At 30.8% G+C, this 40,861-nt stretch carries 36 protein-coding genes, 1 tRNA gene and 1 riboswitch (1 of these 38 cut by a window edge); of the genes, 20 read left to right on the plus strand and 17 right to left on the minus strand.

Annotation, left to right across the window (positions count from 1 at the left end; all coding sequences use genetic code 11):
• Window positions 1-413: the 3' end of a pitrilysin family protein gene (locus GFV01_RS03195; protein WP_160564720.1), read on the plus strand. Its footprint begins 2,503 nt before the window's first position; only the last 413 of its 2,916 coding nucleotides appear in the window; the start codon falls outside the window, past its left edge; the stop codon is at window positions 411-413.
• Window positions 414-569: 156 nt separating this feature from the next.
• Here GFV01_RS03195 and GFV01_RS03200 read toward each other — a convergent pair whose 3' ends face one another.
• The 4 genes from GFV01_RS03200 to aroQ form a co-directional block, all read right to left on the minus strand.
• Window positions 570-1,193 (minus strand): L-threonylcarbamoyladenylate synthase, encoded by a 624-nt coding sequence (locus GFV01_RS03200; protein ID WP_160564722.1) that lies wholly within the window; start codon window positions 1,191-1,193, stop codon window positions 570-572.
• Between the two features lie 32 nt (window positions 1,194-1,225).
• Window positions 1,226-1,615 carry a peptide-methionine (R)-S-oxide reductase MsrB gene (gene msrB / locus GFV01_RS03205; RefSeq protein WP_255410572.1) on the minus strand — a complete coding sequence of 130 codons (390 nt, stop codon included), beginning with the start codon at window positions 1,613-1,615 and terminating at the stop codon, window positions 1,226-1,228.
• 153 nt (window positions 1,616-1,768) lie between these two features.
• A complete protein-coding gene (locus tag GFV01_RS03210; protein ID WP_160564724.1) occupies window positions 1,769-2,785 on the minus strand; it encodes an AI-2E family transporter in 1,017 nt (338 codons plus the stop codon).
• Between the two features lie 36 nt (window positions 2,786-2,821).
• Complete coding sequence (gene aroQ, locus GFV01_RS03215; protein ID WP_105296851.1) at window positions 2,822-3,250, minus strand: type II 3-dehydroquinate dehydratase; 429 nt, start codon at window positions 3,248-3,250, stop codon at window positions 2,822-2,824.
• A 97-nt stretch (window positions 3,251-3,347) separates the two neighbouring features.
• On the opposite strand from aroQ, the gene GFV01_RS03220 reads away from it, so the two are divergent.
• Window positions 3,348-3,431, plus strand: a tRNA-Leu gene (locus GFV01_RS03220).
• A gap of 162 nt (window positions 3,432-3,593) precedes the next feature.
• Here GFV01_RS03220 and GFV01_RS03225 read toward each other — a convergent pair.
• The 4 genes from GFV01_RS03225 to GFV01_RS03240 form a co-directional block, all read right to left on the minus strand.
• A complete protein-coding gene (locus tag GFV01_RS03225; RefSeq protein ID WP_160564726.1) occupies window positions 3,594-4,757 on the minus strand; it encodes an HNH endonuclease in 1,164 nt (387 codons plus the stop codon).
• Window positions 4,750-6,606, minus strand: coding sequence for a hypothetical protein (locus GFV01_RS03230; RefSeq protein WP_160564728.1), 1,857 nt, complete (start codon window positions 6,604-6,606; stop codon window positions 4,750-4,752). The genes GFV01_RS03225 and GFV01_RS03230 overlap by 8 nt, the downstream gene beginning before the upstream one ends.
• Before the next feature lie 445 nt (window positions 6,607-7,051).
• A complete protein-coding gene (locus tag GFV01_RS03235) occupies window positions 7,052-7,687 on the minus strand; it encodes an NAD(P)H-dependent oxidoreductase (RefSeq protein ID WP_160541640.1) in 636 nt (211 codons plus the stop codon).
• Between the two features lie 20 nt (window positions 7,688-7,707).
• The gene (locus tag GFV01_RS03240; RefSeq protein WP_160564822.1) at window positions 7,708-8,172 is read right to left on the minus strand and encodes a MarR family winged helix-turn-helix transcriptional regulator; all 465 of its coding nucleotides are present in this window, start codon (window positions 8,170-8,172) and stop codon (window positions 7,708-7,710) included.
• A gap of 296 nt (window positions 8,173-8,468) precedes the next feature.
• Between GFV01_RS03240 and metN the strand changes: the two genes are divergently transcribed.
• The 12 genes from metN (at window position 8,469) to GFV01_RS03300 (ending at window position 20,716) form a co-directional block, all read left to right on the plus strand.
• On the plus strand, window positions 8,469-9,500 hold the full coding sequence (gene metN, locus GFV01_RS03245) for a methionine ABC transporter ATP-binding protein MetN (RefSeq protein ID WP_105296856.1): 1,032 nt from the start codon (window positions 8,469-8,471) through the stop codon (window positions 9,498-9,500).
• Complete coding sequence (metI, locus tag GFV01_RS03250; RefSeq protein WP_105296857.1) at window positions 9,493-10,146, plus strand: methionine ABC transporter permease MetI; 654 nt, start codon at window positions 9,493-9,495, stop codon at window positions 10,144-10,146. Before metN ends, metI begins: the two co-directional genes overlap by 8 nt.
• Window positions 10,147-10,176: 30 nt before the next feature.
• On the plus strand, window positions 10,177-10,980 hold the full coding sequence (metQ, locus tag GFV01_RS03255; RefSeq protein WP_220264127.1) for a methionine ABC transporter substrate-binding lipoprotein MetQ: 804 nt from the start codon (window positions 10,177-10,179) through the stop codon (window positions 10,978-10,980).
• A 29-nt stretch (window positions 10,981-11,009) separates the two neighbouring features.
• Window positions 11,010-11,669: a monofunctional biosynthetic peptidoglycan transglycosylase gene (gene mtgA, locus GFV01_RS03260; RefSeq protein WP_160564732.1), complete on the plus strand. Its 660-nt coding sequence runs from the start codon at window positions 11,010-11,012 to the stop codon at window positions 11,667-11,669.
• Between the two features lie 25 nt (window positions 11,670-11,694).
• A complete protein-coding gene (locus GFV01_RS03265) occupies window positions 11,695-12,939 on the plus strand; it encodes a type IX secretion system plug protein domain-containing protein (RefSeq protein WP_160564733.1) in 1,245 nt (414 codons plus the stop codon).
• Between the two features lie 113 nt (window positions 12,940-13,052).
• Complete coding sequence (locus tag GFV01_RS03270) at window positions 13,053-13,484, plus strand: hypothetical protein (protein WP_160541635.1); 432 nt, start codon at window positions 13,053-13,055, stop codon at window positions 13,482-13,484.
• Window positions 13,485-13,520: 36 nt separating this feature from the next.
• Window positions 13,521-14,528 (plus strand): aspartate-semialdehyde dehydrogenase, encoded by a 1,008-nt coding sequence (locus tag GFV01_RS03275; protein ID WP_160556869.1) that lies wholly within the window; start codon window positions 13,521-13,523, stop codon window positions 14,526-14,528.
• A gap of 107 nt (window positions 14,529-14,635) precedes the next feature.
• Window positions 14,636-16,393, plus strand: a complete 1,758-nt coding sequence (locus tag GFV01_RS03280; protein ID WP_160564735.1) for an ABC transporter ATP-binding protein — start codon at window positions 14,636-14,638, stop codon at window positions 16,391-16,393.
• Window positions 16,394-16,514: 121 nt separating this feature from the next.
• On the plus strand, window positions 16,515-16,898 hold the full coding sequence (locus GFV01_RS03285; RefSeq protein ID WP_160564824.1) for a DUF3276 family protein: 384 nt from the start codon (window positions 16,515-16,517) through the stop codon (window positions 16,896-16,898).
• A 216-nt stretch (window positions 16,899-17,114) separates the two neighbouring features.
• Window positions 17,115-17,825: a C40 family peptidase gene (locus GFV01_RS03290; protein ID WP_160564737.1), complete on the plus strand. Its 711-nt coding sequence runs from the start codon at window positions 17,115-17,117 to the stop codon at window positions 17,823-17,825.
• Window positions 17,826-17,836: 11 nt separating this feature from the next.
• Window positions 17,837-17,931, plus strand: a riboswitch (TPP riboswitch).
• 59 nt (window positions 17,932-17,990) lie between these two features.
• Entirely contained in the window at window positions 17,991-20,129 is a 2,139-nt protein-coding gene (locus GFV01_RS03295) for a TonB-dependent receptor (protein ID WP_160564739.1), read from the plus strand.
• A gap of 89 nt (window positions 20,130-20,218) precedes the next feature.
• Window positions 20,219-20,716: a DUF255 domain-containing protein gene (locus tag GFV01_RS03300; protein ID WP_160541630.1), complete on the plus strand. Its 498-nt coding sequence runs from the start codon at window positions 20,219-20,221 to the stop codon at window positions 20,714-20,716.
• Here GFV01_RS03300 and GFV01_RS03305 read toward each other — a convergent pair.
• Complete coding sequence (locus GFV01_RS03305; RefSeq protein WP_160564741.1) at window positions 20,703-22,697, minus strand: ComEC/Rec2 family competence protein; 1,995 nt, start codon at window positions 22,695-22,697, stop codon at window positions 20,703-20,705. The genes GFV01_RS03300 and GFV01_RS03305 overlap by 14 nt on opposite strands.
• A 161-nt stretch (window positions 22,698-22,858) precedes the next feature.
• Here GFV01_RS03305 and GFV01_RS03310 point away from each other — a divergent pair, with 161 nt between their 5' ends.
• Together GFV01_RS03310 and GFV01_RS03315 are read left to right on the plus strand one after the other, a co-directional pair.
• Window positions 22,859-25,321 carry a TonB-dependent receptor gene (locus GFV01_RS03310; protein WP_160564743.1) on the plus strand — a complete coding sequence of 821 codons (2,463 nt, stop codon included), beginning with the start codon at window positions 22,859-22,861 and terminating at the stop codon, window positions 25,319-25,321.
• Between the two features lie 188 nt (window positions 25,322-25,509).
• Window positions 25,510-26,118: a TetR/AcrR family transcriptional regulator gene (locus tag GFV01_RS03315; RefSeq protein WP_160564745.1), complete on the plus strand. Its 609-nt coding sequence runs from the start codon at window positions 25,510-25,512 to the stop codon at window positions 26,116-26,118.
• Here GFV01_RS03315 and GFV01_RS03320 read toward each other — a convergent pair.
• Window positions 26,115-27,326, minus strand: coding sequence for a mechanosensitive ion channel family protein (locus tag GFV01_RS03320; protein WP_160564748.1), 1,212 nt, complete (start codon window positions 27,324-27,326; stop codon window positions 26,115-26,117). The two genes, GFV01_RS03315 and GFV01_RS03320, sit on opposite strands and share 4 nt — an antisense overlap.
• Before the next feature lie 95 nt (window positions 27,327-27,421).
• Here GFV01_RS03320 and GFV01_RS03325 point away from each other — a divergent pair, with 95 nt between their 5' ends.
• Together GFV01_RS03325 and GFV01_RS03330 are read left to right on the plus strand one after the other, a co-directional pair.
• Window positions 27,422-27,922: a DUF456 domain-containing protein gene (locus GFV01_RS03325; protein ID WP_160564750.1), complete on the plus strand. Its 501-nt coding sequence runs from the start codon at window positions 27,422-27,424 to the stop codon at window positions 27,920-27,922.
• 40 nt (window positions 27,923-27,962) lie between these two features.
• Window positions 27,963-28,826, plus strand: coding sequence for an MBL fold metallo-hydrolase (locus GFV01_RS03330; RefSeq protein ID WP_160564752.1), 864 nt, complete (start codon window positions 27,963-27,965; stop codon window positions 28,824-28,826).
• Window positions 28,827-28,885: 59 nt separating this feature from the next.
• On the opposite strand, the gene pta is transcribed toward GFV01_RS03330, so the two are convergent.
• Window positions 28,886-30,979 (minus strand): phosphate acetyltransferase, encoded by a 2,094-nt coding sequence (pta, locus tag GFV01_RS03335; RefSeq protein ID WP_160564754.1) that lies wholly within the window; start codon window positions 30,977-30,979, stop codon window positions 28,886-28,888.
• Between the two features lie 140 nt (window positions 30,980-31,119).
• A complete protein-coding gene (locus GFV01_RS03340) occupies window positions 31,120-31,893 on the minus strand; it encodes an MBL fold metallo-hydrolase (protein WP_160564756.1) in 774 nt (257 codons plus the stop codon).
• A 34-nt stretch (window positions 31,894-31,927) separates the two neighbouring features.
• Here GFV01_RS03340 and GFV01_RS03345 point away from each other — a divergent pair, with 34 nt between their 5' ends.
• A complete protein-coding gene (locus GFV01_RS03345) occupies window positions 31,928-33,355 on the plus strand; it encodes a TonB-dependent receptor (protein ID WP_160564758.1) in 1,428 nt (475 codons plus the stop codon).
• 12 nt (window positions 33,356-33,367) lie between these two features.
• A complete protein-coding gene (locus GFV01_RS03350) occupies window positions 33,368-33,685 on the plus strand; it encodes a DUF4286 family protein (RefSeq protein WP_160564760.1) in 318 nt (105 codons plus the stop codon).
• 61 nt (window positions 33,686-33,746) lie between these two features.
• Here the strand turns inward: GFV01_RS03350 and hemL are convergent, their stop codons facing one another.
• The 5 genes from hemL to GFV01_RS03375 form a co-directional block, all read right to left on the minus strand.
• Complete coding sequence (gene hemL, locus GFV01_RS03355; RefSeq protein WP_160564762.1) at window positions 33,747-35,033, minus strand: glutamate-1-semialdehyde 2,1-aminomutase; 1,287 nt, start codon at window positions 35,031-35,033, stop codon at window positions 33,747-33,749.
• Between the two features lie 14 nt (window positions 35,034-35,047).
• Entirely contained in the window at window positions 35,048-36,133 is a 1,086-nt protein-coding gene (locus GFV01_RS03360; protein ID WP_160564764.1) for a glucosaminidase domain-containing protein, read from the minus strand.
• Window positions 36,130-37,035, minus strand: coding sequence for a 1-aminocyclopropane-1-carboxylate deaminase/D-cysteine desulfhydrase (locus GFV01_RS03365; protein ID WP_160564766.1), 906 nt, complete (start codon window positions 37,033-37,035; stop codon window positions 36,130-36,132). The genes GFV01_RS03360 and GFV01_RS03365 overlap by 4 nt, the downstream gene beginning before the upstream one ends.
• A 140-nt stretch (window positions 37,036-37,175) precedes the next feature.
• Window positions 37,176-38,564 carry a peptide MFS transporter gene (locus GFV01_RS03370; protein ID WP_160564768.1) on the minus strand — a complete coding sequence of 463 codons (1,389 nt, stop codon included), beginning with the start codon at window positions 38,562-38,564 and terminating at the stop codon, window positions 37,176-37,178.
• A 33-nt stretch (window positions 38,565-38,597) separates the two neighbouring features.
• Complete coding sequence (locus GFV01_RS03375; RefSeq protein ID WP_185150316.1) at window positions 38,598-40,100, minus strand: peptide MFS transporter; 1,503 nt, start codon at window positions 40,098-40,100, stop codon at window positions 38,598-38,600.
• Window positions 40,101-40,861 lie beyond the last annotated feature (761 nt).

Consider the following 40,861-nt stretch of genomic DNA (forward strand, 5'->3'; position numbering starts at 1 on the left):
ATAAATACGATTATGTTTCTTCCTATATTGGAACTCAAGCCAATAAATTACCACAAGCTGTTGACGCAATGAAAGATTTAATGAACAATATGCCTGAAATTACTAAACAATTTGACAATGCTAAAAAAAGTGCTTTGAAACAAATTGCTTCAGACCGTATCACTAAATCAGCAATTTATTGGTCCTATCTTTCCGCCAAAAAAAGAGGAATTGATTACGATTTAAGAAAAGATATGTATTCTCAAATACAAACATTGCAACTTAAGGATCTTAAAGATTTTTTTAATCGTGAAATCAAGGGAAAAACCTATAATGTATCTTTAATTGGAAAAAAGGAAAATCTTAATTGGAATTCGGTTAAAAAATTAGGAACAGTTCATGAATTATCTATTGATGAATTATTTAATTATTAATACATCTTATTCTACATGAATTGTTTAAATTAATATCCTATTAAAAAAGAAAATTTTCAAATTTTATAAGAAAAGAACCGAATAATTATATTCGGTTCTTTTTTACTTTTATGTAAACTGATTTTTTCGATTAGAAATAGTAAATGTAAATAGAGATTAAATATAAAGATCTAAATCTCCTTTTCCCTGACGGAGTATTTCCGGACTCCCGGAAGTTAAATCTACAACCGTAGAAGGAGTATAACCTCCCGCACCGCTATCAATAACTATATCTACTAATTTATCATATTTCTCGGCTATTAATTCGGGATCTGTAATATATTCTAAAATCTCGTCATCATCATGCGTTGAAGTGGATGCTATGGGATTGCCTAATTTTTCAACGATAATTCTAGGAATATTATGATCGGGAATTCTAATTCCTACTGTTTTTTTATTCTTATAATAAGAGGGCAGCGTATTGGAAGCTGCAAGAATATAAGTAAAAGGCCCCGGCAAAGTTCTTTTCAGAAGTTTAAATAGATTCGTTTCTATGGGCTTAGTGTACTGAGATAAATTTCTTAAATCATTACAAACAAAGGAAAAGTTTGTTTTTTCCAGTTTAACATTTTTAATTCTGGAAAGCTTTTCCATGGCTTTGTGATTAAAGATATCACAACCCAATCCATAAACCGTATCGGTAGGATAAACAATAATTCCTCCCTTTTTTAATACCTCAACTATTTCATTAATTGCTTTTTCTGAAGGATTTTCCGGATAAATTCTTAGGATTTTGGCCATAATGTTAATTCTTACAATTGGTAAACAATGTATTATTCTTTTACAAAATCCAGTGAAGCAGAATTAACACAATATCTCAATCCGGTTTTTGTAGGGCCATCATTGAACACATGTCCTAAATGACTCCCGCAATTAGCACAAAGGATTTCCATTCGGGTCATACCATGAGAGGTATCTAATTTTTCGATAATTCGGCCTTTGGCTATTTCATGATCAAAGCTGGGCCATCCGCAATGCGAATCAAATTTAGAATCACTATCAAACAGAACCGCACCACAAGCTTTGCAAGTATACACTCCTTTTTCAAAATGCATATTGAATTTTCCACTGTAAGGAGCCTCTGTTCCTTTTTCTCTCAAAATGTAATATTCTTCGGGAGAAAGCTGCTTTTTCCACTCTTCTTCTGATTTTGTTACCTTCATTTTTGTTTCTTTTTTTGTTACTTCTAATCTGTCTTTAGAAATGCAAGATAGTATGAGTAATCCCAAACCTATACTAACTGCCGACTGAAACAGTTTATTGAATTTATTCATGGTAAAAAACAAAATTCATTCCAATAGTAGAACTACATTTTCTTAAGGATTATCGCTAAATTCGTTATTGTAAACATCTAAAAGCAGGAAAAAGCTGGATAATAATATAGGACCGAAAATTAATCCGATAAATCCAAAAATATTCATTCCTAATATTACCCCAAAGATGGTAATTAACGGATGAACATCGTCCAGTTTTTTAAGTAATGTAAATCTCACGATATTGTCCGATGTTCCAATAATTATAATGCCGTACAATAAAATAAATATAGATTGCCAGGTTTCTCCGGAGGTGAACAATAAAATGGCAACCGGAACATAGGCCAATGCAGAACCTACGATAGGCAACATGGATGTAAATGTTGTAACCGCAAACCAAAACCATAAATTATCCAATCCTACAATGGCATAGCCGACAGCTCCTACCATTCCTTGAACAACAGCAACTAATGGGATGCCGATGGCATTGGATTGAATCATTTTTTTCAACCTTTGTCCTAGCCTTTCGGTATTTTGTTTTTTTAAAGGAGACCATTTTAAAAAGGTGCTTTCAATTTTCCTGATATTCATAATCATAAAATAGAATAAAACAAAAGAAAAGAAAAAAACAACTACAGAATTTACCGTTGAATTTAATATTTTAGGCACGACCCTGCCTACCCAGGTGGTCGCTTGAATGATATTGTCTTTGCTAAGTATATTTAGTCCGTATTTTGTTTGTAAATCATTTACAATACTGACCAGTGAATTATTTATTTTATCAAAATAAGTTATAGCCGTATGTACCTGAGAATAGGTTAATTCAATAATAAAATAAACAGGAATCGAAATGATCAATAAGGCAAGAAGAAAAACTATACTAATTGATATCCATTTTTTCAATCCCTTTTTTTCTGTCAGATATAAGAAAAAATCTTTGGATAAGGCATATAATGTAATTGCTCCTAAAAAGCTGGGAAGAAATATAGCCAACTGGCTTATAATAAGGATAAAAAGAGATATTATTATAATCAAAAACAATATCTGATGTATTACTTTTCCACTTATTTTTTCATTCATTTATACTATCAATTACTTATTATTTATACTCGCTAGTTAAGGTTGTTTCATTTTTATTAAATATTCAATAGCTTCTTCATAACCGGGTAATCCTTTGCCTTTAATCTGATGTACACAAGCATCTTTAATGACTGAAATTTTTCTAAATTCTTCTCTTTTTTCAATATCGGAAATATGAACTTCAATAGCCGGTGCGGTTACTGATTTTATAGCATCGTGTATTGCATAGGAATAATGAGTATATGCTCCCGGATTAATTACAATACCTTCACATTTAAAACCTTTTTCATGAATCTTATCAATAATCGAGCCCTCATGGTTGGTTTGATAGTATTCTAATTCCACATCAATAAATTTTTTTTGCAAATGTTTAAAATAATCTTCAAAAGAATAATGACCGTAAATATCTGTTTCTCTTTGTCCAAGCAGGTTTAAATTAGGACCGTTTATAATTAATATTTTCATAATCTTTTTTTACGAATATAAGGAAGAATGAATGAAATAAAAACATAAATTTTGGCGAAAAAGAATATTTAAGTATATTTGCACACCTGAAAAACATGCCCAGGTGGCGGAATTGGTAGACGCGCTGGACTCAAAATCCAGTGGTAGCAATATCGTGCGGGTTCGATTCCCGCCCTGGGTACATGTAAATCGCAACTGTTTATAAATAAACAAGTTGCGATTTTTTATATATTATATTGATATCTTTAACTTTCGCCTAAACCATTTTTGCAAACCCGAGCTTTAACGCCTGGTTTTTACTATTTTTTCGATCTCATTGATTTTTATCGAATTTTTGTAAAAATTAGCTAATTTTATTTTTTATGGCACCCGTTGCAACAGCGATATCTTTGGTTAATTTAGCTAAGGGTCTTTTAGTAAATTCTTTTTCATCATAAAAGTTGCCGTAAGCTAATTGATAGGCCTCTTCTAAGGTCAGATGAATATCGGGAAATGCTTGCTGTAAAGTTTCTATATATTTATCATTAAATAAAAATCTTTTCTTTATAATCTCTTGTACAATATCTCTGTGTTCATTTGCTATTTTATTATATTCAAAAACTTTGATATTTCCCTTTACTTTTTCTTGTAAACGTTGATCTTCATTTTCCTCATTTATCTTAGTGAAAACCTTTATTTCATCAGTTTTGCCAATAGCACCCAAATAGGTTTCCGGTTTGTAATCATATTTTATTAATTGGTGCTTAGGATTGGATTCATAGGGTGACAAATATTTTTCATAAGAAAAATCAACAGTTCCTTTGCAGTCTCTATTGCAAACACTACATGAAGGAATCAAATTAAAAAAATTTAGTGCTAATAAAGGATGTTTACTTTTGGGCAAGAAATGATCAAGTTCGGGCCTGGTTATTTTTTTTACTCCTTTAGATAAAGTAAACGTATATTGGCGATTGCAATAGCAACATACTTGTATTCCTAGTTTTTTTGTCAATTGATAAGGTCCCCATTCTTTTTCCGGTGTAATTTTCTGAAACCAGTTTTCATAATCAAAAATCTTATTTAGCAAAATTTTATAATTCCTATAATTTTCTTCATATTTTTTATATAGAACGATGTCTTCTTCATTTGAACTTAAATCCAAACCTAAAATACGACGACAATTAGTATGTAAATCATTAAGTATCTTTAAAACTTTCTTGAAATCTTTAAGTTCTTCACGGAATAAGGATTTATTTTTTAATTTTTTATATTTTTTATCAACACTTTTATTGTCTTTAAAGATTACTTTAATAAAAGAATCATATTGTGAATGATGCAACTTAATTTTTTTTATATTATTCTCAATATCATCGTCTTCTATTTTTCCTTGATGGATTAAATGTATCGTTTCAAATAAATTTTTATAAAAATCAACTCTTTTTTTAACTTCTTCAGAAATAAATGCAATGTGTTGATCTTTGGCAGTAAACAGATCAGATTCTGAAATACATTCTCGTATACTAATCATGAGTTTTGTTTTTAAGATTTTTAAGATAATTTAATCTTTCTTCCAATTCTTGTATTTCATTATCTATGGAAGGCCCAAAAGCCTCATTATACATTTTAATGAGCTTACTTTGGATAATATGTTCGTCAACCATACGGATTAAATATCTAATCCTTTGTTGTTCTTCTTGTGAAATGTCAATGTGTTGATTATTGTTTTTATTTTCAATCATCTTATTCAAAACATGGATCACTTCTTCAATTTTCTTTTTAGCAAAATCTCCCACTAATCCATCTTCTAAAAAAAAGGAATCTGCCAATAAATTTGAAATATTAGCGCCAAAAGTTTTTCTTTTGTTTGTTAATACTTTTGTATAATTTTCACCTTTTCCCAAAAAAAGAATATTTTGATGAGGTATATCTGAAAGAGTTAGAGGGTCATGGGTGGTGAAAATGATTTGAAGCTTTTTATTAACAAAAATTAATGGTAGAATCTCTAAAAGCATGTTAATGTATTTCTTCTTCCACAAAGGGTGAAAGCATACATCAGCTTCATCCAGTAAAATTAAATATTCATCTGTATTATTCAATTTGTCCCTCTTTTTTTCAATACGAGAAACTTGTTCATTGAAAATTGAAAATTGTTCATACATCAATTTTTCACCACTGCTTAACTCTCTATCTGTAGAAAAATTAAATAAAGGCTCATCAGTAACTTTAAAATGTTTTTTAAATTCTTTTGTAAAATCCTGATATGCATCTATAATTTCTAATGTATTAAAATTATTAGCATTGAAAACGTAATTGTGATAATTGGGATAATTTCGAAGAAAATCAAATTCATTTGATTTTTCAATTTTTGATAACAAAACTTCAATTAATTTTTTTATTTCTTGTACAGGTAATTGAAATTCTATATTATTAACTTTGATATAGGCATTATCTAAAAACCAATAAAAAGCTTCTTCAAGTCCACATATATTTTTAGTTTTTAAATATTCCACTGTTTTACCTCCTCTTATAAAACCTTCTCGTATATATATGTTACCCGTTTCTTCAAAAATTAAATGTACTCTCTTTATTACAGCCTCTATAATATTTTCTTTAAATAAATGTTTCTCAATTGACTTTCTTTCATAAAGACTTTTTTCATAAAACTCTTTTTCATTATTAATAGAATTATCTTTGCTCTCAAATATTCTTTCTACATCTTTTTGTTTTCTTTCACTATCGTCTTTAAAATATTGAAAAAAAGGCTTAAATGTATCCGGTATATTATAATAATCTTTATTGGAATGATTTATTTTTATTTTTATATTATTTATCGTAGGCAGTCCCAGTTCCAATAATTTGGCATATATTTTTTTGTTTTTAATTAACCTAAAAATTCTTTCTAACATTGCATTATTATGAATTTTCAAGAACCTTGAAAATTCCGAGTCAGCATACTCTCTATCGTTTTGTAATATCGAAAACTTTGAAAGTGTTAGAACATTTTTGGTTTTTGATCTGGTATTCGGAGTATCATCATATCCAAGAATTGAATTATAATAGAATATTAATTTAGAATTATGGGGTATTTTTTTACCATCCGTTCCTATAAATTGGCAGTTACCATCTCTTATGGCTTTTAGCAAAGTGGATTTACCCGCACCGTTATTTCCTACAATAGCGGATACCGATTGAATATTTTCTCCCCAAAAATTTGAAATGTACTTAGGCTCTTTTTTTGAACCTGATGAATTTTTATTTTCAATATAATTTAAATCTGTATCCATCGCCTCATTAACCAGATTTAGCGTTAACGCCTCATGATCTGAGCCGAAAATATAAGGCAAGGTCCCTTTAAGGATATGTATTTTAGAAATCATAATATATTAGTTTTTTCAGATAATAAAGATAAAAATTTGTCTTGATTGAAATAAATTTTTTTAATCTTTATTTTTTTATTTGTCTACCATATATTTTACATTCTAAATACCTTAAAACATTTTTAGATATATAAACAGTTTTACTTAAAGTTCCGATTAATTTTTTTATGGTTTATATATTTCGTAAATCGTATATCCGTTAAGTTCCTATACATTCAATACTTAGTAACAGCAAGGGTATACCTCGTAAACAATAGGTATAACTTATCCTCCGGGCATACCCTCATACCCCTAATTAGTTTCCGATGTCTATTTTATTACTTTTTAACTGCTTATTTGCAATTTTTTGATTTTCAAACTCATGCAAAAAAAATAAGAGAACTTTAATAATAAAGCCTCTTATTGTTTTTAATGATTAAAATTTTGTGTAAACTAGGTTCTTTCTCTAAACTATTTTAATTAAAAAATCTTTTTTAGGGTGTCTAACTTTTGGATAATTAACTAACCAATCATTCTCTTCATCTCGGTAACCCAAAGGAAGCATGACAACACTTCTTAAACCCAGTTCGCGTAATTGTAAAAGTTCATCTATAGCCTGATTATCGAATCCCTCCATCGGAGTAGTATCAACTTTTAATTCTGCAGCAGCAGCAATCGATAAACCAAAAGCTATGTACGCTTGTCGTGCTGCATGTTCAAAATTATTTTCAGCAGCTGAATTCAGATATACTCCTTTAATACGATCCGTATAGCTTTGATAAGCATCAGAAGGCTGATTGCGTTCTCTTGTTATATGTCCGTAAATAGTATCGATTCTTTCTTCTGTATAATTATCCCAAGCAGCAAAAACTAAAATATGTGAACAATCTTCAACTTGTTTTTGGTCCTTAGACAGGGAAACCATCTTTTGCTTTAATTTCTGATTAGTAATTTCAATAACCTTAAACGGTTGTAATCCGGAAGAAGTGGGAGCTAGCCAAGCTGCTTCAATGATTTGATCTACCAACGATTGTTCAACTTTTTTTGAGGCATCGAATTTTTTTGTTGCATACCTCCACTTAAGTGAGTCTATTAATTCCATATAATTAATTTTAAATAATATTATTTTGATTCTGATTTATTCTTGCATTTATTCTTACATTTTGCCGTAACAATAGATAATAACTTATAAAATTCTTTCTGAAGCTCTGATAATTCATTTTGCTCCATTTCCAATTCTGCCTTAAGGGTATGAGGAATTATCCATGCTTCTTCTTTCATTTTCCTCCCTTGATCTGAAAGATGAATCAACATATGCCTTTCATCTTTAGTAGACCGACATCTCTTTATAAGTCCGTTTTCCTCCATTCTTTTAAGCAATGGAGTTAAGGTTCCACTATCTAACCACAACATTTCTCCTATATCTCTCACGCATATTTCTTCATTTTCCCATAAAACTAACATCACTAAATACTGAGGATAGGTTACCCCTAATTTTTCTAAATGTGGCCTATAAAGCGTTGTAATCAATCGGGACAACGCATAGATGGGAAAACATAATTGATCTTTTAATTGTAAACTTTCCATACCGTTTTTAGATTGAGTAAAATTAAATTGTACACAATTAATATGCAAGTTTTTTAGTTTATTTTATTAATAAATTTATTTTCAAAAGTTCTTACTTGGTTTAATTATATACTATTTCATTTTTATAAAATTTACACCTCCAAATAAACTAATTTATTATAAACTTATAATGGTTCGCATGATTTAAAATGTTCTCCAAGCAGTAAATGTTGTAAATTAATATGAGTTTCTATATACTATTTGTACCTTTGCACAAATCCTAATCGTATAAAGACTTAAAAAATTTAATCAATTAAATGATTGAGTTAAAAAATATTACTAAAACATTCGAACATAAAGGCAAAAAAAACATAGCCCTTTCCAATATTTCTCTTTCGGTTTCCGAAGGAAAAATAGTTGGTGTTATTGGCGAATCCGGTGCAGGAAAAAGCACACTGATAAGATGTGTTAATCTACTGGAAAGGCCTAATTCAGGAGAGGTTTGGATTGATGGTCAAAATTTGATGGAGTTATCTCCTTCCAAATTAACCTCTGCCCGTAGAAATATAGGAATGATTTTTCAGCATTTCAATCTGCTTTCCTCCCGAACTGTATTTGATAACATTGCTTTTCCCTTGGAATTAAATCATACTCCCAAGACTAAAATAAAAAATAGAGTTTATGAATTGGTTGAACTGGTAGGACTTACGGATAAATTAGACAGTTATCCGGCGAATCTTTCCGGAGGACAAAAACAGAGAGTTGCTATTGCCAGAACGTTGGCCAACAACCCTAAAGTTTTATTATCCGACGAAGCAACCAGTGCCTTAGACCCTTCCACTACTCGCTCCATTTTATCTTTACTGAAAGATTTAAATAAAGAGTTGGGAATCACTATTTTATTGATTACCCATGAAATGGATGTGGTAAAACAAATTTGTGATGATATAGCTGTCATGAACGGTGGAAAACTAATTGAGCAAGGAAGTGTTTCTGAAATTTTTTCAAATCCTAAAACGGAATTAGCTCAGCGTTTTATATCTTCATCCTTACATTTAGAGATACCGGTAGATTATCAAAAACGCATTACCCATATGCCGGAAGAAGGAAAACATCCTTTACTAAAACTACAGATATCTGGTAATACGGTAGATGAACCGGTATTATCCGAAATTTCCAGATTATTTGATATTAACAACAATATTATAAGTGCTCAAATGGATTATGCGGGGGGCGTTAAATTCGGGGTCATGCTAACGGAAATTATCGGTACGATTTCTAAAGAAATGGCTGCCATTGAGTATTTAAAAAGTAAAAACATTAAAGTAACTTTATTAGGATATGTCTAATTCAATTATTGATCTCTTAGCAAAAGGAACTTGGGAAACCATAGTCATGACTTTTGTCTCCGGCTTTTTCGGTTATTTGATAGGATTGCCTGTCGGAATCCTTCTATTTATTACCCGCAAAGGCCAATTTAAAGAAAGTCTTGTTTTCAATCAAACGGTCTCTACCCTAGTAAATATATTCCGCGCCATTCCTTTTATTATTTTAATTGTTTGGATGATTCCTTTTACGCGGATGATTGTAGGAACTTCCATAGGAGTACCTGCAGCTTTAGTTCCTCTAAGTTTGGGAATTGCCCCGTTTATCGCCAGAATGGTTGAAAACAGCCTGTTGGAAGTACCGAACGGTTTAGTTGAAGCTTCGAAAGCTATGGGAGCAACTCCTTTTCAAATTATTAAAAAAGTATTGTTACCGGAAGCTTTGCCTTCATTAATTAATTGCGCAACCATTTCTTTAATTACTTTAGTCGGTTATTCGGCTATGGGAGGAACTGTTGGAGCCGGAGGATTGGGAAAAATTGGATATCAAGAAGGATACGTAAATAAGAATATGGAAATTATGAATTTTGTTTTATTATTATTAGTTTTACTTGTTTTTGCGATCCAATTTGTCGGAGATTATCTTTCAAAAAAAGTGGATCATCGTTAAAAATTAAAAAAAGTCTAAAATAATATGATAATGAGAAAACTAATAGTATTTACCTTACTTGCTTCTGTTTTTTTTCTAAGTTCTTGCAAGAATGACCGGGCAAATAATCCTAATTATATTAAGGTTGGAGTTGAATCGGGGCCGGAGTTTGTGGTTGCCCAAACCGCTCAAAAGGTTGCTAAAGAAAAATACGGCTTAGATGTTGAATTGGTAGAATTCAACGATTATATTTTACCGAATACGGCACTTAATGACGGGGATATTGATATTAATATTATTCAACATAAACCATTTTTGGATAATATCATCAAACAAAGAGGATATAAACTTGCCATAGTAGGAAATACTTTTATTTATCCATTGGCCGGATATTCTAAAAAAATAAAATCGCTTGATCAATTACAACCCGGCAGTACTATAGGAATTCCAAATGATGCCACCAACAGAGGAAGAGCATTATTGCTTCTTCAAAAAGAAGGTTTAATCAAATTAAAAGATCCTAAAAGCCTTATTTCCAGCGCTTCTGATATAATTGAAAATCCTAAAAATTTAAAGATAGTCGATATGGATCCTGCTATTTTAACTGAAATTCTAAATGATGATAAAGTAGCTGTTGCCATTATCAATAATACATTTGCAGCTAAAGACGGTTTTACATTAAAAGATGGTCTTTTTGTTGAAGACAAAGATTCCCCTTATATGAATGTAATCGTTTCAAGAGAAGATAATAAAGATGCTGAAAATGTAAAAACATTTGTTAAAGCTTATCAATCGGATGAAGTTGCAGAAACTACCGATCGAGAATTTAAGGGAGGAGCTGTTAAAGGCTGGTAATTCATCCGTTTTTAATCAATCAAATTTTAATGAAGATTTTTAGATGGATTAAATGGATTTTTATTGGTTTATGGGTACTTTCTATTGTAATGGTTTTTGTATACAAATGGTTGCCTGTTCCATACACAGAACTTATGTTAAAAAGATTTTTTGTGAATGGTTCAACCATTGAAAAAAAATGGATTCCGATAGAAAGTATGAATAATTCCATAAAACTTGCGGTAATTTCCAGTGAAGATCAAAATTATTTTAAACACGGCGGATTTGATTTTAAAGAGATTCAAAAAATAATTGAAAAACAAGGATATCCCAAAAGAGGAGGAAGCACCATTTCACAACAAACCGCAAAAAATGTTTTTTTATGGGAGGGTAGAAATTATGTCAGAAAGGGTCTGGAAGTATATTTCACTTGCCTCATTGAGTGGATTTGGGGTAAAAAAAGAATATTGGAAGTGTATTTAAATGTAATAGAATTCGGTGATGGAATTTATGGGATAGAAGCCGCTTCTCAACATTATTTTCACAAATCGGCTTCTCAGCTCACAAAAAGCGAGGCTGCAACTTTAGCTGCTCTTTTACCCAATCCCCGAGAATATGGGAAAAAAATTAATGGAAAGTTCATTCAAAAAAGAAAACTATGGATCATGCGGCAAATGTCTAATTTACAAGGCTCTGTAAATTTTCTGTAGTATACATAACTAAAAAAAACTAAAAATGCTTAAAAAGATTCTCTTCTTCTGCTTACTTTCTCATCTCTGTTTTTCTCAGCAGGCTATAGAAAAAGTATACAGCTCATCCGTTAACGGTATACAATTATTCAATCCCGATACGAATGATGAAACTCCTTTTATCTCCATGAACAAAGGTATGTTTGTGCTTACTTTTGATCTGTTAGATAGAGGCTACGAAAAAATTTACTATACTATTAAGCATTACGATAGAAATTGGACTGAAGACCATCTTTTTGAATCCGAATATATTGATGGATATACCTTACCTCAAATATACGATTATCAACCTTCCTTTAATACGAGACAAAATTATACTCATTATACCTTAGAATTCCCAAATAAAGACATGCAACCTAAGGTATCCGGAAATTATCTCCTAACTGTTTTTACTGATAACCACAAACCTTTATTCAGTAAGAGAATTGCGTTTTACGACGATTTTGCTCATATTAATGTTGGATATGAGAGGTATTCTACATCTAAAAACCCGAACATAACACAGCGAGTAAAAGCACAAGCTGTCGTCTCGGGAATTAATTCAATCTCCACCCGACAACTTTCTTTATGTTTACTTCAAAATAACAATTGGCAAACTGCGATCTTTAATATAGAACCACAGTTTGTAAACGGTAATTCTTTCACGTTCGGACAACTGACCAATGCTTTTGAAGGCGGTAATGAATTTTATACTTTCGATACCAAAAATATTTCCATTCCGGGTTACGGAGTATTTAAATCGGAAGAAAATAATCCGCTTTATCTTACCTATTTATATTCCATTGCTCCGTATCCGCTTGACTATGCCTATAATCCTGATGTCAACGGTGCTTATTATTTCAGGAGATTTGATCTTAATCAGGAAAGGGATGCCCGAACAGAAGGCGATTATACTCCGGTAACTTTTTCTTTGGAACTTAAACAGCCTTTAGAAAATAAAGATTTGTATATTGTAGGATTATTTAATAATTATGAACTTTCCGATTCTAATCGGATGATTTATGATGAAAATCAAGGTTTATACGTAAAAACAATGCTATTAAAACAAGGGTATTATAATTACACTATTGCAACCGTTGACAAAAAAAACAACCATTTTAGCATTTCAGAAATTCCCGGTTCATTTTGGCAAACAGAAAACCTCTATCAAGGTTTGTTATATTATACTCCTTTTGGTGGCACTTATGATGCACTTATAGGCTATGGAGAAATTAGAGCCAACAGATTATAATTCTTATCAAGTTATACGGTATTTAAAATTTGAATAAAAATGATTAAAATACCCTTATATTTCAATAGGTTTACTATTTTTGTTACATATTAAAATGAAATAGAATCAAATTTATGTATATCCTTTTTAAAAACATACACCATTATGTAGGTATGATTACCCTTGTTTTTGTATTATTACTTACTGTTGTATCGTTTATTTATTATTTACAAGAAAGACCTGTCAGTGGTCAGGTGAAAAGAATCTCTCTTATAACTTTGATATTCACACATACACAGATACTCCTTGGAATACTATTATTTTTCAGCTCTCCTATCTTTCAAAATGCCAGTATGAAAGATATTATGGGAATTGCTGCAATACGAAGAAATTATATAGAACATCCTTTCTCTATGGTTTTGGTTGGAGTTTTAATTACAATTGTAAATGCAAAAATTAAAAAAGCACCTAAAATTTCAGTTTGGACACTTCTTATGTCTGTCGTCTCACTTGCTTTAGTACTTGGAATGATACCTAGAGCATTTTGGAACAGTTTATTACCCTAAAAGATAAATAATTAAAAATCATTAAAGTATATATTTATGAAAATTGCAATTGTTGGAGTAAGCGGAGCTGTTGGGCAAGAGCTTCTCAAAGTTTTAGACCAAAGAAATTTTCCTTTAACTGAATTAGTACTTTTCGGATCTAAGAGAAGTGCAGGACAAGTTTATAAATTCAAGGACAAGGAATATACAGTCAAGGAACTTCAACATAATGACGATTTTAAAGGGGTAGATATTGCTTTAGTTTCTGCAGGAGGAGGTACTTCGTTGAATTTTGCGGAAACCATCACTAAATATGGTGCGATCATGATTGATAATTCATCTGCGTTTAGAATGGATGATGATGTACCCTTAGTAGTACCGGAAGTAAATGCGGAAGATGCATTGAATTCTCCAAAAAATATTATTGCAAATCCCAATTGTACAACCATTCAAATGGTAGTATCTTTAAAACCTATTGAACAATTATCACATATAAAAAGGGTGCATGTTTCTTCGTATCAATCAGCATCCGGAGCGGGTGCTTCTGCAATGAAAGAATTGATTGAACAAGCAAAACAATCAACTGCCGGAGAGGAGGTCCTAGTTGAAAAATTTGCTCACCAATTGGCTTTTAATTTAATCCCTCATATTGATGTGTTTACTGAAAACGGATATACTAAAGAAGAAATGAAAATGTATAATGAAACTCGTAAAATTATGCATTCCGATATACAGGTATCTGCAACCTGCGTTCGTGTTCCTGTTATGCGGGCACATTCTGAAAGCATATGGGTGGAAACTGAGGATGAATTAACCGTTGAACAAATTAGAAATGCTTTTGAAAATTTCAATGGGTTAATTGTTGAGGATAATCCTTCAGAAAATAAATATCCTATGCCTTTATTCTTATCAGGAAGTGACGAAGTTTTTGTAGGGAGAATTAGAAAAGACCTTACCAATCCTAAAGGTATTGCTTTCTGGAGTGTAAGTGATCAAATACGTAAAGGTGCTGCTTTAAATGCTGTTCAAATTGCAGAATATTTGATTAAACATAAAAAAAGATAAATCACAATCTATACCATAGATGACAAAGTGTATCCGATTGAATCCAATCAGATACACTTTTTTAGTTTATACGAAATAAAAACTACAAGTTTTGTAACTTTGCTTTTATGAGTGCCTTAAAAACTTTAAATCCATATTTTTTAAAACACAAAAAACTCCTTCTGTATGGAGTTGTATTTATAATACTTTCCAATTTTTTAACTATTTATCCTGTAAAATTTATTGGAAAGGCCATTAACATTATTGCTCAATCTCTTACCCATTCAGATTCGCTAGATAAAAAGCAATTAATGAAGCAGCTTCTTCTTTATGGAGGAATTATCGTACTGGCTCCAATTACTTCAGGAATCATGAAGTTTTATATGAGGCAAACTATAATCGTTGCTTCCAGAAGAATCGAATTTGAACTTAAAAATAATATATATAAACATTATCAAACACTTTCTTTCAGTTTTTATAAAAAATCTAAAATTGGAGACCTCATGAATCGCATCAGCGAAGATGTGGTAAATGTTCGTCAATATTTAGGCCCAGGAATTATGTATAGCGCCAACTTATTTATAATGCTTATACTGATTCTCGGGTATATGCTGGCTTCTGATCCGGTGATGACCTTTTATGCAATCCTTCCCCTACCCTTCCTTTCTTATTTTATATACAACCAAAGTACTATTATTAATAAGAAAACTAAAATTGTACAAGGCAAACAATCGGAACTTTCCTCTTTTGTTCAAGACTCTTTTTCCGGGATAAGAGTTATCAAATCGTTCACTAAAGAAGACTATATCATATCAAAATATATAAACCAAACCAATCAATATAGAAATGAATCTCTTTCGCTTTCAACCACAGAGGCCATTTTTTCTCCTTTAATGGTTTTAATCATCGGATTAAGCAACTTATTTATACTCTATATTGGGGGCCAAAGATATATAGATGGTAAAATAAACGTCGGGACTATTACAGATTTTTTTCTTTACCTCAATGTTTTAATTTGGCCATTTACAGCTTTAGGATGGGTTATATCTATGGTCCGAAGAGCTGAAGCCTCCATGGAAAGAATTAATGATTTCTTGAACGTTAAAGAGGAGGTTAAAAATACCAACTTTAATGTATATCCTATAAAGGGTAAAATCAGATTTGAAAATGTTTCTTACACCTATCCGAATACGGGAATACAAGCTCTTAACCGTGTATCTTTTGAAATACAACCCGGAGAAACGATTGTGTTTATGGGAAAGACCGGATCGGGAAAAACAACTATTGCTCTGTTATTGGAACGTCTTATTGAGCCGGATTCAGGAGCAATTTATATTGATGATGAACCTTTATCCCAACATAATTTAAATGTAATACGAGATAAAATCGGATACGTACCTCAGGAAAGTTTTCTTTTTTCGGATACCATTTTCAATAACATTTCGTACGGGGTTGAAAATGCGACATTGGAACAAGTTGAAAAATATGCTAAAAAAGCAGAAATTCATTCCAATATTATCGAATTTAAAGATAAATATCAAACGGAAGTAGGTGAACGAGGGGTAACCCTATCGGGAGGTCAAAAACAGCGTATATCGATTTCAAGAGCATTGATTAAAGATCCTACCATATTTTTATTTGATGACAGTTTATCCGCTGTCGATACTGAAACAGAAGAAAAAATATTATCTAATATTGAAAATGACATTGATATTAAAACAACAGTAATTATTACTCACCGTGTTTCATCCGCTAAACATTCAGATAAAATCATTGTTCTGGATCAAGGGCAAATAAATGAGATAGGAACTCATGCAGATCTTATTTTAAATCAAGGTTTTTATTCTGAATTATATAAAAAACAAATTACGCAAAAACTATCATAAAAACAATTGTAATATTAAGAGTATTTTTTATATTTTTGCTCTGTTTAAACAAAAAAAAATTAAATTTTATTATCCCTTAAAAGATATTATTTAAGGCAATAAAAAACAAAACACATATATGATGAATGATTTTGAAAATGTAGAGAAGAAAGAAAATGAAATTTTCTCTAAAGTATTAAGAGCAGGAAAAAGAACTTATTTTTTCGATGTAAGAGAAACTAAAGCAGGTGATTATTATCTAACAATTACTGAGAGCAAAAAGAATATTTCCGAAGAAGGCGCTTTAGGTTTCAAGAAATTTAAAATCTATTTATATAAAGAAGATTTTAAAAATTTCAAAGACATCTTTGAAGAAACTACCGCTTTCATTATTAAAGAAACCGGAGAAAAAGTTATTTCCGAAAGACATAGAGACGATTTTCATCTTCAATCCGAAGAAAATAAAGACAATACAAATTCAGCAAATATTTCAAATTATACTAACGTTGAATTCGATGACATTTAGATAACATTTTTTAAAAATCTAAATTTATACCATATAAAAAAGCAGATATTTATCTTGAAAATATCTGTTTTTTATTGCACCTATTTCATTAACTTTTATTTAACATATTCTAAACATTGTGTTAAATATATATAAAAAAAGTTAAATTGATCGTATAAATATCTATATGATTCTTATTTTTGATCAACATAAATTAGTTGTATCATCTTTGAATATATGAAGTCTTTAGTAAAAATACTCTCTGTAATTATAGTAATTTCAACTTCTGCTACCTCGTGTGTATCTAATTACGTAGCAAGTAATAACGATACCTATAAATATCCTACCACTAACGAAATGCTGGTTTATCATCCTAAAACTGTTAAACTTTACAGTACGGCATCGGTTAGTGATGAAAATTATTCTACAACATTAAGAAAAGATGCTGCTTTACTAGAAAACAGCAATATCTATGCCGAAAGCAGATTTTCAACTAGAGCTTATAATTTGCTAAGTGAAGCCAGAACTTATTTAGGAACTCCTTATAAATACGGAGGAACAACAAGAAGAGGTATAGATTGCTCTTCTTTTGTTCAGCATGTGTTTGCTGCATTAAACATTTCTTTGCCTCGTACATCAATTGAACAATCCCATAGAGGAACTTTTGTTTCTAAACATAATCTTAAAAAAGGAGACCTTATTTTCTTTGCTCATACTCCTAAAAGCAGAATTTCTCATGTAGGTATTGTTGAAAGCGTAAGCCCAACCGGGGAAATATTTTTTATTCACGCGTCTTCGTCCAAAGGGGTTACTATTTCTTCGCTGGATACTGCTTATTGGAGAGCGAAATTCAGAACAGGTAAAAGAATTTTAGATTCAGATATTGATATTCAAAAAATACATGAAGAAGCCCAAAATGATACTAGCTTAGCTAAAGCTTCTGTATAAAAATTAATTTTAACACTACGAAGGGGTGCTGTATATAACGGCTGAGATTATACCCTAAGAACCTGGACAAGTAATGTTGTCAAGGGAAATCTTAGATAAAGATTTCAAAAATTTGAAATCTTATTTTTTTTTAGTCCTGTAACATATCCCTGAAATTTATTTATTATGAAAAAAAGGGATTGGTTTTATTTATTAGTTATCGCTCTTTTTAGTTTAAGCCTACAAGGACAGATTAAGAAAGATTCTTTAATTGAATTGAAAGAAATTATTGTTTCAGGCAAAGCTCCCATTACTAAAGAACGTATTACATCAAAACAACTGGAAGGCAAAAATTTAGGTCAAGATATCCCCTACTTGTTAAAAAATAATCTTTCGGTAGTTTCCACTTCAGATGCCGGAGCGGGAGTGGGTTATACCAGTTTAAGAATAAGAGGCAGTGACCAGACACGGATAAATGTTACTTTAAATGGAGTCCCTATAAACAATGCAGAATCCCAAGGTCCTTTTTGGGTAAATATGCCCGATATTGCCTCTTCATTATCTAACCTTACCATACAACGGGGAGTAGGTACGTCAACGGAAGGAACGGGATCTTTCGGTGCTAGTATTAATGCAAAAACTCAAACACCGTCTAAAACTCCTTATTTCCAATCAGATCAATCTGTGGGTTCGTTTAAAACCCATAAGCACACCTTTGGATTGGGGACGGGTAAATTTTTTAATGACGCACTTACTTTAGATGCCAAAGTATCTTTTATAAATTCTGATGGATATATAGACCGAGCCTTTTCTGATCTTTTCTCTTATTATGTCCATGGTCTCTACGAAAAAAATAAGACATCTATCGGGTTAATGACATTTGGCGGACAAGAAAAAACCTATCAAGCTTGGAATGGTGTTAATGAAGAAATGATGAAGAAAAGAAGGACTTTTAATTCATGCGGAGCCATTTACGATCAATATGGAAATATTATCCGATATTATACTAATGAAACCGATAATTATAATCAAGATCATTATCATTTATATTTTAAACAAAGGTTTACTAATTCTTGGGTATTAAATTCCACGCTTTTTTATACTCGTGGTAAAGGATATTATGAAGAGTATAAACAAGATTCCAAATTATCCAATTATAAATTAAATGACCTTATAATAGGTAATGAAACTATTTCGCGTTCCGATTTGATTCGAAGACAATGGCTGGATAATAATTTTTACGGAATATTAAATCGTGTAACCGGAACGATTAATAATTGGAATCTTGAAATTGGAGTGAGTGCAAATACCTATAAAGGATATCATTACGGAAATGTTATTTGGGCTCAATATTTTTCAAATGGCTTGAAAGATCATGAATATTACAGAAATAAAGCCGATAAAGACGAATATTCGGGCTTTTTTAAAGCAATAGTAACTCTTACATCCAACTTAGACTTATTTGGAGATATTCAATATCGATCCATACAATATAAAGGTCATGACCTCCCGGGTGGAGAAAGTGTTTACAAGAATGGTGGACCTATAAAATTTAATAAAAACTATAATTTTATCAATCCCAAAATCGGTACATCGTATAAAATTGATAAAGGATCTATCTATGTAACCTATGGATTAGCTCAACGAGAACCCAGCCGAAACGATATATTGGAAAACAAAAATGTAAAAGCAGAACTTCTTCATAATGTGGAGTTAGGAATCCAACAAAATTTCCGGGAATTTTCATATTCTGCAAACTGGTACGGAATGTATTATATTAACCAATTAGTATTAAGCGGTAAAATAAATGATGTAGGAAGTTTTATACGAGAAAACAGCGGTAAAAGTTATCGAACCGGAATTGAACTTTCGGCAGCCTATCAATTTTCATCTCAATTTTCACTTTATGCTAATTCAACCTTAAGCATTAATAAAAATATAAATTTTAAAAAGGAAACTGATTCTGAAATAAAAAAACTAGGAAATACAACGATCGCTTTCTCTCCCTCGTATATTGGAAATGTTATAGCAGAATGGAAGCCTATAAAAAATTTAAATTGCAAATGGATGAACCAATACGTTAGCAGTCAATATCTGACCAATGAAGAGCCTAAAAATGGAAAATTGGACGGTTATTTTATTTCTGACATGGTATTTGAATTTTCTCCATCACTTTTTTCAATGAAATCTTTTAATTTGAAACTTGCCTTAAATAATATTTTCAATACTAAATATGAAAACAACGGATATTATTATGATAATACTCCTTTTTATTATCCTCAAGCCGGATTTAATTTTTTAACAGGCATCAGCTTCAAATTCTAATCATATGCTTTTGTGACAACCTCGGATAAAAAGTTTATTTTAGTTGACTGATTCTATTTAAATATATATTTTTGTATTAAAGATTTAATATGAAAAATCTGTTTATTTTATTTTTTGCCTTATCGATTATAAACTTATCTGCTCAAGATAAAAAATTAATCCAGTGGAAAAATTTATCAGAAGGTGACAGCCTTCAAGTACATGGAGATAATAGGTTGTTGTTTGTAGATATTTTTACTGACTGGTGCGGTCCTTGTAAATTTTTAGATAAGTATACATTCCAAAATCAAGAAGTAGCCTCTTATATTAATGAGAATTTTATCCCGGTTAAATTTAATGCAGAATCTAAAGAATCCATAACTTTTAAAGGAAATACGTTCGATTACATTACCAACGGACAAGCCGGAATACAATCTTGGGCTTATTATGCATTAGGGGGTAATTTAAGATATCCTTCCATGGCATTAATAAATGAAAGAGGAGAAACAGTTTCAGTAATTTCAGGATTTATGCAGCCCGAAGAGTTTTTGAATACTATAAAAAATGTAAAATCTCAATTAGACCAAAATTTAGTCAAAGACAACTAATAAAAGCTCCTTGCCTTGACGTATACCAACATTTTGAAGAATTATTGTTGAAACGCCTATGCTTATTATTGTTTCCTGTAATTATAATTGTACCGTCTGAAACTATTTCACATTCAATTAATGGATTATTTACAATCAGATAATCAACGGAATCCTTACAATTTTTTGAAGATTTATTTAATATTTGAATTTTTTTACCTTCCCATTTATAAATTTTATCTTCCTTATAAGGTCTTATTTGTATCTCATTGATTCTTTCTCCTATGCTGTAAGGATCTATAATATATCGCTTTACTAGTTCCCAATTTTCAGTTGAATCTCCTACGACTAGCAATTTCTTGCCATCCCTGAATCCCAATAAAGAATTTTTATGATTGAATACTATAAAATTTTTCTTTCCGGATAAATGATAATCATTATATAAAATACTCAACTGAAAGAGAACTATGCACAATAAAGGCGGAATTAGATGGTTCAAATTTAATCCTGAAAGATAATTTTTTAAAAAAATCAGAGAAAATGAGATCAAAAACAATTCCCATAAACTCAATGGAATATTTTTTAGCATTAGTGGTTCAACCGATGATACATAATAGGTAGAATCTACCAAAAGCTTAACTAAAAAATCATAAATAAATGAAAAATATTCCTGATACTCCCACGGTAAAAAAACCAAAAATAACTCTACTATTGATGAATAAGTAATTATAAATGTATAAGGTATTATCAAAATATTGATAGGAATCGATAACAATGAAAATTGATGAAAATAAAATAATACAAAAGGAAGCGTTCCTACCTGCGCAGCTAAAGTAACCGCCAATGGATTTACGATCCATTTATTAATTTTTTTATTCTTACTTTTCATATGATAAATCAAGATGGGGGACAACCAGACAATAAAAAATACGGCTATATAACTTAATTGAAAACCCACGGAATATATTTCATTCGGATCGCATAAAAGAATAATAAAAGCAGATAAGGCCATACTGTGATAGATAGAACCGGTACGTTTCAACAATTCAAAACAATAATAAATCGTTATCATTAAACATGATCGGAAAACAGAAGAGGTAAGTCCGACCAAACAGCCAAAAAACCATACAAATAGTAATGAAATGATAATGATGGTTTTTCTGTTTCCACTTTTCATCATTAGGGTTAATAGGTTGAAAATAATCCCAAATAACAGAGCAATATGCATTCCTGATATGGCTATTAAATGCATAATTCCGGATTTAGAATAAACATCAATAGATTCTTTTTTCATTTCCGACCGATCACCCAATAAATATGCTTTTAAAAATTCTTTTGAATCTTCTCCTAATGTTGAACTTTCAATTTTTTTAACTAAATACTGATTAAAATTTTTAATCGAATAAATTAGTGATGCATGCGGCGATTCTGAAATAATCTCATCTACTCTGCCCGTCTGCAAAATATAATTTCTTTTTAGATAATTCGAATAATCAAATTGATGAGGATTCAAAGCCCCTGTCGGATCAGTAATTGTAAGCTTCAAAATATATTCATTGCCTAGAGTTAAAACCGAATTATATTTTTGTTTATCAACAAAGAGCATAATTGATCCTTTGGTTTGAAACTGTTTGTTTTTATATATAATACTTGTAACCTCTGCAGTATATTTTCGGAAATTTTTAGTTGAATTGTTTTGCTCTTTTAATACAACTGTTAGCACTTGAGCTTTTCCATTTTCCTTATAATTTATATAGTGATCATCTAATAAACTGTTATTTAATTCAACCACAACCATTCCAAGTAAACTCCAGCTTACTAAAGTTAAAATTGAAAATATGCCTTTGTAATCAGCTTTATTTACAATAAACCCTAAGAGCACTATAAGTAACCCCAATAAAATTAATATATAAGGAATCGGAATGAAAATGAGATCACATAAAAAAATCCCCATTATCAAAGCCAAAAAATAATATGCATAAGGATTTTTTGAAAAATTCATAGAAGTTTATTTAGCTAAAAATAAAAAATTTAAAGTTGAAAGTATATAAAATTCTACATTTTGTTGCATTTTTTTTCAATATAGATTTTAGTATTTTATTTAATACTATTATATTTACTACTGTAAAAGAATACAAAAACAAACTAATTAAATTAATATTTATGAATCTAAAGTATAAAGCATTAGATCTATTTTGCTTTTTAAGCATTATGGCTCCAACGGCTATTGGTTTTGCACAAAACATATCTCCAGATTCAACTCAAATTTCAGAAAAAGAAATTGACGATGTTGTAGTCATTGGAAAAGGAGTTATTGATGTTGTAAAAGAAAGAGAAACCCCTATTGCTGTCTCTATTATTAAAAAACAAGAAATCAGGGACAAAGGAGGAAATCAGGAATTTCCTGCACTTATGAAAAATGCACCTTCCATTTATGTTAATGATGCCACCGGATATGGGGACTCAAAAATGATTACAAGAGGATTTAATCAATCCAATACCGCTGTTTTGATAAATGGTCAGCCTGTTAATGGTATGGAAAGCGGAAGCGTGTATTGGACTAATTGGACCGGATTAATAGACATTGCCAACACCATCCAAGTACAAAGAGGTCTTGGGTCTTCTAAACTTGCTATATCTTCCGTTGGCGGCACCATAAATATTGTAACTAAAGCCACTGACAAAAAAGCCGGTTCAACGGCTCGATTTTTAACGGGCAATGACGGTTTTTGGAGAACTACCTATGAATACAACAGCGGTTTACAGGGAAAATGGGGAGTATCTTTTTCAACCTCAACGTGGAGAGGCGACGGGTACAATAGAGGAACTAAAGGTTATGGTCAAAATTACTTTTTATCAATTGGCTTTCAACCCAATGAAAAACATAATTTCAATTTTATAATTTTTGGAGCACCTCAAAATCATGATCAAAATTATTATACAAAAATATCTGATTTTAAAAGATATGGTTACCGATATAATGTAAATCAAGGATGGTTACACGGAAAAGAACTTTTATTACGAACCAATTACTACCATAAATCAGTAGCCAATTTAAATTGGGACTGGAAAATCAATGAAAAAAGTACTTTGTCTACCGTGTTCTACGGCTCTTTAGGAAGAGGTGGAGGAACCGGAGGATATGGCTCTAAATACATTGAAACTCAAAACATTTCGACTCCTCAAAGTCCCAACACTATACCCGGAAGCAGAAATCAGGAAAATGGAACCATCAGTTGGGATGCAATTTTCGATTATAATTCTACACATAATAGCGATGGAATAGGAACAGGGAGTGATAATTTCATCATACGATCTTCGGTAAACAATCATCAATGGTACGGGCTGGTATCCAACTTTAATCATAAATTTAAAAAACATTTTGAGTTTAATGTCGGAATTGATGGGAGAGCTTATACGGGTACTCATTTTCAACAAGCCAATAACTTTTTAGGATTATCCGGAATTACTGACAATATTTCAACCAATGTAAACGGTACCCATACTGCAACTAAAAACTATAATATTAATCCTTGGAGTTCCTTATTTAGAAATGTAAGTAGGGGGCAAAGACTGAGTTTTGATTACGATGAAACCATTCAATATATTGGAGCATTCGGACAATTTGAATATGTTAATCCATTTATGAGCGCCTTTATACAAGGAGTAATTTCCGAACAATATAATTCCAGAAAAGATCGATTTAATTACACTCCCAACCATCAAAAATCTAAAACACTAAATAATACCGGTTACAATATCAAAGGAGGAGTAAATTTTAAAATTAATGAAAATCACAATATTTTCGGTAATGCCGGATATTATTCCAGACAGCCTTTTCAGAATAATTTATTTTTAAATTGGAAAAATGATGTTAATCCGCTGGCTGATAATGAGGAAATTATTGGTTTTGAAATCGGATATGAACTTCACTATAACTTTTTGGATTTAAGTATAAATTTATACAGAACCAGTTGGAATAACAGAGTTGAAACTATTTCAAACGAAAGCATCAATCAAATAGAAAATCGATCAGGTATCGATGAACTCCATCAGGGAATTGAAGTTGAATTTCTTGCTAAGCCTATCAGAAAATTACATTTTAAAGGGCATTTATCTTTAGGCAATTGGAAATATAATGGTAATGCGCATTCTACAACGTACGATTCCAATAATTTGTCCAATATCTTAAGTGAAAAGGATATTTTATTGGATGATGTAAAAACTTCAAACGCTCCCCAATTCAGTTATGGAGTTGGTTTAGTGTATAAAGCGTTTAAAAATTTCACTTTTGATGCTGATTTAAACCGATATGAAAAATTATATTCGGATTTTGATGTAACCCGGGCGGCTCCAAATACAAAAATCGATTTAATTGAGCTACCCGATTATTTTACGTTGGATATGGGAGCTTCATATACTTTATATTTCGACAAAGCCTCATTACGTTTTAGAGCCAATGTCAACAATGCGTTAAATGATGTATTTATGACCTATTCTAAAACCAATATAAAATCCGGCGATAAAGGAGCAGAAAACGTGAAATTTAAAGGAATCGATACCGCGAATCAGGTCTATTTTGGAAACGGAAGAACTTGGAATTTCGGTGTTACTTACAATTTTTAATTGATAAGTTAACGATAAATAATCCTACATACTCATAAGATGTTATGTTTGATTATTTGGATCTAATTCATACGTGATTAAATTCTAAAATACTTTGGTAATTACTTGATAATTACAATAAATAGTAGAGTAAAATAGTAATTATTTTACTCTATTTTTATTATATTTGTTTGAATAGCATTAACATTATGGATGTAATTAAAGATCAAATTATTAATAAATCAATTGAGCTGTTTACTCAAATAGGAGTTAAAGTGGTCACCATGGACATGATCAGTAAAGATTTATGTATGTCCAAAAAAACTATCTATGAACATTTTTCCAGCAAAGAAGATTTAATAAAAAACACATTCATTAAATGCATCACCGCTGCTATTCAAGAACTTGAAAATAAAATTAAAAATTGCCCGAATATCATTCAACAAAAATTTATTATTCTTGAAGACAGCAGCCATTTTATTTTTTTTAAAGAAAACCAAACCTTATTTCAACTAAAGAGTTTTTATCCGGAGATATATACCGAAATGATTTCTTTACAAAACGATTCTTTAAAAACGTTAATTAAAACAAATATTATTTTAGGTATTGAGGAAGGATTATACAGATCTAAAATCAATAAAAAATTAACGGTTGAATATTTTTACCTGATTGAAAAGATTATAGCTATTGATGATAAACTTTCTGAAGTTAACGTAAATGATAAAATGGTGAAAAAATATTTTATAGAGTTATTAATACGTTCAATTGCAACTAAAAAAGGTTGTAAAGAACTTGAAAAATATATTTCTAAAAATTAAGAAGGAATTACCGAAACAGTTTTAAGTCCAAAAAAAGATGAAATGGAAATGATATGCTCAAAGACCTCTGCTTGAACTTCTTCATATTCATTCAAATCCGAAGTATTGGTAAAGCAATAAACCTCTAAAGGAATTCCATAAATCGTTGGATCCAAAAGCCTTATCAAAATTGTATCCATTTGAGATATGCGCAAGTTTTTTTTAAGATAAACTTGTACATACTTTCTAAATATTCCCATATTCGTATGATTTATGCCTTCATCCAATGTAATAGTGGTAAAATATTCTTTGAGAAGGCTACTATTTTTCAGCTCTTCAAACTCTTTTTTTCCTAAAAATTCAATGGATTGGCTATTGAAAACAATTGACCTTTTTATTCTTCGAGTATGTGAAGTTTTCATAGGGTCATAGTTTCTAACTTCTGTGGATATCAAATCATAAGTGGGTATGGTAGACACAGTTTTGTCTTTATTTAAAATTTTAGTGGTAATTAAATTAATGTCCACAATGCTTCCTTCTAAATTATATTTGGAGATAGAAATGTAGTCGCCCGATTTTAATTGTTTGGAGTTTGAAATATTAATTCCTGCCACAAATCCTAATATAGGATCTTTGAATACCAGAATTATAACAGCCATGGTAGCTCCTATAAAGGTAAAAATATTAGAGCTTGTTAAATCAAATACAATTGAGATAATTATAAAGCTGGATAATACTATTATTAACATTTTAAGAAGTTCCAAAAACGTATTTAATCCAACGGTAACATAGCTTCTGTCTCTATTTTTTACTTGAGCATAAGAATTGATAACACTAATTAGAAATTTAGCAATAAACGTTATTAAAAATATACTGAATGCTAAATCTAAAATATGGAAACTCTGAGGATGAGGGTAAAAAATAACGGGCACTAATAAATAACATATTCCCAAAGGTAAGAGACGAAAGAAACTGGTAAATACATTTTTTTCAATAAAAGTATTCATCCATATATTTTTTGTATTGGGAACAATTTTCAATACAATTTTTAATAATACTTTACGCTGTAAAAAATCTAAAATCAAAAAAATAACCAGTATTATTAAAACTTTACTTGTTATTTGAGTGATTAAAACCACTTCATCGGGAAAATGATTCGAAATATAGCGATCCAACTGATCGATTATCGTATTTTGGTTTTTTTGTCTTAATGTAGTTGCCTCATTCATTAATCCGCTAAGTTTATATCAATTTATTAGAGATAAAGAGAAAAGTTTATAATTTATTAAGTATCTTTATAGTTACTTTTAATGTATCATATTTTATGCCTGATTTAATTTGGATAATTTTAATATTTATTCTCATACTTATTGGAATTATAGGCTCCGTTTTACCTGCATTACCGGGAACACCTATAGCATTTATAGGTTTATTAGTTTATAAGTTATGCCCTCTTGGTGAAAATTTAAGTTGGTGGTGGATTTCTTTTTGTGCGATTTTAACCATATTAGGAATGGTCATTAACTATTTTATGCCTATTCTTACTGTTAAAAAATTCGGAGGTTCCAAATACGGCGCTATCGGAGCTACTATTGGAACATTGATAGGTTTTATCGTACCCTATGGTTTTCTGTACGGACCTTTTTTAGGAGCCTTTTTTGGAGAATTGATTTATGATTTTATGAATAAAAGAGGGGCTTTAAAAGCCTCTTTGGGTGCTTTACTGAGTTATTTTCTTTGTATGGGCGTTAATATAATTATATGCGGAATCATGATGACCATTTTTATTATCCATCTTACCTTTACTTATTTTAGCGTTAATTGATAAATAAACTTTATATTTAAAGTATCAAATACAATACTTTATGAAATTATATCCGATTGAAACCGGAAATTTTAAACTCGATGGAGGCGCTATGTTCGGCATTGTACCTAAATCTATCTGGCAAAAAACACATCCTGCAGATTCTAATAATTTAGTCGATTTAGCTATGAGATGTCTTCTTATTGAAGATGGCAAAAGACTAATATTAATTGATACGGGTATTGGAAACAAACAAAATAAAAAATTTTTTGGATATTATTATTTATGGGGTGAATTTTCTTTAGAAAAATCCTTAGCACGATATGGCTTTACCTGTGATGATATTACTGATGTTTTTCTTACTCATTTACATTTAGATCATTGCGGGGGAGCTATTAAATGGAATAAAAGCAAATCAGGTTATAAACCAACATTCAAAAATGCTATTTATTGGAGTAATGAAGATCATTGGAATTGGGCCGTCCAACCTAATTTAAGAGAAAAAGCTTCTTTTTTAAAAGAAAACATTCTTCCCATTAAAGAAAGTGGTCAATTACAATTTATATCCATTCCTAAAGATAATTTCCTGAAAAATTCACCTTTAGGCTTTGATATATATTTTGTTAATGGACATACAGATAAGCAAATGTTACCCGTAATAATTTATGAGGGAAAAACAATAATTTACGCTGCTGATTTGTTACCTACTACCGGACATATTCCAATTTCTTATATTGCGGGATATGATACCCGCCCCCTACTCACTATACCCGAAAAGGAACAAATTTTAAATCTTGCCGAATCTCAAAATTATTTTTTCTTTTTTGAACATGATGCCGTTCATGAACTGTGTACAGTTAAAAAAACAGAAAAAGGAATCAGGCTCGATCAAACGTTTAGCTTTTTGGATATTTTTGGAAAATAAAAAACTCTATCAATCGTAATCAATGATAGAGTTTTTTTACTTCTTTAAATACTATTTTTTTAATTATCGTTGGCTGCTTGGATAGCTGTAATTACAACCGTATTGTAAATATCTTCTATTTTTGCGCCTCTACTTAAGTCATTGATAGGTTTTCTCAATCCTTGAAGTACAGGACCTAGCGCTAGTCCTCCGGATTCCCTTTGCACCGCTTTATATGTATTATTACCGGTATTTAAATCCGGGAAAATCAATACATTTGCCTTTCCTGCAACTAAAGACCCCGGCATTTTACTGCTACCAACACTTGGAACCACCGCTGCATCATATTGAATCGGTCCTTCAATTAATAAGTCAGGACGCAAAGATTTTACCAGCTCTGTTGCTTTTCTAACTTTATCCACATCTACTCCCGCTCCTGAATATCCGGATGAATAAGAAAGCATGGCTATTTTCGGCTCAATTCCAAATTCTTTTGCAGTTCCTGCAGCAGAAATTGCTATATCTGCCAACTGTTCGTAAGTAGGATTAGGAACAATAGCACAATCACCGTAAACTAGTACCCTATCTTGCAAGAGCATGAAAAATACGGAAGAAACGGTTTTAATTCCCGGTTTTGTTTTAACAAATTGTAAAGCCGGACGTATCGTGTGAGCCGTAGTATTTTGAGCTCCTGACACCATTCCATCTGCATCTCCTTTATACACCATCATTGTCCCAAAATAGGAGGCATCCAACATTAAATCTTTAGCCTGAGCATGTTCCATACCCTTATCTTTTCTAAGTTCATATAAGGTATCAACATAATCATTTAACTTATCGTTTTCTGTATTATCTAAAACAGAAATCAGATCCGTATTCCAACTTAGTCCCAGTTGGTTAACTTTTTGTATAATTTCATCCGGTTTACCTAAAATTGTGATTTTTACAATTTCATCATCCGCTAACATGGAAGCGGCGCGTAAAATTCTCTCATCCCCTCCTTCCGGTAAAACTATATGTTTGTGGGCTGCTTTTGCTTCTTTCAATAAATTATACTGGAACATTCTAGGGGTAATTCCTTCAATTTTAAATGAAGAAATTCTCTTATCAAGCTCCGGCACATCCACATATTGTTCAAACAGGTCAATATTACGTTTAATTTTTGCCGTGTTTTCAGGATAAATTGTTGATTTTATATTGTCAATAGCTGTTGCTGCTTCAAATGTTCCTATATCAACAAGCATAATAGGCATGTTTACACTCGATCCGTCAATCATTTTCATGATTGAAGCATCAGGACCTATTCCGGCAGTTAGTATTATTCCTGAAATTCTTTTAAAATTAGATAAGTTGGAAAGTAAAGTTCCAACGATTAAATCGGATCGATCCCCGGGAAGTATTACAACGCAATCTTCTTCAACATAGTTAATGAATTGAGATAGTAACATACCTCCAATCATAAATTTAGTGATGGATCGATTTAAATTTTCACTTCCATGAAGTACTTTAGCTCCTAAAACATCAGCCACTTCTTTTAGTGTAGGAAAACTTAAAGGTTTATCGTTAGGAATTATAGATAATAAAACGGAATCACCAATGCGTTTCTTACTTTTAGTAATAACTTCTTCTATATCTTTATCACATTTATTAACAATTACCGCAATAACTTTATTATCCTTCTTTAAAAAATTGTTTAATTCCAGACTTATATTTTTAGCTAAATCGTGCGAATTTTTAAATGAATCTTTTACAACAAGAACGACCGGAATATTTAATGATTTAGCAATGATAACATTCAAATCATATTCTAACGAAGTACTACCTGCTGATATATCAGTACCATCGATTAGTACAAAGTCAAATCTATCTTCTAATGCTTTATACTTTTGAATAATACTATCGTATGCCTCATTTAATCTGCCACTATTTTGAAGATCAATAATTTCACTTTTAGTAAAAGCGTATGCATCTTCATAACTCTGATTAAGATTAAAATAAGAAATCATAGTTTCAATATGGTTATCTTTTATCCCATCATCTAAATCATCAATAATAGGACGAAAATAACCAATATTCGGTGTTCTTCTCATTACCATTTGCAATATCCCCAAGCTAATCAAAGATTTTCCGCTATAAGGACATGTAGCCGCTACATATACTGATCTATTGTTCATTTAATATTATAATTGTAAGTATTGCAAAAGTACAAAATTGAGGAATATACATTTAATTAAATTTATAAATTAAAATATATCTAAATAATGCCTTTTATTTATTATAAAATATGATTTTTAGTAAAAAAATATGCATTCTATTAAAATTCAACTTTCAATCCGTCATAAGCTAAAAAAACATGATTAGGCAATGTTTTTTCTACCTCTTCATGAAACCCTAGTTGATAGCTGATGTGTGTTAAATAAGCCTTTTTAGGTTTAACTTTCTCAATGATTTCCAATGCCTCAAACAAAGTAAAATGGGAAGCATGAGCTTCCTTTCTTAAAGCATTGATAACTAATACTTCTGAAAATTTAATTTTTTCTATTTCTTCTTCAGAAATAGAGGAAGCATCAGTGATATATGATAATCCCCCTATTTTATATCCTAAAATGGGCAACTTACCGTGTAAAATATGTATGGGTTGAATAGAAACATTTTGAAAAGAGATATCACCATTCACTGAATGTAATTCAAAACCGGGAGCACCCGGATATTTTACTTCTGCAAAAGCATAAGAAAATCTTCTTTTTATATCTTCTAATACCCTTTCCTTTCCAAAAATAGGAATATCTTGTCCTTTTAAAAAATTGATGGGACGCAAATCATCTAATCCTCCAATATGGTCTGTGTGTTCATGCGTTATTAATACGGCATCTACATTGGATTTATTTTCTCGCAACATTTGCTGTCTGAAATCAGGACCGCAGTCAATTAATAAATCCAAACCTTTATATTGAACCAATGCAGAAGTTCGTAATCTTTTATCTTTTTCATCTTGAGACTTACATACCGGATCATTTGAACCTATAACCGGAATTCCTTGAGAAGTTCCTGTCCCTAAGAATGTTATATTACTCTTTTGTAGTACCATAATTTTTGTAAATTTACGAACAAAAGTTGAAAATATGCTCTCTCATAAACAAGTACTAACCCCTAGGCAAAAAGCTCTTCAGATTAATTTAAATAAAGATATTTATGGGACTTTTTCTGAAATAGGAGCAGGTCAGGAAACCGTACGCTATTTTTTTAGAGCGGGCGCAGCTTCTAAAACTATTGCCAAAGCAATTTCTGCCTATGATAAAGAAGTAAGTGATTCTATTTATGGAAAAGAACCGGATAATAGATATGTTTCTCAAGCACGATTGCATAAAATGCTTGACCATGAAATTGAATTAATTGAGAAACGAATCGATAGAAGCAATTGTTCAGGCAGAAAATTTTTTTCATATGCCAATACGGTTACTACCATCAATTTTAATAAAACTTTTAAAGGACATGGTTGGGTTGGAATCCGATTTCAATTACACGAATTAGAACCGTATAATGAAATTATTTTACATGTTCGTTTCCATGAAAACGACACTAAATTACAACAGGAAACCTTAGGTATTTTAGGAGTAAATTTAATTTATGGTTCTTTTTTTTACAGCGATAATCCCAAAAAAATAATTTCATCTCTTTATGATGAACTCAGCACCGATCAGATTGAAATTGATATGATTAATTTCAGCGGACCAGATTATGCTGCTGTAGACAATCGTTTAATGAGCTTACAGTTAGTTAAAAACGGAATGGCAGATGCAGCTGTTTTTGAGCCTAACGGAAAAAATGTTCTTCCCGCGGATGAATTATATAATAAAAATATTTTCGCTTTAAGAGGAAGTTTCCGTCCGGTTACCCATGTAAACATTGATATGTTTAATCAAGGATTGAAAATGTTTATGAATGAAAAAAAGGTTACTAAGGAAAATACTAAGGTACTATTTGAGATTACTTTATCTAACCTACTTGCTTCCGGTGAGATCAATGAACAAGATTTTCTAGATCGGGCGGATGTTTTAGGAAAATTAGGATATACTGTTTTAATTTCTAATTTTTCCGAATATTATCGTTTAGTAGATTATTTCAGCAGATTTACTACGGAACGAATCGGTATTTCAATGGGTGTTAATAATTTATTGGACATTTTTAAAGAAGGATATTATAACCACTTAAGCGGTGGTATTATGGAAGCTTTTGGAAAGCTATTTAAGCAGCATATGCGAATTTATCTTTATCCTTATGTTGATCAAGAAACAGGAGAGTTTCTCAATTCTGAAAATTTAAAAGTTAATGAAAGCCTTAAAGATTTATACAAATATTTCAAAAAAAATAAGAGGATTGTAGATATTAAAGATTATAATGAATCCTATCTCAGAATTTATGGAAAGCAAATTCTTACTCAGATTGCTTCCGGTAAAAACGGTTGGGAAATTAATATGCCCAATGAAGTTGCCGATATGATTAAAGAAAAGGGTATGTTCGGGTACTCAGTGGATTATGCTATTAATTAATATTTTAATGAAATGATTATATATTCAGAAAGTTTTCACGTTGAATATCCTTTAGAAAAGGAATGGATCGATTGGGTTAAAAATACCTTAATCCCTGAAATGTATGAAATTCAAATATTTACTAAGGTTATATTTTCAAAAGTTATTTCTCATCCGGATGAATCAGGATGTACCTATTCCCTCCAATATTATGCCGCTAACAAAAAAGTTTTAGAAGACTATTATAAAAACCATTCCGATCGATTTGCTCAATTATTATTTCATAAGTTTGGAACTCGAGTCTTGCCTTTTAAAACTGAATTAGAGCTACTTGAAAGTTTCGAATTTTAATTTGCCATTTCTTCTACATAAAAAGAAAATATACTATACTAAGCAATTTATTATTTTCCAATCAAAGAGAGGATATAAATTTTTTTGTATAATCTAATGTTTTTTCAATTTCAATATCTTTTATACAATCAGAAATAAACCATGTTTCATAACCTGAAGGCGGCAAATATATTCCGTGGTTTAGTAGATAATGAAAATATTTGTTAAACATTTCATGATCAGCTTTTGTTGCATCATCAAAGTTTGAAACTTCTGATATACCAAAAAATACGGTCATCATCGATGAACATTGATTAATACATACGGGTATACCGGCGTTTTTAAAAATAGTTCTTAATTCATCGGATAGGATTTTTGTAGTTTGTGTAATTCTATGGAAAATATCTAAATCATCTTTCAGTATGGATAAGGTTGTATATCCGGACCTCATAGCAATTGGATTTCCGGATAAAGTACCCGCTTGGTAAACCTTACCAACCGGAGATAAACAATCCATTATTTCCTTTCGAGCGGCAAATGCTCCGACGGGCATTCCACCTCCAATAATTTTACCATAAGTTACTATATCTGCCTGAATGTTAAAAAACTCTTGAGCTCCCCCTATCTTTGCTCGAAAACCTGTCATGACTTCGTCAAAAATCAGTAATGACTGATTTTCTTCACATAGTTGCTTTAACTTAACAAGAAAATCTCCTTTAGGAGGTATACATCCCATATTACCTGCTATAGGTTCTAGTATAACTGCTGCAATTTCGCCCTTATTCTTTTCGAAAACAGATTTTACAGATTCGATATCGTTATATTTAGCCAACAAAGTATCCTTTGCCGTTCCTTCCGTTACCCCCGGACTATTAGGATTTCCAAAGGTAACAGCACCACTTCCGGCTTTTATAAGAAAGGAGTCGGAATGTCCATGATAGCACCCTTCAAACTTAATAAATTTATTTCTTGATGTAAAACCTCTTGCTAATCGAATCGCAGACATACAGGCTTCCGTACCTGAATTAACCATTCTTATTTTATCAATAGAAGGCACAGAAGAGGTAATCAATTTAGCAATTTCTGTTTCTAATTCTGTAGGAGTTCCAAATGAAAACCCATTTTGCATTTGCTCTTTTACTGCTTCTACTACTTGGGGATGATTATGACCTAGAATCATGGGGCCCCATGAGTTTATATAATCTATATATGTGTTTCCGTCTTCATCTGTAAGATATGCACCTTTTGCCGATTTCATAAAAACCGGGACTCCTCCGACAGATTTAAATGCTCTAACCGGCGAATTTACCCCTCCAGGTATATATTGTTGTGCCTCTTGAAATAAAGCCTTACTTCTTTTAAAAAACATCTACCAACCCTATTTTAACTTTTTCTCCCTTTTAATAAAATTCTATCTCCTTGTTTAGGCTCATCTCCTGGAAACATCAAATTTCTTTTATATAATTCAATTAAGGAAATACCATTTTCTTGTGCTATATCGTACATCTTCTCTCCTTCCTTTACAATATGTTCTTTGTTGATTCCTTTTTTCTTTTTTGGATCTAAAAAGATTTTTTGGTTAATTACTAAACTATCATGAAAGAGTAAATCATTATAAGATTTTAATTGATTTAATGAAATGTGATAGGCTTTTGAAATATCTTCCAACGTATCACCTTTCCTTAATATAATATATCTTACTTTCCCATTGGGATGAATTCTAATTCTAGAGCTGGGGAATTCAAAATTATTGGTCTTAACGGCAGCTATTTTCTTTACATTTTCTACTTTTTTAGCCGTTACTTTAAACGGAATTGTTTTTTGGGGAACATCAATTTTTACTGTTTTTGAATTAGCATCTGCCAACAAAATTGATGATTCATCTACCTTTTCAATACTATTATTGGATTTATATGTATCCGGATATAACTCTGCTAACTTTTTATCTACATTATCAGAGGTTAAAGAATCAAACTGGTATAATTTATATCTTTCAATTAAATTGATTAACATATATGCGTACTTAGGATTAGTAGCATACCCTGCTTTTCTTAAACCATGTGCCCATGCTTTATAATCTTTTCTATCTAATTGAAACAGTTTTTTATAATAGGGTCTTTCTGCTAAAAACAAAGAATGGTCTCTGTAAGATTCTTTTGCGGAGGTATATTTTCTAAAACATTCTCCTCTGGCATCATCATCATGATACATTCTCCCTCCAGTCCAATCATTTTTACATTTAATGCCAAAATGATTATTTCCTACCTGTGCTAAAATACTCTGCCCGTTACCTGTTTCTAAAATTCCTTGTGCTAAGGTAATACTTGCAGGAATTTGATAAACTTCCATTTCCTCTACCGCAATTTTAGCATAGGTTTGAATGTATAATTCATCTTTTTTTACAGATTCTTGAGCCAGAATGAAATTTCCTAAAACAATCGCTATTAGAAATATTCCAAATTTTTTCATGTTACAATTATAGGTTTATTTTTCTTCTTTAAATACTTATTCATTTCTTTAATCCCTTGTAAACCTCCTGTGTGTATTGCTAAAATTTTTTTGTCCTTATGGATTTGCCCCTTTTTTAACATGTCTCTTAATCCGAACATCATTTTTCCTGTATATATAGGATCAAGGGGTATATGATTGAGATTATAAAATTCGTTAATAAAATCGATTAATTCATTCGTAATTTTAGCGTATCCTCCAAAGTGGTACTCCAAATTTACTATAAAATTTTCTTTGCTAGTATGTTTTAATAATTCTTTAACTAAAAAATGAGCGTTTTTTAATACCGGAAATCCGATTACTTGTTGGTGAGGAAATGCTCCTACAGATAATCCCGAAACAGTTCCTCCGGTACCCATTGCAGAAGTAATTATGTCATAAGAAGAGGTTTTTTCTGATAGTATTTCTGCTGCTCCTTTTACAGCCAATGAATTTGTCCCGCCCTCAGGTACTAAATAATGATTAGGAATGGTATTAAGTATATTTTGTATATAACTCGACTGTTCTTTGAATCTATATTCATGCCTGGGTACAAAAATAAATTCCATGCCATAAGTAGAAGCTTCTGTTAGAGTTAAATTATCTTTCCATTTATCAACAATTTCTTCTCCTCGAATTATACCTATAGATTGGAAACCATTTTCATTAGCTGCTGCCGCACAGGCTACAATATGGTTAGACATTGCTCCGCCGAAAGTTACCAATATTTTCTTTCCTAAATCTTTAGCTTTTTGAATATTATATTTTAATTTCCAAAATTTATTTCCTGAAATGACGGGATGAATCAGATCTTCTCTCTTTATATAAAGAACTTGATCTGTTTGTAACCCCGGAAATTGAAAAGTTTGTATAGGTACATTCATCTTATTTTAATGAATTTATTTTTATATGAATATATCTAATGATTTAATAAACATTCCATAAACAACTAAAGCATATTCATTTATACTAATTTAAATAAAGAATATGCTTTAGTGATATAACTTTTTAATTATTTTTAATCTTATCTTACTCCATGCATCATTTTTACTAGTACTTTATTTAATGCGATCATTAATACTCCACAAATGATTACAAATAATGAAATATATAAAAATATTTTACCTGCTCCTAAGGTTTCGACTGTAGAAGCTAAAAAGCCTCCTACTATATTTGCAATAAAGGATGCCATTAGCCATACTCCCATTAATAGAGATGCTAATTTAGGAGGTGCCAATTTTGTTACTACGGAAAGCCCGACAGGCGACAAACATAATTCCCCTATGGTATGAACAAGATACGTTAAAATTAACCACCATATACTCGCTTTAATGGTAACATCGGCTATATCGCCCCCTCGTTCTGCAACTGCTCCTAACATAAAGAAAAATCCAACCCCTAAAATTATCATTCCTAATCCCATTTTTAACGGAGTCGTTAGTTTTTGTCCTAATTTACTATTCCAAAAATACGCAAAGATCGGAGCTAAAACTACTATAAAAAATGGATTTACCGATTGGAATAATGAAGTGGGTATATTGTATTCTCCAATAAAAGGCAAATTTACATTTCTGTCGATAAATTTATCTGTATACAATGATAAAGATGAACCGGCTTGCTCAAATCCTGCAAAAAAGAAAATAGCAAAAAAGAAATAAATAAATATAACAGCAACTCTTTGTTTTTCATTTTTAGTTAGTGGAACGTTTGGATCAACATCACTATTTGTATCGTTTTTGGTGACTTTTCCTTGAGGTTTTAACCCAAGATCTCCTAAATATTTTTTCGCCAACGTATTATAGGTAATTTGACCAAAAAACATTCCGACTGCAGCGGCGAGGAAACCATATTTATACCCATACGATATTATTTTTCCTGCGGCATCTCTTGTAGAGAAAATATCATCGGTCAATATTCCTACAATAATGGGAGCAATCAATGCTCCTAAATTTATGCCCATATAAAAAATAGAGAATGCTGAGTCTCTTTTAGGATCGCCATCTGCATATAAACCACCTACCAAAGTTGATATATTGGGTTTAAAAAATCCATTTCCTATAATTAGAAGGAATAACCCCACATACAGTCCACTTTGGGTATTTAATGAAAATAATGCCAGTTGCCCACACATCATTATAATTCCCCCTATTGTAATGGAATGTCTTTGTCCTAAATATTTATCTGCCAACCAACCTCCAATTAATGGAGTAAAATAAACAAACCCCGTAAAGAAACCATATATTAAGCTGGCTGTTTGAGCATCTATACCTAAACCTCCTTCTAAATAAGATTTTGTAAGATATAGTATTAAAATTCCTCTCATCCCATAATACGAAAATCGTTCCCACATTTCTGTTAAAAACAGTAGGTATAACCCTTTAGGATGCCCTTTTTTAACTTGAGTTTCTGTCATAATATAATTTATACTTAGTTTTACTTATTATTATTATTTAACTTCTTGCATTAATTTCCTTATCAAAGGAGAAAATAGAATTAAAGCAATACCTGTAATTAATGCATAATTGGCCAATTGTCCGAATCCTGTAGTATATGAATATAATTTAGTTACTAAAGATGCATTTTCATCCGGAGAAGACATTTCTGCCCCTAAAAGACCTGCTACATATTGTGCATAAGAACTGGCTAAGAACCACATTCCCATCATCATTCCTGATAAATTTTTGGGAGATAATTTGGTAACTATAGATAAGCCTACCGGAGATAAACAAAGTTCTGCGAACGTCATAACCAAATAGGCTATTGTAAAGATATTTAAAGATGTCATTCCGTTCGAGTCAGCAAAATATCTTGTACTATATAAAATATAAAAAGAGCCAGAAAGAAATAAAAATCCCAATCCAAATTTTATTACCGTATTGGGTTCTAATTTTATTTTTGCCAACCATAGCCATAATAATCCAAACAAAGGACTTAAGATTATTACAAATAAAGCATTGGAGCTATTATTTACAATATTGGGGTCAATATTAAAAAACAGTAATTTATGACTTAGGTTTCCTTCGGCAAAAATAGCCAGAGCTCCTCCACTTTGTTCAAAAAATGCAAAAAAAAGTATTGAAAAAATAATTAAAATCATCGCTGCAACAAGTTTTTTTCTTATTTGTGCGCTTTTTATTTTAATAAGTTCTATAATAAACAAAGCTATTGCCAACGGACCAATGGTATACATAAAATAATCGGTATATCGAGTATTATGTATCATGGCATAAATAATAGGTACGCATAACAATACTCCTAAGTACACAAACATCTCACGTGTACTCCTGGTTGAAGGTTTCATATCTATCAATGGTGAGTCACCAATAGGACCTAAATATTTTTTGGTTGCTAGGAAGATTAAAATACCTATTAGCATTACTATCGCTGCGGCTAAAAAGCATAAATTCCAGGAATGATATTTTCCTAAATAAACACATAAAACACCACCAAACAAGGCTCCTAAATTTATACCCGAATAAAACAACCCAAATCCTGCATCTCTTCGTGGATCTTTTTCACTGTATAAATCTCCAACCATAGTAGAAATGTTAGGCTTAAAAAATCCGGTTCCAATTATTGATAATGTTATTCCAAAATAAAAAAAATCATGTGGAGAATAAGCGATAATTAAATTACCTAAAACCATGGTTAAACCTCCAATGAAAAGAGATTTTTTAAATCCTAATATTTTATCTGCCAAAATCCCCCCAATAAAAGTAAAAGCGTAAATAAATGCTTGTATCGCTCCATATTTAAGGTTAGAATCTTTATCAGTAACTCCTAATTGACCCACCATAAAAATTGTAAGAACTCCTCTCATACCATAGAAGCAGAAACGTTCCCACATTTCAATCAAAAATAGATATATTAGCTGTTTTGGATATTTTCCGCGAAAATTATGAATTTCTTCTAGAGTAAGTTCTTTATTTTTTTGGATATTGTCATTCATATTATTATCACTGTTAGTAGTATTAATCGTTTTAAATTCATAAATGCTTAAAAATCAATTATTTAATTTTTTTAATTGATTTTTTACTATCAAAAATACTAAAAATTCCTAAAATCAAATAGAAGTATAAGCAATAATCTCAAAAATAATATAATTTATGAATAAAAAATAAAGCATATTTATTTTATTATCTAAATTTTTTTTTACTTAATAATGAAATAATTTTAAGCTATTATTACTAACAATAAATATAAAGACATATATTTTTATGGATTTTTTTAAACTAATTGGTATAAATATTTACTACAAACTATCATGCAAAATAATTTTCTAATTAGTTTAATTTATTATTAATTTTTTAATTCATCATATAATTACTTTTTAGTAGTTATTATATTATGAAATTTAAATTCCCTTAGCTAAAAAACCTATCAAAAAAGAGTAACTAAAGAAATAAAATCAATAAAACCTATTTCTTTAATTTATGATTTCAAAAACTATTTAGATTTACTATTTTTAAATAAGAAGGTCCTTATCGGGAATGAAATTGTTATTAATAGCATTGAAGAATATGTATAGTAAATATCATCATAGACAGTAAAGGTCTGATATAAAATTATGAGAGTTAGCTTATGAGTTTAGCTAAATTAAAAGTTTATAAGTTTAAAATTCCACCAACCAAAAAAACCACTTCAATACAAAACAAAAAAAGCCTTGTATAATTCTATACAAAGCTTTCTTTTTTAAAAAACCGGCGGCTA

Origin of the sequence: Apibacter sp. B2912, from assembly GCF_009827835.1 — a bacterium.
In the GTDB taxonomy this organism is placed as follows: Bacteria; Bacteroidota; Bacteroidia; order Flavobacteriales; family Weeksellaceae; genus Apibacter.

Bases quoted from the DNA above. Each gene is read 5' to 3' on its own strand.
- aroQ (WP_105296851.1), bottom strand. From the start codon at position 3,250: ATGAAAATATTAATTATAAACGGTCCTAATTTAAACCTGCTTGGACAA.
- GFV01_RS03305 (WP_160564741.1), bottom strand. From the start codon at position 22,697: ATGAATTTTTCAAAAAATCCTTATGCATATTATTTTTTGGCTTTGATA.
- GFV01_RS03280 (WP_160564735.1), top strand. From the start codon at position 14,636: ATGAGTGCCTTAAAAACTTTAAATCCATATTTTTTAAAACACAAAAAA.
- pta (WP_160564754.1), bottom strand. From the start codon at position 30,979: ATGAACAATAGATCAGTATATGTAGCGGCTACATGTCCTTATAGCGGA.
- GFV01_RS03320 (WP_160564748.1), bottom strand. From the start codon at position 27,326: ATGAATGAGGCAACTACATTAAGACAAAAAAACCAAAATACGATAATC.
- GFV01_RS03210 (WP_160564724.1), bottom strand. From the start codon at position 2,785: ATGAATGAAAAAATAAGTGGAAAAGTAATACATCAGATATTGTTTTTG.
- GFV01_RS03340 (WP_160564756.1), bottom strand. From the start codon at position 31,893: ATGGTACTACAAAAGAGTAATATAACATTCTTAGGGACAGGAACTTCT.
- GFV01_RS03360 (WP_160564764.1), bottom strand. From the start codon at position 36,133: ATGAAAAAATTTGGAATATTTCTAATAGCGATTGTTTTAGGAAATTTC.
- GFV01_RS03270 (WP_160541635.1), top strand. From the start codon at position 13,053: ATGTATATCCTTTTTAAAAACATACACCATTATGTAGGTATGATTACC.
- mtgA (WP_160564732.1), top strand. From the start codon at position 11,010: ATGAAGATTTTTAGATGGATTAAATGGATTTTTATTGGTTTATGGGTA.
- GFV01_RS03330 (WP_160564752.1), top strand. From the start codon at position 27,963: ATGAAATTATATCCGATTGAAACCGGAAATTTTAAACTCGATGGAGGC.
- GFV01_RS03325 (WP_160564750.1), top strand. From the start codon at position 27,422: ATGCCTGATTTAATTTGGATAATTTTAATATTTATTCTCATACTTATT.
- GFV01_RS03225 (WP_160564726.1), bottom strand. From the start codon at position 4,757: ATGATTAGTATACGAGAATGTATTTCAGAATCTGATCTGTTTACTGCC.
- metQ (WP_220264127.1), top strand. From the start codon at position 10,177: ATGAGAAAACTAATAGTATTTACCTTACTTGCTTCTGTTTTTTTTCTA.
- GFV01_RS03265 (WP_160564733.1), top strand. From the start codon at position 11,695: ATGCTTAAAAAGATTCTCTTCTTCTGCTTACTTTCTCATCTCTGTTTT.
- GFV01_RS03275 (WP_160556869.1), top strand. From the start codon at position 13,521: ATGAAAATTGCAATTGTTGGAGTAAGCGGAGCTGTTGGGCAAGAGCTT.
- GFV01_RS03375 (WP_185150316.1), bottom strand. From the start codon at position 40,100: ATGAATGACAATATCCAAAAAAATAAAGAACTTACTCTAGAAGAAATT.
- GFV01_RS03295 (WP_160564739.1), top strand. From the start codon at position 17,991: ATGAAAAAAAGGGATTGGTTTTATTTATTAGTTATCGCTCTTTTTAGT.
- GFV01_RS03300 (WP_160541630.1), top strand. From the start codon at position 20,219: ATGAAAAATCTGTTTATTTTATTTTTTGCCTTATCGATTATAAACTTA.
- metN (WP_105296856.1), top strand. From the start codon at position 8,469: ATGATTGAGTTAAAAAATATTACTAAAACATTCGAACATAAAGGCAAA.
- msrB (WP_255410572.1), bottom strand. From the start codon at position 1,615: ATGAAGGTAACAAAATCAGAAGAAGAGTGGAAAAAGCAGCTTTCTCCC.
- GFV01_RS03350 (WP_160564760.1), top strand. From the start codon at position 33,368: ATGATTATATATTCAGAAAGTTTTCACGTTGAATATCCTTTAGAAAAG.
- GFV01_RS03235 (WP_160541640.1), bottom strand. From the start codon at position 7,687: ATGGAATTAATAGACTCACTTAAGTGGAGGTATGCAACAAAAAAATTC.
- hemL (WP_160564762.1), bottom strand. From the start codon at position 35,033: ATGTTTTTTAAAAGAAGTAAGGCTTTATTTCAAGAGGCACAACAATAT.
- GFV01_RS03200 (WP_160564722.1), bottom strand. From the start codon at position 1,193: ATGGCCAAAATCCTAAGAATTTATCCGGAAAATCCTTCAGAAAAAGCA.
- GFV01_RS03285 (WP_160564824.1), top strand. From the start codon at position 16,515: ATGAATGATTTTGAAAATGTAGAGAAGAAAGAAAATGAAATTTTCTCT.
- GFV01_RS03230 (WP_160564728.1), bottom strand. From the start codon at position 6,606: ATGATTTCTAAAATACATATCCTTAAAGGGACCTTGCCTTATATTTTC.
- metI (WP_105296857.1), top strand. From the start codon at position 9,493: ATGTCTAATTCAATTATTGATCTCTTAGCAAAAGGAACTTGGGAAACC.
- GFV01_RS03240 (WP_160564822.1), bottom strand. From the start codon at position 8,172: ATGGAAAGTTTACAATTAAAAGATCAATTATGTTTTCCCATCTATGCG.
- GFV01_RS03290 (WP_160564737.1), top strand. From the start codon at position 17,115: ATGAAGTCTTTAGTAAAAATACTCTCTGTAATTATAGTAATTTCAACT.
- GFV01_RS03310 (WP_160564743.1), top strand. From the start codon at position 22,859: ATGAATCTAAAGTATAAAGCATTAGATCTATTTTGCTTTTTAAGCATT.
- GFV01_RS03365 (WP_160564766.1), bottom strand. From the start codon at position 37,035: ATGAATGTACCTATACAAACTTTTCAATTTCCGGGGTTACAAACAGAT.
- GFV01_RS03370 (WP_160564768.1), bottom strand. From the start codon at position 38,564: ATGACAGAAACTCAAGTTAAAAAAGGGCATCCTAAAGGGTTATACCTA.
- GFV01_RS03345 (WP_160564758.1), top strand. From the start codon at position 31,928: ATGCTCTCTCATAAACAAGTACTAACCCCTAGGCAAAAAGCTCTTCAG.
- GFV01_RS03315 (WP_160564745.1), top strand. From the start codon at position 25,510: ATGGATGTAATTAAAGATCAAATTATTAATAAATCAATTGAGCTGTTT.